This window comes from Streptacidiphilus sp. MAP12-33, from assembly GCF_041261265.1.
Taxonomy (GTDB): Bacteria; Actinomycetota; Actinomycetes; order Streptomycetales; family Streptomycetaceae; genus Streptacidiphilus.
Genome location: NZ_JBGCCA010000009.1, coordinates 57,672 through 115,342, shown reverse-complemented (window position 1 = coordinate 115,342; position 57,671 = coordinate 57,672). Strand labels below are relative to the sequence as shown.

Annotated in this window: 35 protein-coding genes, 1 tRNA gene and 3 pseudogenes (2 of these 39 cut by a window edge); 17 read left to right on the top strand and 22 right to left on the bottom strand. The window is 70.7% G+C overall.

Annotated features, from left to right (window positions below):
• The 4 genes from ABH931_RS11635 to ABH931_RS11620 all read right to left on the bottom strand — a co-directional run.
• Positions 1–1,095, bottom strand: partial view of a heavy metal translocating P-type ATPase gene (locus ABH931_RS11635; RefSeq protein WP_370112288.1) — the beginning only. The gene continues 1,176 nt to the left of window position 1, outside the view; only the first 1,095 of its 2,271 coding nucleotides appear in the window; its start codon is at positions 1,093–1,095; its stop codon lies beyond the left edge, outside the window.
• 35 nt (positions 1,096–1,130) lie between these two features.
• On the bottom strand, positions 1,131–1,346 hold the full coding sequence (locus tag ABH931_RS11630; RefSeq protein ID WP_370112287.1) for a heavy-metal-associated domain-containing protein: 216 nt from the start codon (positions 1,344–1,346) through the stop codon (positions 1,131–1,133).
• Positions 1,347–1,565: 219 nt separating this feature from the next.
• The gene (locus tag ABH931_RS11625; RefSeq protein WP_370112286.1) at positions 1,566–2,369 is read right to left on the bottom strand and encodes an SGNH/GDSL hydrolase family protein; all 804 of its coding nucleotides are present in this window, start codon (positions 2,367–2,369) and stop codon (positions 1,566–1,568) included.
• A 254-nt stretch (positions 2,370–2,623) separates the two neighbouring features.
• Positions 2,624–6,388 (bottom strand): ricin-type beta-trefoil lectin domain protein, encoded by a 3,765-nt coding sequence (locus ABH931_RS11620; RefSeq protein WP_370112285.1) that lies wholly within the window; start codon positions 6,386–6,388, stop codon positions 2,624–2,626.
• Positions 6,389–6,851: 463 nt separating this feature from the next.
• Here ABH931_RS11620 and ABH931_RS11615 point away from each other — a divergent pair, with 463 nt between their 5' ends.
• On the top strand, positions 6,852–15,179 hold the full coding sequence (locus ABH931_RS11615) for a ricin-type beta-trefoil lectin domain protein (RefSeq protein WP_370112284.1): 8,328 nt from the start codon (positions 6,852–6,854) through the stop codon (positions 15,177–15,179).
• Positions 15,180–15,183: 4 nt separating this feature from the next.
• Positions 15,184–15,474, top strand: a complete 291-nt coding sequence (locus ABH931_RS11610; RefSeq protein ID WP_370112283.1) for a barstar family protein — start codon at positions 15,184–15,186, stop codon at positions 15,472–15,474.
• A 72-nt stretch (positions 15,475–15,546) separates the two neighbouring features.
• Here the strand turns inward: ABH931_RS11610 and ABH931_RS11605 are convergent.
• Together ABH931_RS11605 and ABH931_RS11600 are read right to left on the bottom strand one after the other, a co-directional pair.
• A pseudogene (locus ABH931_RS11605) lies at positions 15,547–15,987 on the bottom strand (peptide ABC transporter ATP-binding protein); the annotation flags it as partial.
• Between the two features lie 119 nt (positions 15,988–16,106).
• Positions 16,107–17,345, bottom strand: coding sequence for an IS110 family transposase (locus ABH931_RS11600; protein WP_370112282.1), 1,239 nt, complete (start codon positions 17,343–17,345; stop codon positions 16,107–16,109).
• A 542-nt stretch (positions 17,346–17,887) separates the two neighbouring features.
• Between ABH931_RS11600 and ABH931_RS11595 the strand changes: the two genes are divergently transcribed.
• The 3 genes and pseudogenes from ABH931_RS11595 to ABH931_RS11585 all read left to right on the top strand — a co-directional run.
• Complete coding sequence (locus ABH931_RS11595; protein WP_370112281.1) at positions 17,888–19,708, top strand: transposase; 1,821 nt, start codon at positions 17,888–17,890, stop codon at positions 19,706–19,708.
• Between the two features lie 205 nt (positions 19,709–19,913).
• A pseudogene (locus ABH931_RS11590) lies at positions 19,914–20,081 on the top strand (transposase); the annotation flags it as partial.
• 657 nt (positions 20,082–20,738) lie between these two features.
• A pseudogene (locus ABH931_RS11585) lies at positions 20,739–21,059 on the top strand (transposase); the annotation flags it as partial.
• Between the two features lie 303 nt (positions 21,060–21,362).
• Here ABH931_RS11585 and ABH931_RS11580 read toward each other — a convergent pair.
• The gene (locus ABH931_RS11580) at positions 21,363–21,794 is read right to left on the bottom strand and encodes a hypothetical protein (protein ID WP_370112371.1); all 432 of its coding nucleotides are present in this window, start codon (positions 21,792–21,794) and stop codon (positions 21,363–21,365) included.
• 135 nt (positions 21,795–21,929) lie between these two features.
• Positions 21,930–22,883 carry a PrsW family intramembrane metalloprotease gene (locus ABH931_RS11575; RefSeq protein ID WP_370112280.1) on the bottom strand — a complete coding sequence of 318 codons (954 nt, stop codon included), beginning with the start codon at positions 22,881–22,883 and terminating at the stop codon, positions 21,930–21,932.
• A 129-nt stretch (positions 22,884–23,012) separates the two neighbouring features.
• On the opposite strand from ABH931_RS11575, the gene ABH931_RS11570 reads away from it, so the two are divergent.
• Positions 23,013–24,161, top strand: coding sequence for a PP2C family protein-serine/threonine phosphatase (locus tag ABH931_RS11570; protein ID WP_370112279.1), 1,149 nt, complete (start codon positions 23,013–23,015; stop codon positions 24,159–24,161).
• A 282-nt stretch (positions 24,162–24,443) separates the two neighbouring features.
• On the opposite strand, the gene ABH931_RS11565 is transcribed toward ABH931_RS11570, so the two are convergent.
• Complete coding sequence (locus tag ABH931_RS11565) at positions 24,444–26,096, bottom strand: alkaline phosphatase family protein (RefSeq protein ID WP_370112278.1); 1,653 nt, start codon at positions 26,094–26,096, stop codon at positions 24,444–24,446.
• 395 nt (positions 26,097–26,491) lie between these two features.
• On the opposite strand from ABH931_RS11565, the gene ABH931_RS11560 reads away from it, so the two are divergent.
• A complete protein-coding gene (locus ABH931_RS11560) occupies positions 26,492–27,520 on the top strand; it encodes a hypothetical protein (RefSeq protein WP_370112277.1) in 1,029 nt (342 codons plus the stop codon).
• On the opposite strand, the gene ABH931_RS11555 is transcribed toward ABH931_RS11560, so the two are convergent.
• Entirely contained in the window at positions 27,505–27,756 is a 252-nt protein-coding gene (locus tag ABH931_RS11555; RefSeq protein ID WP_370112276.1) for a hypothetical protein, read from the bottom strand. The genes ABH931_RS11560 and ABH931_RS11555 overlap by 16 nt on opposite strands.
• A gap of 62 nt (positions 27,757–27,818) precedes the next feature.
• Positions 27,819–28,811, bottom strand: coding sequence for an aldo/keto reductase (locus ABH931_RS11550; protein ID WP_370112275.1), 993 nt, complete (start codon positions 28,809–28,811; stop codon positions 27,819–27,821).
• A gap of 80 nt (positions 28,812–28,891) precedes the next feature.
• Here ABH931_RS11550 and ABH931_RS11545 point away from each other — a divergent pair, with 80 nt between their 5' ends.
• Entirely contained in the window at positions 28,892–29,320 is a 429-nt protein-coding gene (locus ABH931_RS11545; RefSeq protein WP_370112274.1) for a MarR family winged helix-turn-helix transcriptional regulator, read from the top strand.
• Positions 29,321–29,369: 49 nt separating this feature from the next.
• Positions 29,370–29,858 carry a YfbM family protein gene (locus ABH931_RS11540; RefSeq protein WP_370112273.1) on the top strand — a complete coding sequence of 163 codons (489 nt, stop codon included), beginning with the start codon at positions 29,370–29,372 and terminating at the stop codon, positions 29,856–29,858.
• A 7-nt stretch (positions 29,859–29,865) separates the two neighbouring features.
• On the opposite strand, the gene ABH931_RS11535 is transcribed toward ABH931_RS11540, so the two are convergent.
• The 3 genes from ABH931_RS11535 to hrpA form a co-directional block, all read right to left on the bottom strand.
• Positions 29,866–31,182, bottom strand: coding sequence for a M1 family metallopeptidase (locus ABH931_RS11535; RefSeq protein ID WP_370112366.1), 1,317 nt, complete (start codon positions 31,180–31,182; stop codon positions 29,866–29,868).
• Between the two features lie 127 nt (positions 31,183–31,309).
• The gene (locus ABH931_RS11530; protein ID WP_370112272.1) at positions 31,310–35,188 is read right to left on the bottom strand and encodes a Pls/PosA family non-ribosomal peptide synthetase; all 3,879 of its coding nucleotides are present in this window, start codon (positions 35,186–35,188) and stop codon (positions 31,310–31,312) included.
• A gap of 109 nt (positions 35,189–35,297) precedes the next feature.
• Positions 35,298–39,368 carry an ATP-dependent RNA helicase HrpA gene (hrpA, locus tag ABH931_RS11525; protein WP_370112271.1) on the bottom strand — a complete coding sequence of 1,357 codons (4,071 nt, stop codon included), beginning with the start codon at positions 39,366–39,368 and terminating at the stop codon, positions 35,298–35,300.
• 275 nt (positions 39,369–39,643) lie between these two features.
• On the opposite strand from hrpA, the gene ABH931_RS11520 reads away from it, so the two are divergent.
• Positions 39,644–41,047: an FtsW/RodA/SpoVE family cell cycle protein gene (locus tag ABH931_RS11520; RefSeq protein ID WP_370112270.1), complete on the top strand. Its 1,404-nt coding sequence runs from the start codon at positions 39,644–39,646 to the stop codon at positions 41,045–41,047.
• Positions 41,048–41,119: 72 nt separating this feature from the next.
• On the opposite strand, the gene ABH931_RS11515 is transcribed toward ABH931_RS11520, so the two are convergent.
• Both ABH931_RS11515 and ABH931_RS11510 read right to left on the bottom strand, forming a co-directional pair.
• Positions 41,120–41,590: a GNAT family N-acetyltransferase gene (locus tag ABH931_RS11515; RefSeq protein ID WP_370112269.1), complete on the bottom strand. Its 471-nt coding sequence runs from the start codon at positions 41,588–41,590 to the stop codon at positions 41,120–41,122.
• A gap of 226 nt (positions 41,591–41,816) precedes the next feature.
• The gene (locus ABH931_RS11510; protein WP_370112268.1) at positions 41,817–42,791 is read right to left on the bottom strand and encodes a zinc-binding alcohol dehydrogenase family protein; all 975 of its coding nucleotides are present in this window, start codon (positions 42,789–42,791) and stop codon (positions 41,817–41,819) included.
• A gap of 121 nt (positions 42,792–42,912) precedes the next feature.
• Between ABH931_RS11510 and ABH931_RS11505 the strand changes: the two genes are divergently transcribed.
• The gene (locus tag ABH931_RS11505; protein WP_370112267.1) at positions 42,913–43,230 is read left to right on the top strand and encodes an ArsR/SmtB family transcription factor; all 318 of its coding nucleotides are present in this window, start codon (positions 42,913–42,915) and stop codon (positions 43,228–43,230) included.
• Positions 43,231–43,245: 15 nt separating this feature from the next.
• On the opposite strand, the gene ABH931_RS11500 is transcribed toward ABH931_RS11505, so the two are convergent.
• Positions 43,246–45,060 carry a bifunctional 3'-5' exonuclease/DNA polymerase gene (locus tag ABH931_RS11500; RefSeq protein ID WP_370112266.1) on the bottom strand — a complete coding sequence of 605 codons (1,815 nt, stop codon included), beginning with the start codon at positions 45,058–45,060 and terminating at the stop codon, positions 43,246–43,248.
• Positions 45,061–45,229: 169 nt separating this feature from the next.
• On the opposite strand from ABH931_RS11500, the gene aspT reads away from it, so the two are divergent.
• A complete protein-coding gene (gene aspT, locus ABH931_RS11495; RefSeq protein ID WP_370112265.1) occupies positions 45,230–46,957 on the top strand; it encodes an aspartate-alanine antiporter in 1,728 nt (575 codons plus the stop codon).
• A 70-nt stretch (positions 46,958–47,027) separates the two neighbouring features.
• A complete protein-coding gene (locus ABH931_RS11490; protein ID WP_370112264.1) occupies positions 47,028–48,668 on the top strand; it encodes a bifunctional aspartate transaminase/aspartate 4-decarboxylase in 1,641 nt (546 codons plus the stop codon).
• 111 nt (positions 48,669–48,779) lie between these two features.
• Here ABH931_RS11490 and dnaN read toward each other — a convergent pair whose 3' ends face one another.
• The 5 genes from dnaN to ABH931_RS11465 all read right to left on the bottom strand — a co-directional run bounded on the left by dnaN (position 48,780) and on the right by ABH931_RS11465 (position 53,663).
• On the bottom strand, positions 48,780–49,958 hold the full coding sequence (gene dnaN / locus ABH931_RS11485; RefSeq protein WP_370112263.1) for a DNA polymerase III subunit beta: 1,179 nt from the start codon (positions 49,956–49,958) through the stop codon (positions 48,780–48,782).
• A 104-nt stretch (positions 49,959–50,062) separates the two neighbouring features.
• Positions 50,063–50,764, bottom strand: a complete 702-nt coding sequence (locus tag ABH931_RS11480; RefSeq protein WP_370112262.1) for a hypothetical protein — start codon at positions 50,762–50,764, stop codon at positions 50,063–50,065.
• A gap of 22 nt (positions 50,765–50,786) precedes the next feature.
• Positions 50,787–51,230: an acyl-CoA thioesterase gene (locus tag ABH931_RS11475; protein WP_370112261.1), complete on the bottom strand. Its 444-nt coding sequence runs from the start codon at positions 51,228–51,230 to the stop codon at positions 50,787–50,789.
• A 71-nt stretch (positions 51,231–51,301) separates the two neighbouring features.
• Entirely contained in the window at positions 51,302–52,966 is a 1,665-nt protein-coding gene (ettA, locus tag ABH931_RS11470) for an energy-dependent translational throttle protein EttA (protein ID WP_370112260.1), read from the bottom strand.
• Positions 52,967–53,060: 94 nt separating this feature from the next.
• Complete coding sequence (locus tag ABH931_RS11465) at positions 53,061–53,663, bottom strand: single-stranded DNA-binding protein (protein WP_370112365.1); 603 nt, start codon at positions 53,661–53,663, stop codon at positions 53,061–53,063.
• Between the two features lie 404 nt (positions 53,664–54,067).
• On the opposite strand from ABH931_RS11465, the gene ABH931_RS11460 reads away from it, so the two are divergent.
• From ABH931_RS11460 to ABH931_RS11445, 4 genes are all read left to right on the top strand, one after another.
• A tRNA-Arg gene (locus ABH931_RS11460) sits at positions 54,068–54,140 on the top strand.
• Between the two features lie 243 nt (positions 54,141–54,383).
• A complete protein-coding gene (locus tag ABH931_RS11455) occupies positions 54,384–55,562 on the top strand; it encodes an aminotransferase class V-fold PLP-dependent enzyme (RefSeq protein WP_370112259.1) in 1,179 nt (392 codons plus the stop codon).
• Between the two features lie 151 nt (positions 55,563–55,713).
• The gene (locus tag ABH931_RS11450; protein ID WP_370112258.1) at positions 55,714–57,552 is read left to right on the top strand and encodes a glycoside hydrolase family 36 protein; all 1,839 of its coding nucleotides are present in this window, start codon (positions 55,714–55,716) and stop codon (positions 57,550–57,552) included.
• Between the two features lie 75 nt (positions 57,553–57,627).
• On the top strand, positions 57,628–57,671 hold the start of the coding sequence (locus tag ABH931_RS11445; protein WP_370112257.1) for a LacI family DNA-binding transcriptional regulator. 1,057 nt of this gene lie beyond the right edge of the window; 44 of the gene's 1,101 nt are visible here — the first part of the coding sequence; it begins with the start codon at positions 57,628–57,630; its stop codon lies off the right edge, out of view.

The following is a 57,671-nucleotide window of genomic DNA, read 5'->3' as shown; positions in this document are numbered from 1 at the left end:
GATCCGGTCGGCCAGCCGCTGGGCGGCGGCCTTGCCGGTCTGGGCCTGTTCGACCAGCGCCGCCATGCGGGCGAGCTGGGTGTCGGCGCCGACCCGGGTCGCCTCGACGACCAGGCGGCCGCCGGAGTTGACGGTGGCTCCGGTGACGGCGTCGCCGGGGCCGACCTCGACCGGAACCGACTCGCCCGTCAGCATCGAGGCGTCGACGGCCGAGCTGCCCTCGACGACTTGCCCGTCCGTGGCGAGCTTCTCGCCGGGGCGGACCACGAAGCGGTCGCCGATGGCGAGCCGGGCGACGGGGATGCGCTCCTCGCGGCCTCCGCGCAGCACCGCGACGTCCTTGGCGCCGAGCTCCAGCAGGGCGCGCAGCGCCGAGCCGGCCCGCCGCTTGGCACGGGCCTCCAGATAGCGCCCGAGCAGGATGAAGGCGGTGACGCCCGCGGCCGTCTCCAGGTAGAGCGTGGAGGAGGCGTCCTGCGCGGAGAGGCTGAAGTCGAACCCGTGGCGCATCCCGGGCATCCCGGCGTCGCCGAGGAAGAGCGCCCACAGCGACCAGCCGAAGGCCGCCAGGGTGCCCACCGAGACGAGGGTGTCCATGGTGGCCGCACCGTGCCGGGCGTTGGTCCAGGCGGCGCGGTGGAACGGCAGGCCGCCCCAGACCACGACCGGGGCGGCCAGGGTCAGCGAGAGCCACTGCCAGTTGCGGAACTGCCAGGCGGGGACCATGGCCAGCACGACGACCGGGATGCTGAGCGCCACCGTGACCAGGAGGCGCTGCCGCAGCCGGGCCGTCTCCTCCTCCTGCGCGGAGGGCGCCTCGGCGTCCGCCGCCCCGGAGGAGGGCTCGGCGACCGGTGGCGGCGGCTCGGCGGTGTAGCCGGCCTTCTCCACCGTGGCGATGAGGTCGGCCACGGCCACGTCCGGCACGAAGTCGACGCTGGCCTTCTCGGTGGCGAAGTTGACCGTGGCAGAGACGCCCTCCATCCGGTTCAGCTTCTTCTCGATCCTGGCCGCGCACGAGGCACAGGTCATCCCGCCGATGGCGAGCTCGATCCGCTGGGCGGCCGGGTCTATGCCCGGCGAGGCCGTGGTCATGCCGTTCCCTCCTCGGTGGACGTGCGGGGTGTCGCTCAGGCGCTGCGGCCGGTGAGCTCGTAGCCGGCCTCGTCGACGGCCGCGCGGACGGCGTCGTCGGCGAGCGGCTGCGCGGACTCGACGGTGACGAGGCCCGTCTTGGCGTCGGCGGAGACCTGGAGGACGCCGGGCAGGGCGCCGAGCTCCTCCGAGACCGACTTCTCGCAGTGGCCACAGGTCATGCCGGTGACGGTGAAGACGGCGGTGGTCATGGCTGCCTCCTGAAGGCTTGGTCGTCTGTTCTGTCGTTCGATGATGTCAACACCATACCCCCCTGGGGTATTCCGTCGCAGGGGGAGGGGCCGAGAAAAACCTCGGCAGCACCGAGAGTAACGATCCGTCGCTCCAGGTAGCAGAAAGCCCGCCGACCACACCCGAAGGTGTGGTCGGCGGGCATCGCGGACCGGGCGGCCGGTGCGCCGGGGGTGGGCCTACAGCAGCTCCAGCTCCGGGCGCTTGGCGGAGACGTGGTCGCCGGAGGACTCGCCGCGCAGTCGGCGGCCGACCCAGGGGAGCAGGAACTCGCGGGCCCACTGGATGTTCTCGCGGCGCAGCTCGGCGGGCGTGTGCGGGGCGACGGGCGGCCACGGCGCCTCCGGGTCCCCGGTCGGCACACCCAGGGCGCGGGCGGCCAGCTGGGCGACCCGCTCGTGGCCCTCGGGCGAGAGGTGCAGCCGGTCCTCGCTCCAGGCCCGCCGGTCGCGCACGGAACGCAGCGCCCACACGTCCGCGACGGCGAGGTCGTGCCGGTCGGCGATCGCGCGCAGGTGCGCGTTGTAGGTGGCGATCTTGCCACGCAGGTGCTTGAGCACCGGGGTTTCCCGGGTGTCGAAGCCGGTGAAGATCAGCACGCGGTCCGCGTGGGCCGTGATCCGGGTGACCGCCCGCTCGAAGCGCTCGGCCACGTCGTCCGGATCGCTGCCGGGCCGCAGGATGTCGTTGCCGCCCGCACAGATGCTGACCAGGTCGGGACGCATCTGCTCGAGCTGCGGCACCTGCTCGGCGGCGATCTGGTCCAGCAGCCGGCCTCGCACGGCGAGGTTGGCGTAGCGCAGGTCGTAGTGGCCGCTCTCCGTCATCGGGCGCTGCTCGGCCAGCAGGCGGGCCAGCCGGTCGGCCCAGCCGGCGAACCCGCCGTCGGGGCCCGGGTCGTTCAGTCCCTCGGTGAAGCTGTCGCCGATGGCCACGTAGGACGTGATCTCTGGGGTCTCCTGGGGCGATCGCGTTGTCGGCATGGGTCGATACTTCACTGCATGAAGTGACCTACGCCACCGTAGGTAGGGCTTGACGGAGGTGAGATGAGCCACGTCTGCGCGGGGGAATAGCCTGCCGGGGGAACAGCCGGGAAAGGCCGACGGCCGGGCCCGTGTCCCCCCAAGGGAACAGGCCCGGCCGTCGGTCACTCTTGCCCTGGCGGCTCCGGACTGCGGCCGGGTGATGGAGCTGTTGTGCGGCCGCAGCCCGCTCATCTGCGTCAGCGCATGGGTTCTTAGGCGAGGTTGGTGATGGTCAGGCCGCTGGGAAACGGGGTGCCGAGTGAGTACGTTCCCGCGAATGAGGGGATGCCGCCGCTGGGTGCGGCGCCGAAGTGCTCGGTCAGCTTGCCCGATGCGTCCATGGTGTATAGGTCGGGGTAGCCGTCGGGGCCGCTGGTGGGGCTGTTGATGTCACCGGGGGAGACGACGAACGCATTGGAGCTCACCGGCAGGTTGATCAGGAACGGGCCGGTGGGCGTGGTGCTGAGTGCGGCGCTGCTGCCGCCATTCCAGTTCTGCTCGGCGTGTCCGGCGAGGCATGCGTAGATGATCTGCTTGGTGCCGGTTGTGGTGGTGGCGGCGGGGTCGGCCAGGCACAGGCCCGATGCGGTATTGACAAGCTGACCGTTGATGCCGGTGGTCCACTGCTGGTGGCTGTCGCCGTTGCAGGTGGTGATGTCGACCCAGGCGCCGCTCCCGGTGCTGTTGTTGAGGGTGGCGAGGCACTTTCCGAGTACGCGGATGGTGCCGTCGGTGCCTAGGGTGAAGTGCTGCTCGGGGCCGTTGTCACAGCCCCACAGGATCAGAGCGGTGCCGTCGGTGCGGCTGGCGGCGGGGTCGGCGAGGCAGAGCTGGTTGCCGCTGGTGCTGACGCCGGAGATCAGCGTGGTGGAGCCGGGGGCGTGCAGGAGCGGCGGCAGGTTGTTCGTGCCGCTGGTGGCGATGTCGTAACTGTAGACGTTGCCGTTGGCGCGGTCGCGGACCCAGAGCACGGGGGTGCCGCTCACGCTGCCGGGCGTGATCAGGTCGTAGTTGGACCAGTCGCCGTCACCGAGGAGGACCGGGTTGGACAGGCCGCCGCTGTTGGTCTGGTAGATCCACAACGAGCCGTTGTTCTCGGTGGTGATCAGGTCCGGGTAGGTGGAGGTGCCGCCATAGATGTTCTGGGTCATGGCCAGGTGCGTGACGGCGCTCCAGTCGGCGCTGTCGTAGCCGGCGGCGGAGCAGCGTGTGGTGTCGGCGGTCTGGCAGGCGGGCTTAGCCGCGCCCTTGGGCGCCCAGGCCACGGTACGGCCCATGGTGAAGCCCGGGGTGCCGTTGCCGCCCGAGCTGGCGTCGTTGACCAGGACCCACATGACGCCGGTGGCTTTATCGTAGGCGAAGACGTCGTCCACGCCGCCGTTGCTGAGGTTGCCGCGGTGGGCGACCAGGTAGTTTGACCAACTGTCGCCACCGGGGCTGGGGGTGGCGGAGCCGGTGGACGTGAAGTTGGTGTTCAGCGCCGTCGCGGTCTCGTTGGCGCCGGTGTTGTCGCCGGGCACGATGTAGAGGTGGTTGTCGCTGGCGCTGGTGAGCAGGTCGGGGACACCGTCGCCGGTGAAGTCACCTGGTGCGATCTTGGTGTTGGGGTTCCACGGCACGGCGAAGCCGTAGCTGAGGGGAGTCTGGGAGGGGTTCCCGGCCTTGTCGACACCTATCACGTAGAGCGTGTGACTGCCCCAGCTCGGAACCTTGGCGGGGACGGTGGCGGAGCCGGTGGAGTCGCCAGCAGCGTCGGTGGTCGTGCTGCTGGGAGTCACCAGGCCGCAGAGGCCCTGGCTGTAGCACGTGCTGGCGCTGCTGGTGTTCGCAGCTGGCTGCGTGTCGAACTGCCAGACGAAGTGGTCGATGCCACTGGCCTGGCAGGCACTGCCCGTGTTGACGGTGCAGGTGGCCGCAGGCGCGGGGTCAGTGGCGGAGACGCCGATGTTGATGGTGTCACCGACGTACTTGACCGGACTGGCGGCGGTGGTTCCGCCCTGAGGGAAGGACGGGTCGGCCGCGGTCAGCGTCGGAGTGCGGGGCGAGGTGGAGTCGACACTGAAATAACACTGACCAAGGGCGGAGTTGAGTGCCTGCGACGAGGTGGTCACGGCCTGCGCGTCCCACTCGTAGGAGTGCCCGTCCTTGACGGCCAGCCCGATGTTGGTGGGCGGCACGGCAGTGCTGGTGGAGCTCGCGTCCACGGTCGGCGAGGTCGGCGTGGTCAGTGGCCCGACGAAAGTTCCGTTCTGGGTGCTCCAGTCGTAGACCGAGAACTGAACGTTGGCCTGTTCACCGGTGATGTAGGTGCTGATGTGGGCGCCTAGGGTGATGTTGCTGTCCCCGGCGCTGTTGAGCGTGGTGGCCCCGATCCAGCCGTGGGTGGCGGAGCTGCCGCAGGCGAGGAGCGCCGGCGCTGGGCTCAGCTGCATGCTGTCGAGCGTGGGGTACAGGTCGAAGGTGGTCTGCAGGTACGGGTTGCCGTCGAACCGGGTGAGGTTGTAGACGGAGGCGGACTCGTCTCCGTACAGACCGAAGGTGAACGTGGAGGCCTTGCCGGCCAGCGGGCTGATGTGCGAGGCGATGTCGAAGTTCAGGTACTTGTCACCGCATGCCGTCGTGTTCGCGTAGGCGCCGTTGTAGGCGTCACCGAGGTTGCCGCTCCACAGCTTGGCGATCTGCGACGGCCGGTTGCCCCAGTACATGGTGCTGTTGATCGTCCCGGTCTGGTAGACCGACAGCGACTGGGAGCTCTTGCAGTCCTCGTTCGAGGAGTAGGTCTTGGTGAGGTAGAGCTTCGCGGAGGAGATCACCATGCTGGTGGTCAGGTTGGAGATGTTGAGCTGGAAGAACGACTCCTCCGCGCCAACGCAGCCCGACGAGTCGCTCTGGTAGCCGACGCCCTCGCCGCTTGTGGCGACCGAGTGTTCGTCGGAGCCGTAGTAGTCGCAGCCCTGCTGTGCTTCGAACATCGCATTGGTGGGGGAGGAGGCCGGGTTCGAGACGTCGGTGGTCGTCATCGGGGCGAGCGAGGGGTCGATGTAGACCGGGTAGTGTGTCGACGGCCCGCCGAGCACGCCGGCGTCCGGGACGAGGCTGAGGCTTGTGCCGCTCTGGCGGACGGCGAGCCGGGCGACCCGAGCTCCGGTGCCGGGACCGGCAACGCTCGAGGAGACCGTCGTCGAGGCACCCGAGCGCTGGTCGCCTCCCTGGGCTCGGGCCGACGTCCGGTCCGACTGGCGGGTGGAGTCCCACATGGCCGCCGCCGGTCCGGCGAAGACCACCCTGCCTTCGGGCGTCCGCGCGGTGATCCCCCCGTGGCTCGTCGCCGAGACCGCCAGACCGTGTCCGGCCGTGGCGAACTCGAGGTGCCTCAGCGCCGGATTCCTTGCGGCGGAAGCGTTGTGGACGATCAGGACGTCGGAGAAGCCGCCCTGGTCAGACACTGTGACAGAGAGGTCGACGCCCGGAAGGACGTCGGCGTACAAGGCGGTAGCTCCATCGAGGGCCGGGGCCGGCAGCTTGAACGGGAGACTCAGTGACAGGCTGTGGCCCGAGTTGTCGTGCATGGTGACCAGCGGGCCGCTGCCGCCCGGGGAGAGCGCGATGCCCTCGCTGGTGGCAGTCGGGGTGACGGCTCCCGTGGCCCGGTTGACGGCCAGGTCGGCGTTCAGATCCACCCAGGCGCCGTTCTGCCGTGTGCGCACGGGCAGGACGTTCTGGGTGGCGGTGAAGGAACCGTCCGGGTTCGCGGTCACCTTGTAGTTCGGTGTGGTCAGCGCGTCGACGGGGACGTGACGGTGGCCGGTGACCGCCTGCTGCAGTGCTGTTCCCCAGGGGGTGTCCGCCGCGGTGTGCCGGGCGTGGGAATCCGGTCCCGCGGCCCAGGCCGGGGTGGTGAGCGGTGACACGAGCAGTCCGGCGACACCGGCGGCAGTGCCTGCCAGTATCGCCAGTCTTGCCCTGTATCGCCGCATATGAGGCTTCTTCGGTGACACTGTTACTTATGCTCCTGATCTGAACGTGCTTCGTTTGCGTGTGAATCGCGCCACAGGATTGGGTGGCGACGGGGTCTCAGGGGTCCCTGGAAATGCCCGACTTGCCACCCGAGTCACTGATGTCGTCCGGTACACATCGGACACATCCGACACACAGTTCACTCACACCCCCTGCGTGTCGCGGCCACAGGGTATTGAGCTTCCTTCTCACCATCAATAGCCTCTCGGCGATCATGGGCATGCCCTGGTCACGTGCACGAACAGCTGATGTCGCTCAGGGTGGGGGCAGTAAGTGGCCAGTGAGGGTGCGACCGTGGTCGGTCGTCAGCGCATACGGCGGGGGGCGCTGAGAAGCGTCACCGCTGTTCTGGCGGCGCTCGTGGTGTTCATACCGAGCGCCGCGGCCGACGCGGCGGCGAATCGGCCAGTCCCGAAGACCAAGGTGCTGCATCCGCAGGCGCTGCCCGGTGTCGCTCCGGCGCGTGAGTACCAGGTGCCGAAGGTCGGGCCGAGGTCCGGTCTGCAGAGCAACGGCAAGGGCCTGAGCCGCTATCGGAGTGGCGTGCCGGTCTGGCCCGTGGCGGGGGTGATGACCGTCGCGTTGACGCACGCGGTCACAGCCAGGACCGCGTCGGGTGTGGCCGGGGCCCCGCATGGTGCGCCGGTGTCCGCTCCGGTGAAGGCGGGTTCGTTGCCGCTGTGGGTGGCACCCGTGACGCGCGGCGGCGCGCACACCGCCGCGGGTACGGCGCCCTCGAGCGTGCGGGTGCAGGTCGCCTCACACGCGCAGGCCGTCGCTGCCGGTGCCAACGGCATGCTCATCGGCGTCTCGCGTGCGGACGGTGCGATCGGTCGAGGCCAGGTGCAGGTCGTCCTTGACTACGCCGCCCTGGCGCAGGCCTACGGCGGTGGCTACGGCTCACGCCTGCAGATGTTCCTGATGCCCTCGTGCGCGTTGACCACTCCGCAAATCCAGGCCTGCCGCACGCGTGCGCCGTTGGCGTCGACCAATCGGGCGGCCGCCGAGCAACTCGTCGCCACGGTCCCGGTCGGAGCCCGCCCCGGCACGCTGGCCACGCGCGCTGCGATGTCGGCCACGGACACCACCGGTTCGATGAGCCTGGTCGCCGTCACTTCGGGAAACTCGGGCTCCCAGGGCAACTACGGGGCGACCTCGCTGAACCCCTCCGGGACTTGGCAGACGAGTGGTGGGGGCTCGTTCACGTACTCGTACCCGATCTCCGTTCCGCCCGGGGTCGTCGGCGGCGTGCCCACGGTGGCGCTGTCCTACGACTCGGAGTCGGTGGACGGGGAGACCTCGGGGCGCAACTCTCAGGCGACGTGGATCGGTGACGGCTGGGACTACCAGCCCGGCTTCGTCGAGCGTTCCTACCGCTCATGTAGCTCGCTGCTCGATTCCGGTGGCAACCGCATCCTCAAGGGGTCGGGTGACGAGTGCTGGGGCGGTGACAACGCCACGTTGTCGTTCGGACCGCATTCGGGTGTCCTCGTGCCGCTCGACTCTGCCTCGGCGCTGACCAAGAACGACCCGAACCTGGTCAAGGAGTGGAAGCTTCAGGGTGACGACGGAACCGTCGTCGAGGAGCTCAAGGGTGCTCCGAACGGCCTCTACCAGGGCATCTACTACCGTGTCCTGACGTCCGACGGTTCCGCGGCGTACTTCGGCGCCACCGAGGCGCCCGACGCGCCGGGTATCGCCGGCGCCATGCCGACCGGCGTGACGGCTTTCACGTCGACGAACTCCGCCTGGGGGGTGCCGGTCATGCACCCGGTGTCCGGAGACCCCTGCTACAACTCGAGTGACGACAAGGCTTCCAAGTGCTCGGCCCCGGAGGGCTGGCGCTGGAACCTGGACTTTGTCGTCTCCCCGTCCGGCGTCGTTCAGCGCTACGACTACACGGACGAGACCAACTACTACGATCTCGGCAGCGGCCAGGCGGCGTCCGGCAGCTCCGGGACGCTGACCCCGTATGTCCGCGGCGGCCAGCTGGCCGCCATCTCCTACGGCTACACCCTGGCCGACGAGCAGGCCGGCCGTACTCCTTCGGCCGAGGTCGTCTTCAACCCCGCACAGCGTTGCCAGACCAGTTCCACCTTCGACTGCACCGCGGCGATCACCGACAGCAATGCGACCAACTGGCCTGACGTCCCGTTCGACCTCGCCTGCGAGTCGGGTGACTCCACGACCATGCCGGCGGGTGCGACCAGCGTCCCGGCCGGAGTGTGCGTGACGGGTTCACCGTCGTACTGGACCACGACGCGCCTGGGCTCGATCACCACCGAGGTGAACGTCGCCGGGAAGGGCCTCACGCCGGTCGACACCTACACGCTCAACCACATCTACACCGACGCTGGCGCTACCGCCGACCCGCTGACCGGCACCGCCGTGGATCCGAAGGACGCCGGCGCCCTGCAGGGCGTGATGTGGCTCCAGTCGATCCGGCACACCGGCCACGACAGCGCGGGCAACCAGCTCTCCCTCAACCCGGTCGACTTCCAGGGCACAGAGATCGACAACCGCGTCAACGACAGCTCCCCGCAGGGCCCGCCGTTGTACCGTCCGCGCATCTCCTCGGTGAACACCGAGACCGGCGGGCAGATCGCGGTCGTCTACAACCTCAACCCCTGCGCGGGGATGTCTCTTTCCTTCGCGAGCGCGGACTCCAACCAGAACTCCTGCTACCCGGTGTACTGGAGTCCGCCCGGTGCGGTGAAGCCGGTCCAGGACTGGTTCAACAAGATCACGGTGCACCAGGTCGTCTCGTCAGACCAGACCACCGGAGCGTCGGGGTCCACGAGTCAGTACAAGCCGAACAACAGCAGCGGCAACCAGACCGGCTCCGAGGCCCACGTCACCACGTACGCCTACGGGACGCCGGCCTGGCATCGCGATGACTCGGCCCAGACTGACGACCAGTACCGCACCTGGGACCAGTTCCGCGGCTTCAGCACGGTGACGGTGCAGACGGGTGCGGCTCCCGAGCCGGTCACCCAGACGATCACCACCTACCTGCAGGGCATGAACGGGGACTACCTCTCCAACGGCAAGCAGCGCTCCGTGAGCGTCAACGCAACCCTGGGCGGCGACCCGACAAAGATCCTGGAGACTGTCCCGGACGACGACTGGCTCTCCGGCACCGCGCTGGAGACGGACACCTACTCGGCGGCCGGCGGCACGATCACCGGCGAAAAGGTCGCGGGCCCGTTCACCTTCACCACCACCCAGACCAAGGCCCAGACTCCCTGGACCGACTGGAACACCACCGACGACACCGGTACCGCCCCGGCGTTGTCCACGCTGCCCTCGCTGGTCGCCCGCAGGGATCTCTCCTCCACGTCGAGCACCTACGGGCTGCTGGCCGACGGCCAGACCTGGCGACAGAGCAAGACCGTCACCAACTACGACTCCAACGGCCGTCTCTCCACGGTCGACACCCAGGCGGTCGACGCCAAGTTCGGTGCGTCGACGAGCCCGCTGCAGGAGACCTGCAGCACCACCGGCTACGCGAACCCGCCGTCAGGCAACCCGCTGATGCTGAGCTACGCCGACCAGGGCACCACCGTGAACGGGGCGATCTCCGGGACGACCTGTCCCACGATCACCGCGTCGAACTTCCGGTCCGACAAGAAATCCTATTACGACGCCGCCGCCACGCTCGCCAGCCTGCCGACGTTCGGCCAGGTCGGCACCAACGGGTGGATGACCGCCACCAGCAAGGCCACCGGCTTCGACAGCAGCGGTGCCGAGCAGTGGCAACCCACCGCCGCGTTGAGCTACGACGCCGGTGGTCGGCTGATCGAGACGGACACACCCAACCCCGGCGACCCGACCGATCCCACCGGAACGAAGAACCCGCTGGTCGCGACCACCACGTACTCGCCGGCCTGGAAGCCCGCAGGTGGCAACTCCAACGCGACCTACGTCGAGAACGCCAACACGAAGAAGTGGATCACCAAGACCTGGCTTGACCCGCTGCGCGGCCTGACGACCAAGTCGGTCGACCCCAACGGGCGGACCACGACCACCAGCTTCGACGCGCTCGGTCGCCGCACTGCCGTCTGGCTTCCCGGCCAGGACCAGAGCGCCGGCGCAACTGCCAGTGAGACCTTCACCTACTCCGTCAACCCCGGGGCGACCTACGACGCCTACGGCGCGCTGACCGCCGAGGGCGCGCCGAGCTCAGTCACGACCGACTCCCTACAGGACGACGGCAGCACCTACGCCACCTCGATCACCATCTACGACGGTCTGCTGCAAGCCCGTCAGACGCAGTCGACCCCGCCGAGCGACACCGAGACGGGGCGTCTGATCACGGACACCTTCTACGACTCGCACGGCTGGCCCACGTACTCCTACGCGGCCTACCCCGATCCGAACAGCAACCCGCCGTCATCCACGCTCTACACCATGGCCGAGGCCAGCGTGCCGAGCGAGACCAGCACCTACTACGACGGCGAGGGACGGCCGACCACCCAGACGCTGTGGCACGACGCGCAGCAGCAGTGGCAGTCGAGCACGAGCTACCCCGGAGTCGACGAGACGACGCAGACGCCGCCAGCCGGCGGAGCCACCACGCAGTCGTTCACGAACGCTCTCGGTCAGACCGTCCGTACCGTCGTCAAGAACACGACACAGACTGTCAAGCTCACCCCCGGCACGGTGATCCCCTCGGGCACCCAGCTCAGCTCCGGCAGTGCCCGCCTCGCGATGCAAGCGGACGGCAACCTGGTGCTGTACTCGCTCGCGAGCGGCAGCGCCGTGTGGGCCACCGGAACCAACGGCAACAACGGCGCCTACGCTGCGCTCGCGAGCGATGGCAACCTGCACGTCTACAGCGTCAGCGGCGCCAGCCTGTGGTCGAGCGCGAACACGGCGGGTGCCGGGACCGTTCTTCAGCTGCAGAACGACTCCAACCTGGTGCTGTACAACAGCAGCGGAGCACCGACCTGGGCCAGCAACAGCTCGAAGACGAACCCAGGCGGAGATCTCACCACCAGCTACACCTACTGGCCCAACGGCCAGGCCCACACGATCAGCGACTCGGCGGGCAACCAGTGGAGCTACAGCTACAACCTGCTCGGTGAGCTCACCTCGCAGACCGACCCCGACAGCGGAACCAGCACCTACGGCCCGTTCGACGTCGCAGGGGACACCCTGCAGGCCACCGACCCGCGCGGAGCAACCCTGTCGTACCAGTACGACTGGGACGGACGCCTCACTGGTACCTACACCGGCGCCTGGACTGCCACGCCGAACCCGGCCAACCAGCTGACGGGATCCCTGTACGACACCCTGGCCGACGGATACCCGACCTCGTCCTCGCGCTATGTCGGCGGGAACATCAACGGTGGCAAGACCTACACCGACACCGTCGCCGGCTACGACCTGCAGTACCACCCGACGGGCAGCATCACCGACATCCCATCCAGCGACGGGTTCCCGCAGCCGGGCGCACTGCCGACCGGGATCAGCCCGGCGCCGACCGGCTACACGCGCTATGCGACGACCTCCGTGTACAGCAGCGTCGCCGGACTGTTGCAGAGCACGCAGTACGGCAACGACGGCGGCCTTCCGTCAGAGAATGTCCAGTACGCGTATAACAAGGCCGGTGAGCTCAGCGGCTTCAGCGGCTGGATCGCCTCCAACAACACTCCCACCTATCTCGCCTACACGGCCCACGACCAGTGGGGCCGGCTGCTGGAGGCCGACTACAACAACGCCGCCAGCGGCAGCGAGCTCAACTCGTACGCGCAGTACGACCCGCTGACGGGACGGGTCATCAAGACCAATGACTGGTCCCAGAAGACCGGCCTCGACCCTGACGTCGAGACCTACCTTTACAACCAGGCCGGTGAACTCACCGCCGTCGACGACCAGCAGACCGGTGGTGTCCGCGACACCCAGTGCTTCAGCTACGACGCCTTCCAACGCCTCACGACGGCGTGGAGCGACACCCAGGGCCTCGGCACTGCCGTAGCCCCGGGCAATGTCGGCGCATGCGCGAGCGCGAGCCCGACCAGTAGCGCGACCACGGCCGCTCCCACGGCCAACACCGTCGGCGGACCCGCTCCGTACTGGCAGAACTACACCTACGATCTGCTGGGTGACCGGACCTCCATGGTCAACCACGATCCGTCCGGCAACGCACTGAAGAACACCACCCAGACCATCTCCTACGCGGGGAGCAACGCCACCGCCCCGGCGAGCCAGCCGAACCAGGCAACCACGGAGACCACCAGCAACCCCACTTTGGGCAGTTCGACCGAGAACTTCGGCTACCTGGACAAGACCTACAACCCCAGCGGTCTCAACGCAGGTGACACCACCTCCCGCACCGCTTCCGCCACCGGCCCGTTGACGTCTGGCGTCAAGACCAGCACCGGCGGCGCGCTCTGCCTGGCCGACCCGGCCAATTCCGCCACCACCGGTACCCAGCTCGTCCTGTGGGGCTGCGGCACCGGCGGGCAGACGTTCACCTTCGACTCTGACGGCACCGTCCGGATCGTCGCCGCCAACAACACGACGCTGTGCATGGACATCAGCAGCACCAACGTCGTCCTCAACCCCTGCAACGGCGCCGCCGGTCAGCAGTGGCGCGCCACCTCGACCCACACCCTGATCAACACGAGCACCGGCAAGTGCCTGGCCGACCCGGCCGCGAGCACCACCCAGGGCACCAAACAGATCATCTACACCTGCACAGTCGGCCACGCCGAACAGACCTGGACTCCCACCGGCACCGGCAACGCTGTGCTGCCCGGCCAGGTCCAGACCACGAGCTACAACGCCGAGGGGCGTACGGCCAGCGTCACCACCCCCAACGGCACCACCAGCCAGACCAGCAGCTACCTCTACGACCCGAGCGGCGGACTGCTGGAGCAGACCAACTCGCTCGGCAACAACAAGATCCTCTACCTGTTCGGCGGGGCCGAGCAGATCTACCTGAACGCACCCAGCGGCGGGGCGAACGCCCTGCGCACGTACAGCGGTCCTGGGGGCGTCACGATCACCCGGACAAACACCAACACCCTCAACTACCAGGTCACGAACGCCCAGGGCACGGCCGAGTCCACCCTCGATGCCACCACTCTGAATGTGACCCACCGCTACTACGACCCCTACGGCAACCCGCGCGGAGCGCAGCCGTCCACCTGGGTCGACCCCTCGGAGAACCGCGGCTTCCTCGGCCAACCCACTGACACCAGCGCCGGAGCCGACCTCCTCGGCGCCCGCGTCTACGACCCAACCGTCGGCCGCTTTGGTAGCCTCGATCCCATCTTCCAGGCCGGCGACCCGAACCAGATGGGCGGCTACACCTACGCCGCGGACAACCCCTCCAGCACCCAGGACCCGACCGGATTCGACCCGCCGGGCTATGACGATAACTGCCACTACGCCGACATCGGCTGCCCCGGTTCCTCCGGCGGGGACAGCGGCAGCGGTGGTTCCTCCGGCGGAGACGGCGGCAGCGGCGCTCCGAGTGGTGTCTGCACCTGTCAGTGCCAGGGCGACTGCGGCCCCGCAGCCCAGACGACCATGGCCACGGTCCAGGCGCTCAACAAGTGGATCAAGCAGTGGAGCCCCCAGTCGAACGATCCCAAGTACGTCGCGCTCATGTGGATGGGCCTCCTCGCCCAGCCCGGCGAGAACGTCCACGGTGACTACTGGAGCGGCGCGAAGATCGGAGGACAGGCATTCTGTTTCGGCCGTGAGGCGTGCAACCAGGCACTCAGATATCTCCAGAACACCGGGGACCTACAGGGTGCCAAGGTCATCGCCGCGCTCTACTGCGTCTGGAACGACTGCATTCACAACGGGCAGTACAGTGCGCAGGAGTACCACAAGGGTCAGGTGTTCTCGCAGCAGTTGACCTCGGAGTTCCTGCTGGTCCTGGACGCAGCCGGCGACCATCTCGGCGGAGACTCCTGTTCATGCGCCTGCAGTTTCGATCCGAACACGCCGGTCCTCCTTGCTGACGGGAAGGCCAAGCCCATCGGTGAACTCAGGATCGGAGACGAGGTCGAATCGGCCGATCCCGCTACCGGCAGGGATGCGGGGGCTCGGCAGGTCTTGCGCGTTCTGATCAACCACGACACTGACCTCCTCGATGTCACGGTCGGCGACGGCCATGGCCACACGTCAGTCCTTCACACTACTGCGAACCACCCGTTCTGGGACGAAACCACCCACAGTTGGGTGCGAGCCGATCACCTTCTGGCGGGCCACGCGCTCGCCAGTACGGATGGCCGCCACCCGATCGTGCTTGCGACGAGGCTTACTCGCGGCGCGGCCTACCGCTGGAACCTGACGGTTGACCTGCTTCACACCTACTATGTGATGGCAGGCAGTGTCCCGGTGCTGGTGCACAACTCCTCGTGCATTCAGTTCGGAAACGATCTCGCTGCTGCTGAGGCCGCTAACGAGCTGATCGAGAGCCTTCAGCAGACGGGTGAACTCCCTCCCAATTATGTGACCAAGGATCAGGCCGCGGCTGCAGGGTGGAAGCCAGGAAAGGCATTGGGCAACAGTATTCCTGGCGGGCAGATAGGCGGCGATGTCTTCAACAACACGGATGATCTTGTTCCGAACGCGCCGGGTCGCACCTGGTTCGAGGCAGACGTGGGCTTGAATCCCATGATGTCCAGGGCTAAGCAGCCTGGCTGGCGGCTCCTGTATTCGGATGACGGCCTGGCGTATGTGACGTCGGACCACTATGAGACGGCCTATCAGCTACCGAACTGGAAGTAAGAGGATGTTGGTCGTCATCGATGGGTTGCTGGTCCGGTCTGAAGCGGACCTGCATGAAGCGTTGGCAAGGGTTCTCGACTTTGGTCCTTACTACGGAAGGAATCTCAACGCCCTGTGGGATCGCCTCTCCACTGATGTGGAGCGTCCTGTCGAGCTTGTCTGGCAACACTCGGCGGCAAGCAAGGAGGCGATGGGGGCTGAAGTGTTCGAGAAGATCTCGTCCTTGTTGGTCAGAGTGATGGAGCAGGACGAGTCCTTCGGGCTGGAGGAAAGGCTCACGCTGCGCTTCGAATAGCGAACGTCCGGGCGTGAACGCGAAAGGGCCCCACTGGAGGATGTTGATCCAGCGGGGCCCTTTTACGTGCCGTCACAGCCTCCCGGCCTCCCGGAAGCGGCTGAGGATGCGGCGAGTGCGCTCGTGCTGGGGTCGCCGAAGACCTGTTCTAAAGGTGCCTCGCTCCAGGATGACGCCGTCCGCCAGGAAGCAGACCTGGTCGGCGACGTCCTGCGCGAAGGCCGTCTCGTGGGTGGCCAGCACCATGGTGCGGCCCTGCTCCTTGAGGCCGCGGACGACGGAGAGGACCTCGGTCACCAGCTCCGGGTCCAGTGCCGCGGTGATCTGGTTGAGCAGCAGCACGCGCGGCTCGGAGTCGATCGCGCGGACCAGTGCCACGCGCTGCTGCTGGCCGGTGAGGCGGTCCGGGTACTCCTTGGCCTTGGCGGCGAGCCCGAGGCGGTCCAGCAGTTCGAGGGTCTGCTGCTCGGCCCGGGCCCGAGGAACGCGGTGGACCCGGAGCGGGCCGAGGGTGTGATGTGCCTCCCCTCGTAGCGTAGAAACCATGAGTGGACGGGAAGTTGGGAGTCATGGCGGAGAAGAGGCGGAGGTTCGACGCGGAGTTCCGTGAGACATCCGATGCAGTTGATCTGTCAAGCGGCAGCTGGGAGGTCCTGGGTTTGTGGAGGTGAGAACGCGGTGCTCTCGTCGTAGTGGGTGCGTGTGGTGAGGCAGTGGTGGAGACAGCCGAGCAGGCGATTGAAGAGGTTGCGTTGGGCAGCGGTGTGGCGGTCGCCGGCTTCTCGTCTGCGGTCGTAGTGGGCTCTGGCGCCGACTGAGGCGGTGAGCGAGGCGAAGGCCCAGAGGTAGCCGACTGCGGCCAGTCGTTGGTTCTTGACCCGGCGGGCCAGGACCGCGTGGCTCTTGCCGGGCGCCCGGGTGACCGGTGCGGCCCCGGCGAAGGCCTTGAGGCCTCGGGCGTCGGTGAAGCGGGATCGGTCGTCCCCGATCTCGGCGAGCACCCGGGCGCCGGTGAGCGAGCCGAGCCCTGGAAAGCTGGTGATGATCTCGGCGTCCGGGTGTTTCTCAAAAGACTCCACTGCCGCATGGGCGAGGTCGTCCGCGCTGGTGCAGGCGGCCTCCAGCTTGCGGACCAGCGTCACGGTCTGGTGTCCCATCGCCTCTTCGACCAGCGGTAGTTGACGCATGTGAGCGAGTCGGAAAGCTATCCGAAGCCGCTCGGCCTCGGCCTCGATGCCGCGTTGGCGGCCGGCTCGCTTCAGCAGGGCCCGCAACTGGGCGAGGGTGAGCTTGGCGGCCTGCGCCGGGGTAGGCGCCACGGCCAGGATGATGAGGGCCGACGGGGCAGCCAGGCCGTCGCGGGAGGTGAAGGTCGCGAGGGCGGCGGGGAAGTATTCGTGGAGGTGGGAACGGAGTTTGTTGCCGGCCTGGGTGCGGTCCCAGACCGCGTCCTGCTGGGCCCGGGCCAGGATCGCGATCGCCTGGGCCAGTTCGGAGTCCTGGGGCAGCGGGTGGTGGACTGCGGCGTCGGTGCGCAGGATGTTGGCCAGGATCATGGCGTCGAGGTGGTCGGACTTCTTGCGGGCGACCGCGTGCCGGTCGCGGTAGCGGGCGGCGGCCATCGGGTTGATCGCGTAGACCGGACGGCCGGTGGCGCGCAAGCAGGCCACCGGCAGGCCGCGGGAGGTCTCGATGGCCACCGGGATCCGCTTGTCCTCGCTGTCGCCGTGCGCCGCCAGAAGCTCAAGTAACTCGTTGAGGCCTCGAGCGTCGTCGCTGATTCGGGCCCGGGCCACCAGAGCCCCGTCGCTGTCGGTCAGGGCGACATCGTGGTGGTCGCTGGCCCAGTCGATACCGCAGAACACTTTCATCGGCCTCACTCCAGTCCTCTCCCTGGGTGGTGCATTGCTGCTGGTCGCAGCCGTGCAGGGACACGCGTCTCCCTAATGGAAGGGCTCGATGGCCCTGCATCCGATTAGCCGTTCGTGACCCCAGCGACTGGCAGGGCCCTCGGGTCTTCCTGGGAGCTCGCGGGCTCCCGGCACGGTGAGAGGTAGCCCCTGTCAGTGGCTCAGACCACCAACATCAACGATCTGATCATCGGATCGGACACGTTTGCAGACTGCGGCGAATGCATGCGATGGGAGTGGACGGGGCCGGGGACCGACTCTCACGACAGGGGTCCCGCCCCAGGGGGCTGTTACGGCTCTCCCGACACCGACCGCCGCCACCACCACCACATGCGCCAACGAGACGGGTGCGACCGAACCAGTCTGGAACAAGAGCTCGTCGGCCCTGGGCTTGGTCGGGTCTCAGCTTGACTCTGTCGGGGATCTTGTGATTTTCGGGACGCCGGACGTGATCGCGTGTTCCGGTGGGATCGTGCATATGCGTCTCACCAGAGGTGGCCTGGATGTCCATCCGTCCAAGTTCGGGTCGACAGGTTCCGGAGCTTACGGCCCGCGTCGCCCGTGCCAGCAACCCCAACGGCACTCCGGCCATGTGGATCCGGGACCGTTTGGACGGACTGTGGGGCGACGAGGACTTCGCACAGTGGTATCCCCGGGACGGGCGGCCGGGCCTGTCACCGGCCCAGCTGGCCACCGTCTGCGTGCTGCAGTTCCTGCTTGACCTCTCCGACCGGCAAGCCGCCGAGGCCGTTCGCTGCCGGATCGACTTCAAGTACGCGCTGGGACTGGAGCTGGACGACCCGGGCTTCCACCACAGCGTGCTGGCCGACTTCCGCGACCGCCTGACCGAGGAGGGCCGCGCGGACCACCTGCTGGACCTGGCCCTGACCAGGCTGAAGGACGCGGGCCTGGTCACCGGACGCGGGCGCCAGCGCACCGACTCGACCCACGTCCTGGCCGCTGTCCGCGACCTGACTCGACTGGAACTCATCACGGAGGCCATGCGCGCGGCGCTGGAGGAACTTGCCCGCACCGCCCCCGAACGGCTTGTGGGCCTGGTCACCGAGGACTGGGGCAAGCGCTACGGTCGCCCGGTGCGACTGGGCAAGAACCCCACTCACCCCGCGACCAGGATCAAGAACACCGGCCGCGACGCCCGCTTGCTGCTCGAGCATGTCCATCGCAACGTCCCCGGCTTACGCCCGGGACCGCGGGTCCAGGCACTTCGCCGGATCTTCCTGCAGAACTACCAGGTCAACGCCGCAGGCACGCTCCGCTGGCGCACCGGCGAGGACGGTGGACTGCCGCCTTCGGCCGCCGCTGTCGTCTCCGCCTACGACACGACAGCCCGCTACGCCCGCCGAGGACACGCCACACAATGGACCGGGTTCTTGGCCCACATCAGCGAGACCTGCGACGACGGACAGGTCAACGTGATCACCGACGTGGCCACCGCACCGGCCACCGAGTCCGACGCGCGGGCACTGCCCGGGATCCACGACCGGCTGGCCCACCGCAGACTGCTGCCCGCCGAGCACCTGGTCGACAGCGGCTACACCTCCGTCGTCCACCTGGACCGCGCGGCCCGTGACCACCAGGTGGCGCTGGTGGGCCCCTTGCCCGTCGGCGGCGGCGCCCCCCAGCGTCGCCAGCGGGCCGGCTTCGGACGGGACGCCTTCGATATCGACTTCATCGGCAAGCAGGTCACCTGCCCCAAGGGGCAGGTCAGCCGCAGCTGGTACGGCCCCTACTCGACTTCCTCCAAGAACGCGGCCCCGGTCATCGTGGTCAAGTTCGCCAGGAGCCAGTGCGGCCCCTGCGCCGTCCGTGATCAATGCACCCGCGGTAGTGCCCGGATCGTGGGCTTCCCGCCACAAGAGCTCTTCGATCTGCAGGCCAAGGCACGCGCCGAGGGCCACAGCCCCGCCTGGCGCGAACGCTACTCAACACGGGCCGGGATCGAGGGCACTGTCTACGAGTTCACCCACGGCCACGGCATGCGGCGATGCCGCTACCGCAGCAAGGACAAAGCCCATGTCCAGCACGTCTTGACCGCCATGCCGCCGCCGATACGCCATCGCTGTCAACGTCGAACGCCTCAGCGAACAGTCACCCGTCGCCGAGGTGCACAAGCCCCGCGCTCCACGACCACCAACAGCCTTCCAGGGATTCTTGGACCAGCACGGCATCCCCCGCCTGCACTCATGGCGAGCGGTGAGCGACTGACGGCGGTTCCCAAGATCCCCGACAGAGTCAAGCTCAGAAGCCATTGTCGTACCGATCATGGTGAGCATCGGTTCGACTGGTGCGGCTCGGTCGGGTGATCTTCAGTGGGTGCGCGCATGAAGGTAGGGCCTCCTGGTCAGCTCGGGATTGTCGAAGCCCGAAGCCCAGGAGGCCCTCATGTCTCAGTCTTGCGCTGTCCTGCCCGCGGAGTCCAACTCGGTTCCCCGGTCGTGTGATTGCCTCGCTCACCGGATCGGAAAGGCGGCCGACCATCGCGAACGGGCGCGGACCTATCCGTCCGACATGACGGACGCCGAGTGGGCCGAAGTCCGTGCGTCGCTGCCGGTGCCGGGATGGCTGGAGGGCAGGGGTGGGCAGCCGGAGGGCTACTGCCACCGACAGATGATCGACGCGGTTCGTTACCTGGTCGACAACGGGATCAAGTGGCGGGCCATGCCGGCCGACTTCCCCGTCTTTCTGTGGAATCCGATCCGTCAAGTGGCTCGGTAGATCCTGCTGGTCGATTTGTGTTGGCCGATTGGGCAGACGGCCGAGAGACTCAGGCTGTGGACATGGGGATCTCTGGTTTCGAGCCGTCCTTTCTGGTCGGGTTCGAGGCGATTCGGCAGGCGCACGGATCACGGCTGGCGAAGTTCGCCGGTAGGCGGCTGACTGGCTTCGCCGTGGTGCGTTTCGCCGAGGACGGGGACTGGTGTCAACGAGACCACGCTGGCGACCTGGGTCTCGCGCGCGCCGCAGGCCGGTGCCGCCCGGTCCGGGGAGAGCGAGGAGCTGGCGCGGTTGCGTCGGGAGAACCTGCAGCTCAAGCGGGACAACAAGGAGCTGGCGATGGAGCGTGCTGTGCTCAAACGCTTCATGGTCCTGTGGGTGAAGTAGCTGCGGCGGACCCGGCGGCGCTCGTCGGGGCGATCAGCGACCAGAGGACCGAGTACGACATCCCGCACACCGTCGCCTGCCGCGCGCTCGGCGTGTCCCAGGCGTGGTTCTACAAGTGGCGATGCAGACCGGCCGAGCCGACGAAGTGCGAGGTCAGGAGAGCGGCACTGGAGGAGCGGATTACGTACTTCTTCGGTGAGTCCGGTTTCCCGTCGCTGCCTGGGCTATGCGATGGGCGAGCGGCACGACGTCGCTCTGGTCTGTGCGTCCCTGAGGATGGCGGTCGCCACCCGGGGCGGCGAGGTGGGCGGCGTGATCTTCCACGGCGAGGCGTACAACGGCCTGTGCGACAGGTTGGGCGTGGTGCAGTCGGTGGGGCGTGTGGGCCCGGCGCTGGATAATGCCGCCGCCGAGAGCTTCAACTCGCTGATCAAGGTCGAGTACATCCACCGGCAGCACTTCACCACGCGTGACCAGGCCCGGATCAAGATCGCCCCCTGGATCACGGACTTCTACAACACCCGCCGCAGGCATACCTCGGCAGCTGGCCATCCACCCGCCGAGCTCGAACGGACCATCAGCAACGCGCGCGCCGACCACTTTCAGGCAGGACCGAACCGCGTAATGAAGGTCTCTACGGATTCGAGGGGATGGACAGTGATGCTGTCCAGCAGCGTTGATGTGTGGGCACAGATTGTACGGCTCGAAAAGGACGCTGATCCGCCGCTGGAAGCTTGGCGGATTCAGGGCCGGTCATGGCTGTTGGCCGGGTCCGTTTCCCCCTGGGAACGGCCCGGCCGTAGGTCACTCATTCCCTTGGTGGCTCAGGGCCGCGGCCGGGATGTCGAGTCGGCGTCAGTTGTGCACGTTGAGGATGTGCTGCGCCGAGTAGTCCAGCTGCTTCCACACGCCCGCGCGCGGGTGCGAGTAGAGCGACAGGCGAAGGTCGTAGGTGCCGACCGGCCAGCCGCCCGCAGCCGCCTTGCCGCCGAAGTAGGCGGTGCGGCCGGAGTGGCGCGGGTCGCAGAGGATGGTCTGCCACGAGCTCCAGTGGCCGCGGTAGAGCACGCGGCCCTGCAGGCAGAGCTCCGGCGTGCTGGTGCGGGAGTCGTAGCCCTTGCCAGTCTGGTAGAACACGGTGTGGGCCTTCACGCTGCTCGGGACCGAGAGCGTGACGTAGTGCGAGGCGGCCGACGTGGCCGGAGCGGCGTTCGCGGCGACCGCGGTGCCGGCGACGGTGGCGACCGCGACGGCGGCCACGGCGGCGGCGCGCATGACAGTGCGCATGCTGAATCCCCCCATAGATGTGGTTGTTCGTCATGATCCGTGCGGCAAGGAGAGCCCACGAATCATCAGGGGCAAAGCTAGCTCACAGCCGGGTCGGGCCGCACCTCGGTTCGGGGATGATCCAGGTGTTCCCGATCACCGCTTCGGCGGTGCCTGCGGCCGGTACCAGTGCTGATGCGGTTCGAGGGGTGGCCGCGGTGGCCGCGGACGGCGCCGACGGGGCGGCAGATCGCCCTCGCGGCGCGCCCGGTGGACGATCAGACCCAGCCAGCCCAGACCCATCGCCGCGACCAGGACCAGCCCGAGCGTGGAGAAGAACGCGAACAGCTCCACCTGGTTCTGCGTCGGGCTCGGCAGGTAGCCGAGCTCGAAGACGGCCCGCTGCCAGCGCGTCTCCGTCAGCCGGCCGACGATCCAGGTCGCGACCGAATGGCTGCTGTCCCACAGGGCGTGCAGGACGGAGACGCCCAGAAAGGTCAGGACGACGGGCAGGTTGAACCGGAACCGGCCGTTGCCGCGCCGTTCGTGGAAGAGCACGGCCCCGAGGATCGCCGTCCACAGGCCGTGGCCGACCGGGGCCAGGACGCCCCGCAGGATCTCGGTGGAGACCAGGTCCCGCAGCGAGTAGCCGTGTTCGGTCAGCACCGCGTTGAAGGCGTAGCCGGCGCTCTCGAACGCGGCGAAGCCGAAGCCCACCGTCGCGCCCAGCACCAGGCCGTGCCGGACCCCCGCGGCGGGCGCGCGACGGGTGAGCAGGATCAGCGCCCAGGCCTTGACGGCCTCCTCGATCAGCCCGATCCCCAGATAGAGCCAGAGCGACGACTCCAGCAGGTAGTACTCCAGCAGTGAGGCGCCGAGCACGCCGATGATCCCGCCGACCGCGAAACAGGAGACGATCCTGTCGGTGCCGAGATCCTGGCCGTACCGCTCGTGCGCCCAGACCACGAAGCTGCCCGGCACCAGGAAGCTGCCCAGCAGCACCACGGTCGGCAGCAGGTTGTGGTTGCCCGTCCAGTAGGTGACGACCACGCTGGCCACCCACAGCGCCAGGCCGGAGAGGAAGCAGGTGCGCCAGCGGTGGGTGCGCATGGTCGGACCTCCGGGCGACTGGACCTCCTTCTCTTTCTGCCATATTTCCGGCCAAACCGCAGCCTTCCGCCCAGTCGCCCCGGGGGAACCAAACATGTCGCTTACAGGGCGTTCCTATAGATTCGGCCTGTGAGGAGCAATCGGCCCGGCCCGCGGACGGGCGCCTCCGCGCCGTCGGCGCCGGTGCCGCTCGACGACGGTGCCGCGCTGCTGGGCCTGCCGATGTGGCAGCGGCTGCTGCCGGTCGGCGGTGCGATGGCCGCGGTCTGCGCGGTCGACCTGCTCTCCGGTCGGGACACCTACCTGGCCTCGCTGATGTCCGTCGTCCCGCCGTTGGCCGCGTTGCTGCTGTTCCCGATGGAGGTGGTGATCAGCAGCTGTCTGGGCCTGCTGCTGATGGTCGGGCTCACCCGCTACGACGGCCTGGGCGACGCCGAGGCGCGCCGTCTTTTCGAGGGCACCCTGGTGGCGTACGCGGCGCTCACTCTCGCGGCGGTGTTCATCTCGCACTTCCGGATCGTCAGAACGCGGCACCTGGTGGCGGTCCGCACTGTTGCCGAGGCCGCGCAGCTGGCCCTGCTGCCGCCGCCCGAACCCGAGGTCGGCCCCGTGCGGGTGGCCGCGCGCTACGTCTCGGCGGCGGATCTGGCCCAGATCGGCGGCGACCTCTACGCCGTCCTGGAGACCCCTTTCGGTGTCCGTGCGCTGATCGGCGACGTGCGGGGCAAGGGCCTGCCGGCCGTGCGGATGGCGTCGCTGGTGCTGGGCGCGTTCCGCGAGTCCGCCTACGACGAGCCGGAGCTGACGGGCGTGGCCCGGCGGCTGGAGCGGAGTGTGGCCAGGCACGCGGTCTCCGGGGAGTTCACCACCGCGCTGCTGGTGCAGTTCGAGCCGCCGGGCACGATCGAGCTGGTCCACTGCGGCCACGTGCCGCCGCTCCGGGTCGCGGCGGACGGCACCGCGACGACACTCGACCCGCCGGATCCCTGGGTCCCTCTGGGCCTGGCCCAGCTGGCCGGGGGCAAGCCCCAGCCGTGGCTCGAACGGTTCGCCCCCGGTGACAGGCTTCTGCTGTGCACCGACGGCGTGGTCGAGGCCCGCGGCGCCGACGGCTCCTTCTACCCCCTGGCCGAGCGCCTTCCCGCGCTGGTCGGCGCGGCCGACGGCGACCTGGCGGCGGCGCTCGCCGCGGTCCACGCGGACGTCGTCCACGTCACGGGCGGCCCCCTCCGCGACGACGCCGCCCTGATGCTGCTCTCCTGGGCGGACCCGCCCTGAGGCAGCGAAGCTGCCTTCAGGGGCGCGAGGCCCTGCTCAGTCAACCAACTGCGGGCGCGAGCAACCACCGGCGTTCGGATGGCCCTGCGCGCCCCGGACCATCCGCATGTCAGTGGCTTGTCGCGCCCATGCAGGGGACACCTTCCAGCCGAAGGCCGGGGGAGGAGCCGCACGTCGGCAGAGCCCCGTGCCCCTGGACGGTGCAACCGGCTGTGGGCAGGGAAGGCGAACGAACGGGGCCCGCGCCGCCGCCGGAGGCGGTGGGTGCGGGCCCCGAGGGCGTCAGCGGACCGGGAGGAGCTGGGTGCCGTCCTTGTGGACGGCGACCAGGGCGGTCGGGTCCAGGCCGAGGAGGGCCAGGATGGTCGGGGCGATCTGCTTGGTCTGGACCGCCTGGTTGTCGACGACCTGGCGCGGCGCGAACGCGCCGCTGATCACCAGCGGGACGTCGAGGTCGTCCGCGTGGGCGCCACCGTGCTCGGCGACCTTGCCGGTGCCGCCGGTGTAGACGACGCCGTACTGGGCGATGCCGAAGATGTCCGGGACGCGGGCGTCACCGGGCTTCACACCGAAGTACTTCGCCGCCTCGGCGCCCGCGTAGACCTTGGAGAGGCCGCTCTGGGTGAACGCCTTCGGCGCCTTGTTGATGTCGGTGCCGTTGCCGTGCTGCGCGAGCAGGTAGGACTTGGCGAAGTCCGTCGCCGCCGCGGAGCGGTCGTTCAGCCAGATCAGCATGCCGTCGTCGTCCACCGCGTGGGCGACCAGGTCGCCTGCGGTCGGGTGGAGCTTCTTCCAGGCCGCGTTCAGGCCGTCCAGCAGCGGGCCGTCGTCGATGCGGTTCAGCGCCTTCGGGTCGGTCGGCGACTGGCCGTGCTTCGCGGACAGGATGATCGTGGTCACCTTGTCCAGGTGCCGCTTCTTCAGCTCGGCGACCATGCGGCCGATCTCGCTGTTGACGAAGTCGAGGTTCTTGATCACGAGCGGGCCGGGCACGTTCTTGGAGACGTAGCCACCCTGCAGGCCGTCCGAGGTGGGCAGCTTCTCCGCCGTGGAGACGGCCTGGAAGTTCATGCCGAAGATCGACGGCGTGCCGACGCGGTCGGTGCGCTGGTGGTTGAAGCCGTCGATCTCGTTGAGGACGGCCTGCACCTTGTAGGTGTCGTACTGCTCGGTGGCCTTGTTGTCCGTGGTCCAGTCGTTGCCGGCCGGGTAGCCGTTCGCGTCCGAGTTGATCTCCGGGGTGAACAGGTCGTCGATACCGGTGCCCGTCGGGCCGTTCAGGATGTCGTAGGCCGCGTGCTTGTCGGCCCAGGCGGTGCGCAGGCCGGCGTCCTGGGCCACCTCGAAGATGGTGTTGGCCTCCAGGTAGGAGTGCGGGTAGACCGGCTTGCAGGTCTTCGGGTCGACCGGCAGCTTGCTCGGGTCGATCAGGCTCTGCGGGGTGCCGGTCATCTGCAGGATCGAGCCCGGGAGGCCCTTGAGGCCCTGGCCGGCGTCGATGCTGGCCTTGTTCCTGTCCAGGTCCTCGGTGAAGTCGATCTCGACACCGGGCTTGACGCCCTTGCAGTTCGTGGTGCCGGCCGGCAGCAGCTTCGCGTTCCAGGTGTCGTCGTAGTAGACGCCGGTGGTGCCGGGGCCGCCACCGGTGACCTGGGCGACCATGCCGGGGAAACTGTCCGACGGCGTGGTGGTGCCGGCGTGGGTGTACTCGGTGCCGTTGCCGACCAGGCGCGCGAGCGCGGAGCCCGGGTGGGCGGCGATGTAGAACGCGAGGTCCGACTGGTGCAGACCGTCGACCGAGAGCAGCAGCACGTGGCGCAGCTGGCTGGTCGGCGCGCCCTTCAGCGGGGAGGCGACAGCCTGGGCGAAGAAGGCCGCGCCGAGCATGCCGGCGGAGCCGAGCATGGCTGCGAGACGCAGGGTACGTCGGGTCACGGAACTCTCCTCGTCGCGCGCTGTTGCTCGAGTCGTGCAAGTGGTCTGGGCCAGCGCAACGCCCGCGACATGACTAGTGGCCCGGGATGGCTCAACGGGGGACGGTCGTTGAACAGCGGACGACCAACGGGAGCTCTTACCAGCTCCTTGTCGTCGTGTCGCGGCTTCTCCGGTGAGCCGTTCGGGCTTGCCGAGCACCTTCTGAGGATATGTCGAGCGATGGGCCGAATTGGTTAACGCCGGGCAGGAGACAGGGATGTTCCAGCTGAGACCTCCGGCGGCGCCCAGCCTGTGGTAGCCCACGTGGTGGTCCGCCGCACGACCGTCGGACGGATGGGAAAGCCTGGCCGGTCGGGGGTGGTCGACCTGTCGGTGGGCCGTCCTATGCTGGCGCGATGGCTGCCCTCGACACCGCTACCGGCGGGCCCGGGACCCACGCCGCCGGCACCACGCCGCGCGACGCGTGGCTCTGCGCCACGCTGCTGCTGACGCTGGGTTCGCTGCTGGGCGCCGCGCTGGCCGCGCCGCCCACCGGACAGGGCGCGGGCGCTGCCCTCGGCGGCCTGCTCTTCCTCGGCTCCTCGGTGCACGTGGCCAGCAGCGCCTGGTTCGCCACCGTGCCCGAGGTCCGGCGCTTCATGGCGGCCCGGCGCGCCCGCTACGTGGTGGCACCGCTCGCCCTGGTCGGGGCGATGGCGGTGCTCGGCGCCGTGGTGCCGCAGGGGCCGTTCGCGCTGCTGCTGCTCGCCTTCTTCGCCTGGCAGTTCTTCCACTTCCAGAAGCAGAACCTGGGCCTGGCCGCGCTGGCCTTCACCGCCTACGGCGTGGGCCCGCTGCGCCGGGGCGAGCGGCTGGCCATCACCGCCTCCGGCGTGCTCGGCACGTTCGGCCTGGTCTGCCGTCCGGTACTGCTGGGCCTGGGCGGTTCGGTGCCGCGCCTGGGAGCGCTGTTCCCCCTGGCCGCCGGGCTCTTCGCCGCCGCGGTCGGGTACGGCGCGGTGGAACTGCTGCGCCGCCGCGCGCGGGAGCGTCCGTGGCAGGTGGCGGTGTTCTACGTCACCGCGCTCGGCTTCTTCCTGCCGGTCTTCCTGTTCGACGCCCCGTATGCCGCCGTCGCCGGGCTGACGATGGCGCACGGCTTCCAGTACCTGGTGATGATGGGCCTGGTGGCCGGGGGCGGGCCCGGCGACCGGATACCCAGGCTGATCTCGGTGGCGCTGCTGGTCAACGTGGCGCTGCTGCTCGGCCTGCTGCTCAACCTCACCTCCCACCTGCACACCGGAGGCCCCGCGGAGCGGGCGCTCTACGGGGCCTACCTGGGTGCGGTGATGGCGCACTTCGTCGTGGACGCGGGCCTGTGGCGGCTGCGGGACGCGTTCCCCCGCGCCTTCCTGCGGGAGCGGCTGCCCTACCTGTTGGGCTGAGTCGCCGCCGGGCCCGCGCCGCCGCAGCCGCCGACCGCGCTCGCGGCTGCGCCGAAGAACAGCACGAGGCCGACCGCGAGCCCGGCCAGCGCCACCAGCGAGACCAGTACGGCGAGCGCCGCCTTGCGGCCGCGCCGCCGCGCGGCGTCCTCGCGTGCCTGTGTCCCGCCCACCTGTTCCTCGCTCGCCCCGTCGGGAGCGGGCAGGGTGTCCGTCCAGGTCGTGTCCGTCGTCATGCCCCTTGGACGTGGCTGGTCACCCGTGGGTTCCCCTGCCGGGTAACGATTATGACGTGAGGTCAGTAGCGGGCGCCGGTCGGGGCCGGGAGGGCGTCGAGCTCGGCGAGGTCCGCCGTGCTCAGGGTCAGCGCCGCCGCGCCCGCGTTGTCGACGAGGTACTTCGGCGTCTTGGTGCCGGGGATCGGCACGACATACCGCCCCTGGGCCAGCACCCACGCGAGCGCGACCTGCGCCGACGTCGCGCCGTGGCGCTCCGCGACGGCCTTCACGGTGTCGACGATCGCCTGGTTGGCGACCAGCGCGTCCGCCTGGAAGCGCGGCAGCGTGGCGCGCCAGTCGTCGGCCGGCAGATCCTGCGCGCCGGAGAAGCGCCCGGCCAGGAAGCCCCGTCCCAGCGGGGAGAACGGCAGGAAGGCGATGCCCTGGCTCTCGCAGCGGGGCAGCACTTCCGCCAGCGGGTCGCGGGTCCACAGCGACAGCTCCGACTGGACCGAGGCCACCGGGTGCACCGCCTGCGCGCGCTCGATCTCCGCCACGCCGACCTCGGAGAGCCCGATCGCGCGGGCCTTGCCGGCGGCGACGGCCTCCGCCATCGCGCCCCAGGACTCCTCGATCGGCACCTCGGGGTCCACCCGGTGCAGCTGGTACAGGTCGACGTGGTCGGTGCCGAGCCGCCGCAGGCTCGCGTCGATCGCGGCGCGGATGTGCTCCGGCCGCGCGTTCCGGTCCAGTGCGGCCGAGCTGCCGCGCAGACCGCCCTCCGGCAGGACCAGGCCGACCTTGGTGGCCAGTACGGCCCGCTCGCGGTGTCCGCCGGCCAGCGCCCGGCCGACCAGTTCCTCGTTGGTGAACGGCCCGTACACGTCGGCGGTGTCGATCAGCGTGACGCCCAGGTCCAGTGCCTGGCGGATGACGCCGACGGAGGCCTCGTCGTCGCGTCCGCTGGGGTCGTAGGCATGGGACATGCCCATGCAGCCCAGGCCGACGACGCCGACCTCGGCGCCGCCCGCGCCGAGCGTGGTGGTGCGCACGCTGTTGTTCTCGCTGCTCATCTGCGGTGATCCCCCTGGTGCGGATGGTTTGTGATCAACGATAGTTGAGCACCTCAATTTCGCGGACGTAGACTCGCTCCATGAGCACCAGCAAGGCCGACCTGATGGACGTGATCGCGGCCGTCGGCGGCGCGTACTACCAGGACTTCGCCGTCGTCGCCGCACGGCACGGGCTGACGCCCGTCCAGGCCAAGGTGTTGGGCGCGGCGGTCCGCGCGCCGCTGCCGATGCGCGCCCTGGCCGAGGCGCTGGTCTGCGACGCGTCCAACGTCACGGGCATCGTCGACCGGCTGGAGGCCCGCGGCCTGGTCCGCCGCGAGGCCGGCCCGCAGGACCGCCGAGTCAAGATCGTCACGGCGACCGAGGACGGCCGCGCGGCCATCCTTGCCGTCCGCGAGGACATGAAGTCCGTCCACGACGCGCTGGACCGCCTCGACGAGCAGGAGCGCGGCACCCTGCACGAGATCCTGCAGAAGCTGCTGCCGGAGCTCAACCAGGCGACCGGCTGAGCCCCCGCGGCCCGGCCCGGTGTCGGACCCCCTGGCTACGATCCCGCCCATGAGCATGATCGGAGAGTACGTCCGGCTGACCCCCGCCGAGCTCGACCGGGCCCTGGGAGACCCGGACTGGGCGTACGGGTTCGTCCAGCAGCTGATGGACGCGGCGGACGCGGGTGCCCGCCGCCTCGACGTGGACAAGGCCTGGGACTCCCTCGACCACCTGCTGCGCCGGATCGGGTTCCCCGTCGACGTCGTGCACGGTGAGGACGAGATCCAGAACGCCGGTGACTGGGGCTACGGGCCGCCGAGCTACCTCACCCCGGAGCAGGTCGGCGTCGCGGCCGAGGCGTTGGCGGCGCTGTCGGGGGAGGCGCTCGTCGCCGGTGTCGCGGCGGAGGAGCTGACGGGCGACGAGCACTACCCGAACCTCGCGGCGCAGGAGGTGCCGTCGTGGCTGACGTACGTCGTCCACCACTTCGAGGCGCTCGCCGCGTTCCTGGGTGCGGCGGCCCACGCGGGTGACGGCGTGCTGCTCTGGGTGGACTGACGCGACGTCACTGCGGGAACGCGGGCAGCGCCGTCTCGAAGAGCCACTCCTGCAGCAGGTCGTCCACCGGCACGGCGGCATACCTGCGGACGTGGGCGAGGAACGCCTCCGTGGTCACCAGGGAGTGGCGGTGCAGGCGGGTCCAGTCCCGCAGCATCCGGACGAAGGCCTCGTCCCCCAGCACCACGCGCAGCGCGTGCACGGTGACCCCGCCCCGCTGGTAGAGGCGGTCGTCGAACATCAGGCGGCGGCCCGGGTCCGCGAGGCGGAGGTCCTGGGGCAGCGAGGCGAGCAGCTGGTAGGCCTTCGCGGCGCGCTCCGCCGCCGGCGCCGCGCCCGAGGCCTCGGACCAGAGCCACTCCGCGTACTTCGCGAAGCCCTCGTTGAGCCAGATGTGCCGCCAGTCCGCCACCGAGAGGCTGTTGCCGAACCACTGGTGCGCCAGCTCGTGCGCGACCATCCGCTCGGACTGCCAGCCGGGCTCCAGATGGTTGGTGCCGAAGGTGGCCATCGCCTGCGCCTCGACGGGGACGTCCAGCTCCTCGTCGACCACGACGGCGGTGTAGCGGTCGAAGGGGTAGGGGCCGAACAGCTCCTGGAAGAGCCCCATCATCTCCGGCTGCCGCGAGAACGCCGCGGCGAACGCGGGCACCCGCGCGTGCGGGGCCCAGCCGTACTGCGGCACGCCCTCGGCGTCCGGGTCGTCCAGGCGAATCTGGTGCAGCGGGCCGATCGCGACGCCGACCAGGTAGCTGGAGGTCGGCGCCGGCTGGTCGTAGACCCAGGTCGTGCTGGAGGACTTCACCGTGCGGGTCAGCAGTCTGCCGCCGAGGACGACCGCGTAGGGCGAGGGCGTGGTCAGTGAGATCTGGTAGGAGGCCTTGTCCCCGGGACGGTCGTTGCACGGGTACCAGGAGGGCGCGCCGATCGGCTGGCTGGCGACGAGCGCGCCGTCGTCCAGCTCCTCCCAGCCGATGCCGCCCCAGGGGCTGCGGACCGGCTTCGGATTGCCGGTCCAGTGCACCTCGACGGTGAAGGCGGTCCCGGGTGCCAGCGGCTTGGCCGGGCGGACGCGCAGCTTGCCGGCGCGGTGCGCGTAGTGCGGGGCCTTGCCGTTGACCAGGACCCGGCCGAGCCGGAACCCGGCCGCCAGGTCCAGGGTGAACTCGGCCAGCTGGCCGCCGCCCTCCGCCGCTATGGCGTTCAGGCGGGCGGTGCCGGAGAGGCGGTTGGGCTCGGGCCGGTAGTCCAGGTCCAGCTCGTAGCGGTGCACGTGGTAGCGCGGGTCGCCGCTGGTGGGGAAGTACGGGTCGGTCTCGGGCACACCGGTGCCCCCACTGCCGCCCGCTCTTCCCGTTCCGCCCGCCGCCTGCTGCTGGGCCTGTCGGGGACTCACCGGTGTTCCGCTCCCTGCCGCCGTGCCTTCGGTACCGTGCCCTGGCTCGGACGGGTCAGTCCTGCCAGGCCTCGATCGGGTTGCCGAGCCAGCGGGTGTCCGCCGGCACCGACTCGCCGCCCATGACCAGGGAGGCGGGACCGAGGGTGGTCCGGGCCCCGACCCGGCTGCCGGGGAGCACGATGCCACCCGGACCCAGGGTGGCCCCTTGATCGAGAACCACAGTATCCATGCGCATGATCCGGTCATGGAAGAGATGCGTCTGCAACACGCAACCACGGTTGACGCTGACGCCCTCCCCGAGCGTGACCAGGTCGGACTCGGGCAGCCAGTAGCTCTCGCACCACACACCCCGGCCCACGCCCACGCCGAGCGCGCGCAGCCAGGCGTTCATCACCGGCGTGCCCGGCATCCGGCCGACCAGCCACGGCACGGCCAGCACCTCGACGAAGGTGTCCGCCAGCTCGTTGCGCCAGACGAAGCCGCTCCACAGCGGGTGGTCCACCGCCTTGAACCGGCCGACCAGCAGCCACTTCGCCGCGACGGCCACGGCCGCCGCGAGCAGGCCGGAGGCGAGCAGGACCAGGCCCGCCAGAGCGGCCGCGTCCGCCTGCCACAGCGCGTACAGCGCGGCGCCGGTCAGCACCGCCAGCGCGGCGGAGCAGAAGACGGGGACCAGCCGGCAGAGCTCGACCAGGCCGCGTGCCCACAGCAGCCGGGTGGGCGGGTCGTAGGTGAGGCCCTCGTCGCCCTGGTTGGCGGCGCGCGGGAGCCGCACCGGGGGCAGGCCCAGGTAGGAGGAGCCCTTCTTGGCCTTCTTCGGCGTCGCGGACAGCACGCCGACCAGGCCGCCGTCCGGGACGGAGCGGCCGGCGCCGGTCATGCCGGAGTTGCCGAGGAAGGCCCGGCGGCCGATCTCGGCCCGGCCGATCCGCAGCCAGCCGCCACCGAGCTCGTAGGGCGCGGTCAGGGTGTCGTCGGCCAGGAACGCGTCCTCGCCGACGGTGGTCAGGCTCGGCAGCGCGAGGACGGTGGAGATCTCGGCGCCGCGGCCGACCTTCATGCCGAGCAGCCGCAGCCAGACCGGGGTGACCAGGCCCGCGTAGAGGGGGAAGAGCACGTCGCGGGCGGCGTCCATCAGCTGGCTGACCGTCCACGCCTGCCAGCCGACGCGGCTGTGCACGGGGTGGTGCCCGGTGGTCAGGCCGACGCTGAGCAGCCGGACGCCGGCCAGCACCAGCAGCGCGTAGGTCGCGCCGTAGGCCAGGGCGGCGGGGACGACGGCCAGCAGCGCGCCGCGCAGGGCCGCGCCGCCGCCGTCCGCCGGGTGCACGAACTGCGCGGCGACCAGCGCCGCCGGGAGTGCCGCGAGGAACGGCAGCAGGGTCAGGAAGGCGCCGCTGGCGCCGTAGGCGGCGGACCAGCGCAGCCGGCGCGGCGGGCGGCGCTTGGGCCAGGCGTGGTCGGCCTTGCCGAGTTTCTCGGCCGGCACGCCGGCCCAGCGCTGGCCCGTCGGGATCTGGCCGGTGACGCCGGAGCCGGGCATGACCTCGGCGCGCTTGGCGACCCGCGCGCCCGGGAAGAGCACGGTGCGGGTGCCGACGACGGCCTGCGAGCCGATCTTGATCGCGCCGACCTCCAGCCGGTCCCCGTCCAGCCACCAGCCGGACAGGTCCACCTCGGACTCGACCGCGCAGCCGCGCCCCAGCTTGAGCAGGCCGGTGACGGGCGGCAGCGAGTGCAGGTCCACGTCCTCGGCGATGCGGGCGCCCAGCGCCCGGCCGTAGCGGATCAGCCAGGAGCCGGACAGCTCGGTCGCGCCGCTGAACTCCGCGAGCCGCTCCGCCGTCCACAGCCGCAGGTGCGCGGAGCCGCCGCGCGGGTAGGTGCCCGGGGTCAGTCCGCGCAGCAGCAGCCTGGCTCCGCCCGCCGCGACCGCGATCCGGCCGGGCGGGGTGAACAGCAGCAGTGCGGCGGGGCCGACCAGCCACCACGAGGTTGTCGGTGCCCAGGTGTAGTTTCCGAACCAGTGCAGGACGCCTGCCAGGGCGAGCAGGGCGGTCGTCCAGCGCAGTCCGACCAGGGTGAGGAGCGGCACGAGCAGCGCCAGTTGGATCGCCTGAGCGCGGCGCGGTGTCGGGGAGATGTCACGCTGCTCGCCGCCGCCGCGCGCCGAGCGGTCCAGCAGCTTGGCCAGCTTGCGCAGCGTTGGGTGCGCGTAGACGTCGAGGACGGCCACGGAGGGGTAGCGCTCGCGCAGCAGCGTGGCCAGGCGGGCGGCGGCCAGGCTCCCGCCGCCGATCGCGAAGAAGTCGTCCTGGTGGCTCATGACCGGCACGCCGAGGATCTCGGTCCAGCGTTCGGCCAGCCACGCCTCGGTGCCCTCGAAGCGCTCGGCGGGCTCGTCCTGCCCGGCGTCGGGCAGCGGCCAGGGCAGCGCGTTGCGGTCGACCTTGCCGGAGGTGCGCGTCGGCAGGTCGTCCACGACGGCGAGGACGGGGACGAGGGCTGCGGGCAGCTCCTTGCGCAGCCGCTCGACGGCCTCGGCGCGGTTCCACTCGGCAGTGGTCACCACGTAGCCGACGAGCAGCTGGTTGCCGCCGCGCGCGGTGCGGACGGCGGCGGCCGCGCCCGCGACGCCGGGCAGCGCCTGCAGCGCGGCGTCGACCTCGCCCAGCTCGATGCGCCGGCCGCCGAGCTTGACCTGCTCGTCGGCGCGCCCGAGGAAGACCAGGCCCTCCGCGTCCGCGCGGACCAGGTCGCCGCTGCGGTACGCCCGTTCCCAGCCGAGTGAGGCCACCGGGGCGTACTTCTCGGCGTCCTTGGCCGGGTCGAGGTAGCGGGCCAGGCCCAGCCCGCCGATGACGAGCTGGCCGGAGCCGCCCATCGGCACGGGCTGCTCCTGCTCGTCGACGACGGCGAGCTCCCAGCCGTCCAGCGGCAGGCCGATGCGGACCGGCTGGTCGGCCTCCATCAGCGCCGCGCAGGCGACGACGGTGGCCTCGGTGGGGCCGTAGGTGTTCCAGACCTCGCGGCCCTCGGTGACCAGGCGCGCGACCAGCTCCGGCGGGCAGGCCTCGCCGCCGAAGATCAGCAGCCGGACCTCGATGAGCGCCTCGGCCGGCCACAGCGAGGCCAGGGTCGGCACGGTGGAGACCACGGTGATCTCCTGCTCCACCAGCCACGGCCCGAGGTCCGCGCCGCTGCGCACCTGCGCGCGGGGGACGGGGACCAGGCAGGCGCCGTGCCGCCAGGCCAGCCACATCTCCTCGCAGGAGGCGTCGAAGGCGACGGAGAGCCCGGCCATCACCCGGTCCCCGGGCCCGATCGGCTCCTCCTGGAGGAAGAGCGCCGCCTCGGCGTCGACGAAGGCGGCGGCGCTGCGGTGGGAGACGGCGACGCCCTTGGGCTTGCCGGTCGAGCCGGAGGTGAAGATGATCCACGCGTCGTGCTCGACGCCCGGACGGGACGAATCCTGCACGGGCGTGGCGGGCTCGTGCTGACCCGGTGTCGGCTGGTGGAGCGTCAGCTCGTGGTTCGCGCCCAGCACGGCGCGGACCTCGGCCTCGCCGAAGACCAGGGCGGCGCGCTCGTCCGGGTCCTCGAAGTCGACCGGCACGTAGGCCGCGCCGGCGGCGAGGACGGCCAGGATGCCGATGTAGAGGTCGTTGGTGCCGGAGGGGACGCGGACGCCGATCCGGTCGCCGGGCCGGACACCGGCGGCGACCAGCCGCTTGCGCTGCGTCTCGACCGCCGCGGCGAGGGCGCGGTAGCTCAGTTGGTGCCGCCCGTCGTCCAGCGCGGGCTCGTTCGGGTGAGCCCGAACGGTGGCGTCCAGGAGGTCCACCAGGGTGCGCGGCGGAGCACCCGCGCCCGCGCTGAACAGCGCGGTCGGTGCGATGGGTGCGGGCTGAGCGGTGATGGCGGTGGTCATCGGACCTCGTCCCTTGTTGACAAGGGGATCGAGTTTACCGAAACAAGGTGTCGAAACCGGGCAAGTGTGACGCGGGCCCGGTTCCGACACCCGTTGGATCAGCCGTGGATCAGGCCCACAGGGCGTCGATCGCCTTCAGGATCCGCTGCTCGGAGATCGAGTACGGCGTCCCCAGCGGCTGCGCCCACAGGCTCACCCGCAGCTCCTCGATCATCCAGCGGATGTTCAGCACGCCCTCCTCGTCGCGCCGCTCCGGCGGCAGCTCGTCGAGCAGCTCGGCGTAGGCGTCCTGCATCCGGATGACCGTGCTGGTGCGGTCCCGGTCGCGGACGGGATCCTCGGTCAGCTTCACCAGGCGGCGCTCGGTCGCCTTGAGGTAGCGCAGCAGGTCGGGCAGGCGGCGCAGCCCGGTCTCGGCGACGAAGCCGGGACGGATCAGCTCCTTCAGCTGCGCGCGGACGTCCGTCAGGCCCGTCAGCAGCGCCAGACTGTTGCCGATGCCCTTGAGCCGCTCCTGCACCCGGTGGTGCACGGCCAGGATGTTCGCGGTCTTCACCACCGCGTCCGCCGTGGCCTCGTTCAGCTCGCCGCGCACGTGGTCGCGGAGCCTGGCGTAGTCCTCGCCGTCCCAGGCCGGACCGCCCGCGTCGGCGATCAGCTTGTCGGCGGCCGCCGTGAGGCAGTCGGCGAACAGCGCCTCGGTGCTGCCGTGCGGGTTGGCGGCCAGCGCCAGCTTGGCGCCGTTGCCCAGGCGCGCCTGGATCGAGTTGATCGGCGAGTTGACCCCCAGAAGGATCAGCCGACGGGTGCCCGCCGCCATCGCGTTGCGCTGCTCGTGCGGGGTGTCCAGCAGCTGCACGGAGACCGAGTCGCCGTCGTCGACCAGCGCCGGGTAGCCCTTGACGGTCGCGTTGCCGCGCTTGGTCTCGAAGGTGTGCGGCAGCTCGCCGATGGTCCACTTGGTCAGGCCGCGCTTCTCCAGCCCGCCCGCCGCCTTGGCGATGGCCTGCTGGGTGCGGGACTTCAGCTCCAGCTTGAGCCGGTCCAGGTCCTTGGCCTCGGCCAGCTTGTGGCCGCGCTCGTCCTCGACGCGGAAGGTGATCCGCAGGTGGTCCGGCACCGCGTCCAGGTTCCAGCTGTCACGCGGGACGGGCAGACCGCGCAGCCGGTGCAGCTCCCACTCCAGGAGCTCGACCAGCGGTTTCGTCTCGGCCTCGTCCGCGTGCGCGGTCAGCGCCCGGATCAGGCGCTTGGCGTAGTCGGGGGCGGGCACGAAGTTGCGGCGCAGCGCCTTGGGCAGCGAGCGGATCAGCGCGGTGACCAGCTCCTCGCGCAGACCCGGGATCTGCCAGTCGAAGCCGGTCGGCTTGACCTGGTTCAGCAGGGTCAGCGGGATGTGGACGGTCACGCCGTCCTGCTCCGTGCCCGGCTCGAACTGGTAGGTGAGCGGCAGCTCCAGCTCGCCCTGGTGCCACACCGAGGGGTAGTCCCGCTCGGTGACGGCCTCCGCGCTGTCGTTGACCAGCAGCTCGGGCGTGAAGGTCAGCAGGTCGGGCTTGGCCCGGTGCGCCTTCTTCCACCAGCTGTCGAAGTGGGCCCCGGAGACGACCTCCTGGCCGACCCGCTGGTCGTAGAAGTCGAACAGGGTCTCCTCGTCGACGAGGATGTCCCGTCGCCGGGCCCGGTTCTCCAGCTCCTCGACCTCGTCGAGCAGCTTGCGGTTGTCGTGGAAGAACCGGTGGTGGGTGCGCCAGTCGCCCTCGACCAGCGCGCGGCGGATGAACAGCTCGCGCGAGAGCTCCGGGTCGATCTTGCCGTAGCCGACCTTGCGGCCCGCCACCAGCGTGAGCCCGTAGAGGGTGACCCGTTCGAGGGCGACGACCTGGCCGCGGTCCTTCTCCCAGTGCGGCTCGCTGTAGTTCCGCTTGATCAGGTGCGGGGCCAGGTCCTCGATCCACTGCGGCTCGACCTTGGCCGCGATGCGTGCCCACAGGCGGGAGGTCTCGACGAGCTCGGCCGCCATCACCCAGGCGGGCGTCTTCTTGAACAGGGCCGAGCCCGGGAAGACGGCGAACTTGGCGCCGCGGGCACCGAAGTACTCCTGCTTCTCGGCGTCCTTGGAGCCCACGTGGGAGAGCAGGCCGGACAGGAGCGAGCGGTGGACGGCGTCCCCGTCGACCTCGTCGGGCATGTGCGCCGCGCCGAGGTCCACGTCGAGGGACTTGGCCACCTGGCGCAGCTGCGCGTCGATGTCCTGCCACTCGCGGATACGCAGGTAGTTGAGGAACTCGGCCTTGCACATCCGCCGGAACTGGCTGCTGCTGAGCGCCTTCTGCTGCTGCTTCAGATAGCGCCAGAGGTTCAGGTAGCTCAGGAAGTCCGACGTCGGGTCGGTGAAGCGGGCGTGCTGCTGGTCCGCCTGGGTGCGCTTCTCGACGGGCCGCTCGCGCGGGTCCTGGATGGAGAGCGCGGCGGCGATCACCATGACCTCGCGGATCACGCCGTTCTTCTCCGCCTCCAGCACCATGCGCGCCAGGCGCGGGTCGACTGGGAGCTGGGCCAGCTTGCGGCCTATGGGCGTGAGCCGCATGGCCTTGCCCTGCTGGGCGGCGGTGTCGCTCTCCAGGGCGTGCAGCTCCTGGAGCAGGTCGACGCCGTCCTTGATGTTGCGGCGGTCCGGCGGCTCGATGAACGGGAACGCCGAGATGTCGCCCAGGCCCGCCGCCGTCATCTGGAGGATGACCGAGGCGAGGTTGGTGCGCAGGATCTCCGGGTCGGTGAACTCCGGGCGGGCGAGAAAGTCGTCCTCGGAGTAGAGCCGGATGCAGATGCCGTCACTGGTACGACCGCAGCGGCCCTTGCGCTGGTTGGCGCTGGCCTGCGAGACGGCCTCGATCGGCAGCCGCTGAACCTTGGTGCGGTGGCTGTAGCGCGAGATGCGGGCCGTGCCCGGGTCGATCACGTAGCGGATGCCCGGGACGGTGAGGGAGGTCTCCGCGACGTTGGTCGCCAGCACGATCCGGCGGCCGGTGTGCGCCTGGAAGACGCGGTGCTGCTCGGCGGAGGAGAGCCGGGCGTAGAGCGGGACGACCTCGGTGCCCGGGAGCTTGGCCTTCTCCAGGGCCTCGGCGGTGTCGCGGATCTCCCGCTCGCCGGAGAGGAAGACGAGGATGTCGCCCTGGCCCTCGAAGCCCAGCTCGTCCACGGCCTCGACGATCGCCTGGACCTGGTCCCGGTCCCGGTCCCGGTCGATGCCGCTGTTGCCGTCGCTCTCGTCGTCATCGTCGACACTGTCGTCGATGATCGGGCGGTAGCGGACCTCGACCGGATAGGTACGGCCGGACACCTCGATGATCGGGGCGTCCCTGTCGGTGCGCGGGTCCGCGAAGTGACGGGCGAAGCGCTCCGGGTCGATGGTCGCCGAGGTGATGATCACCTTGAGGTCCGGGCGCTTGGGCAGCAGCTGCTTGAGATAGCCCAGGATGAAGTCGATGTTGAGGCTGCGCTCGTGCGCCTCGTCGATGATCAGGGTGTCGTACTGGCGCAGCATCCGGTCGTTCTGGATCTCGGCCAGCAGGATGCCGTCCGTCATCACCTTGATCGCGGTCTGCTCGCCGACCTGGTCGGTGAACCGGACCTTCCAGCCGACGGTCTCGCCGACCTCGGAGCGCAGCTCCTCCGCGACGCGCTCGGCGACCGTGCGGGCGGCGATGCGGCGCGGCTGCGTGTGCCCGATCAGGCCGCGGATGCCGCGGCCCAGCTCCAGGCACATCTTGGGGATCTGGGTCGTCTTACCGGAGCCGGTCTCACCCGCGATGATCACGACCTGGTGGTCGCGGATCGCTTCGAGGATGTCCTCCCGGCGGCCGCTGACCGGCAGCTCCTCCGGGTACGCCGGAGTCGGCACGGTCGCCCGGCGGTTCTCCAGCCGCAGCTCGGCGGCGTCGACCTCGGCGGTGATGGACGCGAGGACGCGCTCGCGCTTCTCGGGCTCGCGCATCTTCCGCAGGCCTTCGAGTCTGCGTCCGAGTCGCTCCTCGTCGCGGAGCGAGAGCCCGCTCAGGCGAGTGACCAGTGCGCCGAGCTCCCCGCTCGGCACGGACGCGGAGTCCTGCGCGGACCCGCGGGCGGGCCGTCGGCGGGGGCGGGGGGAGGCGGTGTTCTGCTGCTGGGTTCCCATTGCACGGACAAGCGTACGCAAGGCGGTGTGGCGGTTGTCGACCAGTTATCCGCGGAGCGGATCAAAGGCGGCGTTCCGCGGAGCGGATCACGGCGGGCCTGCGGAGCGGAGCACAGGCGGTGTGCCGCGGATCAAGGCGGGCCTGCGGAGCGGAGCACAGGCGGTGTGCCGCGGGGCGAGCGCAACCGGACGTTCACGTACTTCGTCCCAGTCCCGGGGAACGATCATCGTCCGGTGTCCGCCGGACGGCGGGGGACGGGGGACGGGTGAGGGCGATGGCGCGTCGTCGCAGGGTCGAGCCGGCACTGGTCCTGGGAGCGGTGGCGGTCTCGGTCGGGGCCGCGGCGAGCGGGGAGTTGGCGCTGCACGGCACACTGGCCGGCTCGTTCTGGACGGTCTGCGCCGGTCTCGGCGTCCTCGCGCTGACCGCACATCTCGCGGTGCGTCGCTGGGCGCCGTTCGCGGATCCGCTGATCCTGCCGATCGTGGTGCTGCTGACCGGCCTCGGGCTGGCGATGGTCCACCGGCTCGACATCAGCTACGCGCTCGTCGGCCTCGACGCTTCCGAGCGTCGCGCCGAGGCCCCGCAACAGACGCAGTGGACCGTCCTCGCGGTCGTGCTCTTCGCGGTGGTCCTGCCGCTGGTGAAGCACCACCGGGTGCTTCAGCGCTACACCTACCTGACGATGGCGGGCTCGCTGGTGCTGCTCATGGCGCCGGCGTTCTTCCCGGCCGTGAACGGGGCGAAGCGCTGGATCTCGCTGGGGCCGGCCCACGTCGAACCGGACGAGTTCGCGAAGATCGGCATGATCGTGTTCTTCGCCGGTTACCTGATGGCGAACCGCGACGTGCTCGTCATGGTCGGCCGCCGCGTCTGGGGCGTGAGCCTGCCGCGGATGCGCGACCTCGGTCCGCTGCTGGCGGTGTGGGTGGTGTGCCTGCTGGTGCTGGTCGTCGAGGTCGACCTGGGCACCTCGCTGATCGTGTTCGGCATCTTCGTCCTGATGCTGTACATCGCGACCGAACGGGTGGGCTGGGTGGCTGTCGGCCTGCTGCTGGCCGTGGCCGGAGGTGGCGCGGTCGGCGTGACCTCCTCCCACGTCGGCCAGCGCGTCACCGCCTGGCTGCACCCGATGGACGCCTTTCTGCCCCACCCGACCGTCACCGAACAGCCGGCGCAGGCACTGTTCGCGCTCGCCCACGGTGGCATCCTCGGCACCGGTCTCGGCCAGGGCCAGCCGTGGCTGATCCGCTCCGCGGGCCGCAGCGACTGGATCCTCGGCGCGTTCGCGGAGGAGCTGGGCACGGCCGGGTTGATGGCGCTGCTGGTGCTCTACGTCCTGCTGGCGCAGCGCGGCTGGAGGACCGCGCTCACCCTCACCGATCCCTTCGGCAAGCTTCTCGCCGCGGGGCTCGGCTGCGTCGTCGTGCTGCAGGTCTTCGTCGTGGCCGGCGGCGTCATCGGCCTGTTGCCCGAGACGGGAAAGGCCCTGCCCTACCTTTCCCAGGGTGGGTCCTCGGCCGTGGCCAACTGGCTGCTGGCCGCGCTGATGATCAAGCTCTCCGATGCCGCGGGCCGCACCGAGAGCCGACCGGCGCCGAACCCGGCGGAGACCCTGACCATCAGCGCCGCCGAAATCCAGGCCCGGGCGGGCCACCCTGCGCACCACCGCGACTGAACGGGCCTGTGCGGTCCGATCACCGGCTTCGCCGAGTGCGGTCCGATCACCGGCCCCGCCGACTGCGGTCCATCACCGGCTCCGCCGGTAGTGGACCATGCCGTCCGCCGGGGGGACCGGGACGCGGGTGAAGCCCGCGCGGAGGAGGACCGCCTGGGAGGGAGTGTTGTCCGGCGCGGTCCGGGCCGTCACGGCCCGGACGTCAGGGGCCTCCAGGGCGAGCGCCGCCAGCGCGGCGACCGCCTCCGTCGCATACCCGGCACCGCGCGCGGCGGGCGCGAGCTCGTAGCCGAGCTCGACCTCGCCGGTCGCGGTGGGCGGCCCGTGGAACCCGATCCCGCCGACGGCGCGGTCGTCGGCACCGCGGACGATCACGTACATGCCCCACGGCGGCACGTACCACCCGACCTCCGCGGCACGCGCGGTGATCCCCGCCAGCTCCCACACACCCGACCCCGGCGCCCCCTCGATCCAGTCGAACCCACTGGGGTCGAACGGTGGAGGCGCGAGGCAGAGCCGCAGACGGGGGGTGGTGAGAAGCACCTGTCGACTATGCCATGTTGCTGCACCATCAGGGGCGCGGGGCTGCGACATGTGCGGCTCCTCCCCCAGCCTTCGGCCGGGAGGTGCCCCAGAGGTGCCCCCTGCGTGGGCGCGAGCAACCACTGATGAGCGGATGGCCCTGCTCGTCCGGTGCGCTACGTGGGTGGGCGGCTTGTAGCGCCTTCGCGGCGGAGCCGCGTATCGGCAGAGCCCCGCGCCCCTGAGGTCAGTGCAACTTGAGCAGGAGCTTGCCCGTGCTGCTGCGGCCTTCGAGCAGCGCGTGCGCCTCGCCGGCGCGCTCCAGCGGGAACTCGCCGGTGACCGGGATCGTGATCCCCGCCCGCTCCGCCTCGCGGAACGCCCGTTCGGTCAGGAGCCGGAGCCGGGCCGGGTCGGCGGCCCCCAGGCCGAGGATGCTGAAGGCGGAGACGGAGAGCCCGCGGCCGGCGAGGTCGGCCATGCCGGCGCTCCAGGGCGCGGCGTCGCTCGCGTTGCCGAAGGAGACGGCGCGGCCGAAGCGCGCCAGCGCGGCGATGCTGCGGTTCCAGCTCTCGCCGCCCACCGGGTCGAGTGCCACGTCGACCCCGCGGCCGTCCGTCGCGGCCCGCGCCTGCTCGTCGAAGTCCTCGCCGACGAGGATCTCGTCGTAACCGAACTCCTTCGCGTACGCGGCCTTCTCGGGGCGCGAGACCACGCCGAGGACCCGCCCCGCGCCGGCGGCGCGCGCCAGCTGGCCGGTCACCGTGCCGACACCGCCGGCCGCGCCCTGGACCAGGACGGTCTCGCCCTCGCGCAGGCGTGCCACGTCGTGGACCAGGGCGTAGCCCGTCGCGAGGACGGTGCCCAGCGCGGCGGCGTCGCGCAGGTCGAGGGCGTCGGGGACGGCGAAGGTGGTGGCGGCCGGGGCGATCGCGGTCTCGGCGTAGCCCTTGCCGTTCAGCATGGCGAAGACGTGCTGTCCCACGGTCAGTCCGGTCACGTCCTCGCCGAGGGCGCGGACCGTGCCGGAGACCTCCAGTCCGGGGTGGAACGGGAGGGTGTCGACCCGGTAGCCGACCGAGCGAGCCTTGGCGTCGGCGAAGTTGACGCCGACCCAGTCGACCGCGACAGCGACCTCGCCGGGGCCGGGCTCGGGCTCGGGCAGGTCCACGACCTGGAGCACTTCGGGACCGCCCAGCCGATCGAACGTGACAGCGCGCATGACGTGGTTCCCCCAGCGGAGTTAGAGTGTTCGGCGGACGTCGAACACTTTCCTGCTCCGAGTGTACGACTTTCGTCGAACACTTCAAGGTGTTTCAAGGTCATTCGAGAGGAGGCCGACGGTGGCCGGACATCGCGCGGCGCCGCAGCACCGCGATCCGAGGGACGTCCCCGTCGAGACGGTCTTCGCCGCGCTCGCCGATCCGGTGCGACTGGAGATCGTCCGGCAGCTGTGGGGGAGCGAGGACTGGGCGCGGGCCTGCGGCTCCTTCGACGTGGCCGTCGGCAAGGCCGGACTGAGCCACCACTTCGCCGTGCTGCGCGACGCCGGCCTGGTCGAGCAGCGTGACGAGGGTGCGCGGCGGGTGAACCGGGCCCGGCGCGCGGAGGTCGAGGCGGCGTTCCCCGGCCTGTGGCAGCTGGTGAACCAGCCCCACTGACGCGACCGGGCGCGCTCAGAACCCCGGCCCCTCCTCGTCGCCCAGCTCGGACTCGGCCGGCTCCCCGCCCTTGGCGTCGGCGTAGCGCTCCACGATGTGGGTGTCCATCGGGAAGTGGACCGGGGTGTCGCCGAAGACCAGGCGCCGGGCCTCGTCGGCCGAGGCCGTCACGGCCGCGGCGACGGCGTCGGCCAGCGGGGCGGGGCTGTGCACGACGATCTCGTCGTGCTGGAAGAAGACCAGCCGGGCCCGCTCGCCCGCCGGGCCGGAGGGCAGCTCGGCCAGGCGGCGGCGCAGGGCGGCGATCAAGGCGAGGGCCCAGTCCGCCGCGCTGGCCTGGATGACGAAGTTGCGCGTGAACCGCCCGCGTGAGCGGGCCGCGGAACCGGCGCGGCCGCCTCCCTCCTCCGACAGTGCGTCCACGTCCCCGCCGTAGGCGGCCGCCGTCGCGTCCTGCCAGGCGGCGGAGGGAGGCGGGCAGACCCGGCCGAGGCGGGAGCGGACCGTGCCGCCGGCCTCGCCCGTCCGGGCGGCAGACTCGACCAGGCCCATCGCCTGCGGGAAGCGGCGCCGCAGGATCGCCAGCAGTGGACCGACCTCGCCGCTGGTCTGTCCGTACATCGCGCCCAGCAGGCCGAGCTTGGCCCGGGCCCGGTCCCCGCCGAAGGCGTCCGCCGCCAGCCCCGCGTACAGGTCGCCCGCGGCGCCCGCCCGGATCAGGCCGGGGTCGCCCGACAGCGCGGCCAGCACCCGCGGCTCCAGCTGCCCGGCGTCCGCGACCACCAGCCGCCAGCCCGGATCGGCGACGACCGCCCCGCGCAGGATGCGCGGGATCTGTAGCGCCCCGCCGCCCCGGCTCGCCCAGCGCCCCGAGACGACGCCGCCCACGACGTACTCCGGCCGGAAGCGCCCGCCGCGCACCCAGGCGTCGCGCCACGCCCAGCCGTGGGCCGCGTAGATCCGGGAGAGCTCCTTGTAGCGCAGCAGCAGCGGCGCGGCCGGATGGTCGACCTGGCGAAGCAGCCAGTTCCTGGTCGAGGGCAGGCTGACGCCCTGTTTGGCGAAGGCCTGCAGCACCTGGCCGGGGGAGTCCGGGTTCAGCTGGCGTGCGTGCAGGGCCTCCTGGAGCTCGACGCCGAGCGCCGCGAGCTTGGGCGGGCGGGCGCCGCTCGCCGCCTGGGCGGCCGTCGGCCGGGCGCCCAGCAGCTCCTCCAGCAGGGCGTCGTGGACGGCGGTGCTCCACGGCAGGCCGTCGTAGGTCATCTCGGTGGCCACCAGCCCGCCCGCGGACTCGGCCGCGACCAGGAGCCGCAGCCCGTGCCGCTCCGCCTCGGGCACGGCGGAGAGCCGGCGCAGCTGCTCCGCGTGCACGGCGACCAGGGCGGCCAGTGGATCGGAGCCCGGTTCGAGCCGGCTGCGGTCCGGTGCGAAGAGGGCGTCCTGCGCGTGCGTGTCGGCCTCCGCGCCGGCCAGGCCGAGCGGCAGGTCCTCGGGCACGGGCAGGCCGTTCAGGCGGGCGAACGCGGCCCCCAGCGATCGCGGCTCGCCGTAGTGGCCCTCGTGGGCGAGCAGCAGCGGCTCGACCAGCTTGACGTCGTGACAGCGGCCGAGGCGGCTGTCGGGCAGCCGGGGGAGCAGCCGCGGGTACACCTCGTCCGTGGCGGACCACACCCAGCGCGGGCGGTCCGACCGCTCCCGCTCGGCCATCGCGGCGGCCAGATCGGCGACCCGGAGGGCCCGCCCGGCCGGCTCGCCGCGCTCGTCCAGCGGCTGGAGCCGTCCGCCGGGACCGTCCTGGTCCGCGTCGACCGCGATCCGCAGCTCCGCCACTGTCCGTCGTCCCCGTCCTGACCGTCCTGATCCCGATCCCTCTGTCGCGAACGTAGCACCGGGCACTGACAAAGGGCTGGAGTCGCACGACTCGCTCTAGCAGCTTACTTATCGGACAAAAAGGGTGAATGTTGCATATCATTCGATCATGGGCGGGAGGGGTCCGCCTGTGACGAACCAGAGAGGGGTCGTGCCGGTGCACTGGTTCACCGACCACATCTTCAAGCCCTACCCAGAGCTGTTGATCTTCCTCACCGTGGCCATCGGCTTCCTCGTCGGCAAGCTGCACTACAAGGCCATCGGGCTGGGCGCGGTGACGGGCTGTCTCATCGCGGGTCTGTTCACCGGATGGGCGACCGGAGTCTCGATCAACGGCACGGTCAAGTCCGTGTTCTTCATCATGTTCCTGTTCGCCCTCGGCTACAAGGTCGGTCCGCAGTTCTTCCGGGGGCTGAAGAAGGACGGTCTGCCGCAGGTCGGCGTGGCCGTCGTGGTCTGCCTCACCGGCCTCGGCGTCTGTTACGGCTTCGACAGGATGCTCGGCTACGGCCCCGGCCTCGGCGCCGGCCTGCTCGGCGGCGCCCTCACGCAGTCGGCGGTCATCGGTGTCGCCCAGGACGCCATCGGCGGCCTGCACGGCATGACTCACGACCAGATCACCGCGCAGCAGAACCTGGTGCCCATCGGCTACGCGGTCACCTACCCCCTCGGCACCATCCTCTGCGCGATCCTGCTCGCCAACATCGCGCCGCGCCTGCTCAAGAGCGACCTGAAGAAGGACTCCGCCCAGCTGGCCAAGGAACTGGACGCGCCCACCTCCAACCCGGACCTCGGCGAGGGCTACTACGAGGTCGTGCTGCGCGCCTACAGCGTCGACGGGACCCCCATCAGCGGCATGACCATCGACGCCTTCGAACAGCAGCAGAAGGACCTCGGCCGCCGCGTCTACGTCACCCGGATCCGTCGCGAGGGCGCGATCCTGGACCACACGCAGCAGACCGTGATCGAGCACGGCGACACCGTGGCCGTCAGCGCCCTGCGGCACGACCTCGTCGCACTGCGCCCCGCCCAGGTCATCGGCAGCGAGACCGACGACGTGGAGCTGCTCGGCTACCAGACCGAGACGCTGCACGTCGTCGCGTCCGAGAAGGCACAGCTCGGCAAGACCGTGGCGGAGCTGCGGGCGGAGCCGTTCATGGTCGGCGTCTACATCGACAAGATCTACCGCTCGGGCTCGGAGTTCCCCTACCGGCTCTCCACCAAGGTCGAGCGCGGCGACACGCTCGTCCTGACCGGCCCCAAGCGCCTGGTCGACCCGGCGGGCGCGGCCATCGGCAAGCCGGTGCCGACCAGCTTCGCCACCGACATGGTCTGGGTGGGCCTGGGCATCTTCCTCGGCGGCTGCATCGGCATCCCCTCGCTGACCGCGGGGGGTGTCCCGATCAGCCTCTCCACCTCGGGTGGCGCGCTGATCATGGGTCTGGTCTTCGGCTGGATCCGCGGCAAGTACCCCACCTTCGGCAACGTTCCGCCGGGTGCCCAGTGGTTCATGGACACGCTCGGGCTCTGCCTGTTCATCGCCGTCGTCGGCATCAACGCCGGGCCGGGCTTCACCAGCGGCCTGAGCCAGGCCGGCTGGGGGCTGCTGATCTGGGGCGCCGTGGCCACCGTGATCCCGCTGATCGTCGGCATCCTGGTCGGTCACTTCGTCTTCAAGATCAGAACCCCGATCCTGATGGGCGTCGTCGCCGGGTCGCAGACCACGACGGCCGCCATCGGCGCGATCAACGAGTCGGCCGAATCGCAGGTGCCGACGCTCGGCTACACGATCCCCTACGCGGTGGGCAACGTCCTGCTGACCATCTGGGGCGCCGTCATCGTCGCGCTCCTCGCCTGAACCTCCCTGGCTCCCACTCTCCCGCTTCGCCGAAACCCGTTCCCAGCTGGACAGTCCCGAAAGGCATGTCATGGCCAAGCCGTCCGTGAGCCGCGAGGAGATGCAGCGGCTCTCCTCGCTCAGCCCCTTCGAGCTGAAGGGGGCCTTCATCGCCCTGGCCGAGAAGTACGCGGAGGGACAGAAGGGGAAGTCCACCGCGAACATGCTCAACGCCGGACGCGGCAACCCGAACTGGATCGCCACGACCCCCCGCGAGGCCTTCTACGCGCTCGGCTACTACGCGCTGACGGAGAGCCGTCGCGTCTGGACCGCGGACAACCTCGGCGGCATGCCCGAGAAGGAGGGCATCGGCGGACGGTTCGACGCGTGGGTCCGCAGCCACCCCGAGCTGCCCGGGGTCGAGATGCTCAAGGACTGCGTCGACCTGGCCGTCCAGCGTTTCGGCTTCGACCGCGACGCCTGGATCCACGAGCTCACCGACTCGATCATCGGCGACAACTACCCCGTGCCGGACCGCATGCTGGTCCACGCCGAGCAGGTGGTCCGCGGCTACCTGCACGACGAACTGATGCAGGCAAAGCCGCCGGCGGGCAACGAGCTCGACATCTTCGCGACCGAGGGCGGCACCGCCGCCATGTGCTACATCTTCGACTCGCTGATGAAGAACGGGCTGCTGCACAAGGGCGACAAGATCGCGCTGATGACGCCGGTCTTCACCCCTTACATCGAGATCCCCGAACTCGAGGACTACGAGTTCGACACGGTCATGGTCTCGGCCAACAAGTTCGCCGAGACCGGTGTGCGCGAGTGGCGCTACCCGGCCGAGGAGGTCGCCAAGCTGGAGGACCCCGCGGTCAAGCTGCTCTGCCTGGTCAACCCGAGCAACCCGCCCTCCCTGGCGCTGTCGCAGCGGGTCACCGACCAGATCAAGCAGATCGTCGCGACGAAGAACCCCAACCTGATCATCGTCACCGACGACGTCTACGCCACCTTCGTCAACGGCTTTCGCACCATCGCCACCGACCTGCCCCGCAACACGCTGCTCGTCTACTCCTACTCCAAGCACTACGGCGCGACCGGGCACCGCCTGGGCGTGATCGGCCTGGCCCAGGACAACGTGATCGACGACGCGATCGCCGCGCTCGGCCCGGACGAGAAGGCGCGCCTGAACAAGCGCTACGGCACGCTGACGCTGGAGCCCGAGAAGATCCGCTTCATCGACCGCCTGGTCGCCGACTCACGGCAGGTGGCGCTGAACCACACCGCCGGCCTCAGCCTGCCGCAGCAGGTGCAGATGGTGCTCTTCTCCCTCTTCGACCTGCTGCCCGAGGGTCAGGACTACAAGGCCAAGCTCCAGGGCATCGTGCGGCAGCGACTGGAGCTGCTGCTCGAGGGCTCCGGCATGAAGATCGCCGAGGACAGCGGGCGGGCCGGCTACTACATCGAGCTCGACCTGCTGGCCGAGGCCGAGCGCGTGGGCGGGCAGCCGTTCGCCGACTACCTGAAGGCGAACTACGTCCCGACCGAGCCGCTGTTCCGCCTGGCCGAGCAGACCGGCGTGGTGCTGCTCAACGGCGGCGGCTTCGACGGGCCGGAGTGGTCGGTGCGCGTCTCGCTCGCCAACCTGGACGACCTGGACTACCTGAAGATCGGCCACCACCTGAAGGAGATCTTCGCCGACTACCGCGACGAGTGGGAGCAGGCGAAGTAGACGTCGCGGCAGGTGTGACGCTGAGGGGTGCGGGCGGCAGCCCGCACCCCTCTTGTGGGTCGCCCGCCTCCGCGCGCTCTGGTCCTCTGGTCCCCTCTGGCTCGCGACCCCTCAGGCGCTGCGCAGCGGCATGAAGAGGTAGCGGTAGCCGTCGTCGCCCGCCACCGTGAGGACGGCCGGACGGGTGGGCGTCGTGTAGTGCAGCTCCACCTCCTCGCCAGGGAGCGCGGACAGGCCGTCGACCAGGTACCCGGCGTTGGCGGCGAGCGTGATCGGCTCCGCCGTCGCGGGGAAGACCGCGTCCAGTGTCTGCCGCCCCCGTGCCTCGCCGCCCGCGCCCGCGTCGACGGTGACCCGCCCCGCGGTGAAGGCCAGCCGGACCGGCCGGTGCCGGTCCGCGACGAGCGCGATCCGCCGCACCGCCTCCAGCAGGGGCTGACGCTCGATCACGGCGCTGCCGGCGTAGGCGGTCGGGAAGACGGCCTGGTACCTGATGAAGTCCGCGCCGAGCAGGCGCGTCGTGGCCTCCTGCCCGCCGGCCGAGAAGCCGATCAGCCCGCCGCCCGGAGCGGAGTCGTCGGGAGCGGCGGAGACGGCGATCCGCTCGCCCTTGGCGAGGGAGCGGGCTATCTCGTGCAGGGCGCGCGCGGGGACGAGGGCCACGACCGGGTCCACCGGCTCCTGCGGCTTCTCCGGCTCCGCTCCCGCGGCCTCCGCGGCGGGCGTCCACGGGATGTCCCGGACGGCGAGCCGGTAGCGGTCGGTGGAGACCAGGCGCAGCGTCCGGGGGGAGAACTCCAGCCGTATCCCGGTGAGGAACGGCAGCGTCTCGTCCCGCCCCGCGACAACGGCGACCTGCGCCACCGCCTCCGCGAACAGCCCGCCGTCGACCGAGCCCAGTACGGGCGGCAGCGCGGGCAGGTGCGGGTAGTCCTCCACCGGCACGAGCGGCAGCTCGAACTGCACCGGACCGCAGCGCAGCGTCAGCTCCGACCCGGCGGCCACGAGCTCGACCTCGTGGCCGCCGCCGGGCAGCGCCCGGGCCAGATCGGCGAGGAGCCTGCCCGGCACCAGGGCCGAGCCGGGCTCGTCGACCTCGGCCTCGGCGAGGAACCGGGCGGACACCTCGTAGTCGAACCCGGCGACGGCGAGTGACCCCGCACCCGCGCCGTCCTGAACCGCTGTCAGCAGCAGCCCGGCGAGCGCCGGCACCGCCGACCGGGCCGGGAGCGCGTGGGCCGCCCAGGAGACGGCCTCGGCCAGGGTTTCGCGGGAGAGTCGCAGTTTCACGTCAGGGCCGCTTTCGTGCGAGGGACGGTCAGCTTCGTGTGCTGACCGCATCCTGCACCCCGGCACTGACAACGACCGGTGGAGCGCGAGCCGGTGCCGGTCCGTCAGGAGGGCGTGACGCTCAGTCCGAGCCCAGGGGTGCCGCGGCGGACGGCGACCGCGCCGCGCGGGGCGGTCAGGCGGAGCCAGGCCGGGTGGCGGTGAAGGGCGATCTGCGGGGCCTGCCGCAGCAGGCCGGTGAGGTGAGCGGCGTGGAGGGCGCGCAGCGTCAGACCCGAGGGGTGGACCCGGCGGGACCAGATCGCCTCGGCCAGCGCGTCGCCGCCCTCGGCGGCCTCGGCAGCGGCACGGAACTCACCGATGGCGGCCGCGACGGCCGCGGCCAGCGGGGCCGTCGCCAGGTCCTCGACGTGCTCCCAGCCGGAGCGCGGCGGGAGCAGCCCGGCCCACGCCGGGCCGGTGATCGCGGGCGGAAGGGCGACGCCCGCGCCGGAGGCGGCACCGGTGCCGGAGCGGGAACCGGAGACGTCGTCGGTATCGGGGGCCTGCCGGACCAGCTCGTCCAGCCACTGGCCGGCCGAGACGGTCACGTCGAGCACGTGCGGCCGGGCGAGCCGCGCGGTGCGGACCACCAGCGGGCCGCTCTGGCCCAGCGGGATGCGGGCGAAGACGGCCAGTGTGGTCCCGGCCGTCTGCAGGCGTACGGCGGCGGCGCGGTCGTAACGCAGCAGGCGCTCCAGGAACTCCGCGAGCGGCGCGGCCTCCTGCGCGGCGGCGAGCCGCAGCGGCTCGACGGCGGTACTCATCGGCTCTCCTCCGACCGCTCGTTCACGCCGCGACCGTGCTCGGTTCCAGGTACTCGGCCAGGAAGGCCCGCTCGCCCTCGGTCAGTCGGCGCGGTCGCGCCGCCGCCAGGTCGTAGGGGACGCAGACGGTCTTGGCCCGGGCGTAGACCTTGTCCTTGCCGTCGGGGCCGGCCCCGACGTCCTTGACCTCGTAGGTCACGGTGAAGGACGCGCGGCCGAGCTTGGTGATCCAGGTCTCGATGATGATCGGCTCGGGCCGGTAGACCAGCGGGATCAGGTAGTCGATCTCGTGCCGGGCCACGACCGAGCCCTCGGCCATGGCCTTCTCGCCGACCTCGCCCGCCGTGGTGAAGGTGAAGTCGATCCGGGCCTCCTCCAGGTAACGGAGGAAGTTCACATTGTTGACGTGCCCGAACACGTCCATGTCGGACCAGCGCATCGGGCAGGCGTATATGTGGCGGGCCACGGACTCTCCGTCGTTAGGTACTGCCGGGGTGGGTGGGACGAGGACCGCCCCACCCACCCTGGATTGCTCGCTCAGTCGCGGGTGAGCTTCTTGTAGGTGGCGCGGTGCGGACGGGCCGCGTCCGAGCCCAGGCGCTCGATCTTGTTCTTCTCGTAGGACTCGAAGTTGCCCTCGAACCAGAACCACTTCGAGTTGCCCTCGTAGGCCAGGATGTGGGTGGCCACCCGGTCCAGGAACCAGCGGTCGTGGGAGATGACCACGGCGCAGCCGGGGAACTCCAGCAGCGCGTTCTCCAGCGAGCTCAGGGTCTCGACGTCGAGGTCGTTGGTGGGCTCGTCGAGGAGGAGCAGGTTGCCGCCCTCCTTGAGGGTCAGCGCCAGGTTCAGGCGGTTGCGCTCACCACCGGAGAGGATGCCGGCGGCCTTCTGCTGGTCCGGGCCCTTGAAGCCGAACGCCGAGACGTAGGCGCGGGACGGCATCTCGACCTGGCCGACCTGGATCCAGTCCAGACCGTCGGAGACGACCTCCCACAGCGTCTTGTTCGGGTCGATGTTGGCGCGGCTCTGGTCGACGTAGGAGACCTTGACCGTCTCGCCGACCTTGACGACGCCGGAGTCCGTGGACTCCAGGCCGAGCATCATCTTGAAGAGCGTGGTCTTGCCGGCGCCGTTGGGGCCGATGACGCCGACGATGCCGTTGCGCGGCAGGGTGAAGCTCAGGTCGTCGACCAGGACCTTGTCACCGAAGGCCTTCGCCAGGTGCTCGGCCTCGATGACGATGGAGCCCAGGCGCGGGCCCGGCGGGATCTGGATCTCCTCGAAGTCCAGCTTCCGCATCTTGTCGGCCTCGGCCGCCATCTCCTCGTAGCGGGCGAGACGGGCCTTGGACTTGGCCTGGCGGCCCTTGGCGTTGGAGCGGACCCACTCCAGCTCGTCCTTGAGGCGCTTGGCGCGCTTAGCGTCCTTCTGGCCCTCGATCTTGAGGCGGGACTGCTTGGTCTCCAGGTACGTGGAGTAGTTGCCCTCGTAGGGGTAGGCGCGCCCGCGGTCGAGCTCCAGGATCCACTGGGCGACGTTGTCGAGGAAGTACCGGTCGTGGGTGACGGCGACCACGGTGCCGGCGTACTTCTCCAGGTGCTGCTCCAGCCACTGGACCGACTCGGCGTCCAGGTGGTTGGTGGGCTCGTCGAGCAGCAGCAGGTCGGGGGCCTCCAGCAGCAGCTTGCAGAGCGCGACGCGGCGCTTCTCGCCACCGGAGAGGTTGCCGACCGCCCAGTCGCCGGGCGGGCAGCCCAGCGCGTCCATGGCCTGCTCGAGCTGGGCGTCGAGGTCCCAGGCGTTGGCGTGGTCGAGGTCCTCCTGGAGCTTGCCCATCTCGTCGAGCAGCGCGTCGGAGTAGTCGGTGGCCATCAGCTCGGCGATCTCGTTGAAGCGGTCGAGCTTCTTCTTGATCTCGGCGACGCCGTCCTGGACGTTCTCGAGCACGGTCTTGCTCTCGTCCAGCGGCGGCTCCTGCAGCAGCATGCCGACGGTGAAGCCGGGGGAGAGGAACGCGTCGCCGTTGGACGGCTGCTCCAGACCCGCCATGATCTTCAGCACCGTGGACTTACCGGCGCCGTTGGGACCCACGACGCCGATCTTCGCTCCAGGCAGGAAGCTGAGCGTCACGTCGTCAAGGATGACCTTGTCGCCGTGCGCCTTTCGCGTCTTGCGCATGGTGTAGATGTACTCAGCCAAGATGAACCGTCCGGCGTCGTTGGTGTGTGGCTACAGCCTTCCATTGTGCCGCACCGGTGGAGAGTGCCCGAACGCCCGGTGATCAGGCCCGCCCCTACGCCGGACCGGGCTGGGCCGGGGCCCCCGGCGCCGGGCCTGCGGCGTCCGCGCCCACCGCGCCCGCCTCGCCCCCCGAACGCGCCGAGGGGGCAGCCGCGAGGAGGAGCACGTGGCCCCCGGTGCCGGCCTCGCCGCCCCGCTCGCCCGGCGGGGCCTCGGCCCGCGCCGGGGCGCGCCGCTGCTCGGCGACGCGGCTCCGCTCGGCCGCCGGGGCCATTGGCTCGGGGCGACCGCGCGGCGTCCTGCGGAAGACCGTGGTGCCCCGGGCCAGGTCGTGCCCGAGCGCCGTGGCCTCGATCTCGGCGGAGACCCCCTTGGCCTGGCCGCCCGTGCGCTCCCACTCGCGGACCCGCATCCGGCCCGTCACCAGGAGCGGATCGCCACAGCCGATCGACGTCAACGCGTTCTCGGCGAGGCTTCGCCAGGCCCATACTGTGAAGTAGCTGGTGTCGCCCTCCACCCAGACCTGCCTCGGGCGATCGAAGCGGCGCTCCGTCGTCGCGAGGCGGAAGTGCGCCACCGGCACCCCGCCGACCGTCGTCGCGTACCTGACCTGGCTCACCGCGACTCCGACGAGGGTGACCAACGTGCCGTTCATCATCGTGCAGCCCCCACTGGTCGTCCTCCGGCCCCACCGGGGCCGCCTGGGACCACCCTGTCGCGCACCGGGGACATCCGTGCGCGAGCGGCGCGGTCCTGTGGACAACCGGGGCCTGTGGACAACTTCGCCACCCTTACGGGTGCACTTTCACCGGACCGTCACAGTCCTCGTCCGGCCGTGCGACTCCATAACGGCTGAGGGAGCAGCGCCGTAACGAGTGAACAACAGCAGCGCTCCATTGTTCCGCGACCGCTGCGCCCGCCCTACCCCACCTGCGATTATCAGACCGCTTCGCAGCAGGATTCGCCCGAACGACCCTGCCGCAAGCACCCGACGCCACGCCCGGCGCTGCTTATCCTGTCCCACGACAGGCCCGGCTGCCCCGCCAGGCTCCGCGCCATGCCCCCGTAGCTCAGTGGATAGAGCAGGTGCCTTCTAAGCACTTGGCCGCAGGTTCGAGTCCTGCCGGGGGCGCTCGAGTGGAACCTCTGACTCCTCAGGTCTGCTGCGGTGTCTCCGCAGGTCAGAGGCTTGACGTTTGATGGCGTGTACATTACCAGGCGTCTGCTATGAGCAACAGGGGCAGTCCGGTTCCGGGCGGCGGCGCAGGTCGGCGAGCCGACCGGGCCGCAGGGCGCGATCGGGTGCGACTCCCCGAGGCGCGGCCATGACGATCCCTTGTCGGCGACCTGGCCCGCTGCTAGTTTGAACGTTCATATGAACGTTCAAACGTATCTTGCGCAGTTCCAGGAGCCGGCCGGCTACCTGGACTTCGGGCGCTTCGGGCCGATCTCCGCCGCGGCGGCGGAGGCGCTCGGGGACGCTGTCGGGCTGATGGCCGGGCACGGGTGGGGCGCGCTGGAGGCGCTGGACGCGGCGGCGGTGCGGGCGGCGCGGAGTGCCGGGCGGTTGCTCGGGGCGCGGGAGGAGGAGGTCGCGTTCGTCGGGTCGACCTCGCACGGGATGTTCGCGGCCGCGTTCGGCTTCGTCGGTCGGGGCGGGAGCGTGCTGGTCGGGCGGCGCGACTTCCCGGCGGCGGTCTATCCGTGGCTGCGGGCCGAGGAGTGCGGCGGGCCGGCCGTCCGGCTGCTGGACGGCCCGGCGACGGTCGACGCCGTCCGGGCGCGGTTGACGCCCGACGTGCGTGCGGTTTCCGTCTGCGCGGTGGACGGAGTGACCGGCTTCCGCGCGCCGTTGGCGGAGCTGAAGGAGCTGATCGGCCCCGACCGGGTGCTGGTCGTGGACGCCGTGCAGGCCCTCGGGGCCGTGCCCGTGGCGGCCGACGCGGCAGACGTGCTCGTGTGCGGTGGGCAGAAGTGGCTGCGGGCGGGCTGGGGGGCCGCGTTGCTGCTGGTGCGCGAGCGGGCCAGGGAGCAGCTGCGGCCCGGTCTCGGCGGCTGGTCCGGAGTGGTCGATCCGCTGGGCGGTTTCGACCACCCGCGCCCGCCGCTGCCCGGGGCGCGGGCGCACACGCTCACCAACCCCGACGGACCCGCCGTCGCCGCGCTCGGGGCCGGGTTGCGGCTGGTGCTGGACGTCGGGGTCGACCGGATCCACGCGCTGATCGAGGGGGTCCTCGGTGAGCTCGGCGAGGCCGCCCGCTCGACCGGGCTGCGCTGGGACCGTGGTCAGCCCGCGGCCGGCTCGGGCGTGGGAGCCGGGAGCGGGTTCGCGCGGATCGCGATGCCGGGGGTCGATCCGGCGGTGCTGCACGCGGCGCTCCGCGACGCCGGGCTGACCACGACGCTGCGCGGCGAATGGATCCGGCTCTCCCCACACGCGTCCACGACCGTCCGCTCGCCGGACGCGGCGGCGCGCCTGCGCGCGGCGGTCGTGGCGATGGAACGCCGCTCGCCCGGTTGGCGGCCGCAGCCGCAGCAGGCGCGGACCGGATGAGCCGTGCGGGCACGGGTCCGCGACCGCACCAGGCAGCCTCTGCCGTATTGCCCGGAGGCAGGGGCTGTCCGGTGCGGTCGCGGACCGGGCAAGCCGTGCCCGCCCGCGCAACCACAACGATCAGCAGCAGACACAGGGGAGGGAACGGAAGATGACGATCACTCAGGACGTCTGGGAGCCGTACGCGGTGGCCGCGGACGGCGCCGGCGCGCTGCCACGGCCGGTGCGTGCGGGCGAGCTGACGCTGCTGGTGACCGGGGACGCGCGGATCGAGGAGGTCGGCGCGCGGGTGGTCGAGGTGGACGTCCGCGCCCCCGGACCGGAGCCTGCCACCGACGCCGACGGTCGGGGGGCCGTGCGGATCGAGTGGCGGGTGCCGTGCGTCGACGCCGTCGCCTACTGGACGCCCTGCGCCTCGGACGGGGCCGGCTGGCTGCCGGCCGCGTGGTCGGCGCCGCGGCGGGTGTCGCTGGCCGCCGACGCGCCGGTCGGTGCCCTGGTCGGTACCGGGGACCTGGGGATCTGCACCTTCGCGGTCCAGCCCGCCGGGGCCGACGGCGAGGTGCTGATCGGTGCCGGAGTGGTCGAGGAGACCGGCGAGTTCCGCGTCTGGCTCCAGGCGCGGGGGCGGCTGACGGTCCGGATCGACACCTCCCGACGGCACTTCGCCGCATGCCTGGAGGGGGTCGCCGACTGGTGGCGGCGGGGCGGGCAGGACCGGCCCGTGCGCGTGCCCGACGCCGCGCGCCGCCCCGCCTACTCGACCTGGTACTCGATGCACCAGCAGGTCACCCCGGAGGCGGTGGAGCGCCAGGCGGCGCTCGGCAAGGAGCTCGGACTCGACACGATCATCGTGGACGACGGCTGGATGACCGGCGACCGCGGGCGCGGCTACGGCCACTGCGGCGACTGGGACCCCGTCTCGCTGCCGGAAACCGCCGCGCACGTGGCGCGTGTGCACGCGCTCGGCGTGCGCTACCTGCTCTGGTACGCGCTGCCGTTCGTGGGCCGGGCGAGCTCGGTGTGGGAGGAGTTCCAGGGCTACGCGCTCGCCCGCGTCGACGAGTTGGACGCCATCGTGGTCGATCCCCGCTACCCGGCCGTCCGCGCGCATCTTGCGGAGCGGCTGGCGCGGGCGGTCGAGGAGTGGCACATGGACGGCCTGAAGATCGACTTCGTTGACCGCTTCCACGTCGCGGAGCCGCCACCGGCCGGACCGGAGGCCGACTGCGGACGCGTGGACGAGGGGGTGGAACTCCTGCTCGCGGAGATCCGCCGACGGATCGACGCCGCCATGCCGCACGCCATGGTGGAGACGCGGCAGCCCTACGTCTCGCCCGGCCTGTGGCCGTACGCGACGATGATCCGTGCGGTGGACTGCCCTCTCGGGCCGGGCGAGAACCGTCGCCACGTCATCGACACCCGGCTGGTGGCCGGGCCTCTCGCGGTCCACGCGGACATGCTGATGTGGCACCCGGACGAGCCCGCCGAGCAGATCGCCTGCCATCTGATCAACGTGCTCTTCGCCGTCCCGCAGATCTCCGTCGACCTTGCCGCGCTGCGCGAGGAGCAGCGGGAGGCGCTGGCGTTCTGGCTGGGGGTGTTCCGTGACCGTGCCGATCTGCTGCAGCGCGGCGCGCTGCGCCCGGCCCGACCGGACCTGGGCTACGCCCTGGTCCGGTCGGAGGGTTCGGCGGGGCAGGACGGGAGGCCCGGGGCGGGCGTGGCGGTCGCGCGCTACGCGGCGTTGCCGGTGGACGTGTCCGGCGAGTGGCGGGAGCTGCTGATCGCCAACGCGGACGCCGATCCGTGCGTCGTGCTGCGGGGTGGCACCGGCCGGGTGACGGCTGTCGTCCAGGACGCGCGCGGGCGGACCGTCGCCCGGGAGGTCTTCGGCCTCGGCTCCGGAGCGGGCGGGGTGGGCGGAGCGGGCGGGGTGGCCACGGTGGACGTGCCGCGTGGCGGGCTGGTTACGCTGACCAGGGAGTGAGCGGGGCGGCGAGCGGTCGGCGTCGGCAGTGGCAGTGGCAGTGGCCTTGGCAGCAGCGGAAGAGGAACGGCACGGGTGAGCGTGACGGCAGCGGGGGACACGGACGGCCCGGACGGGTC

Excerpts from the sequence above, each read along its gene's own strand:
- ABH931_RS11630 (WP_370112287.1), bottom strand. The coding sequence starts at position 1,346 with ATGACCACCGCCGTCTTCACCGTCACCGGCATGACCTGTGGCCACTGC.
- ABH931_RS11625 (WP_370112286.1), bottom strand. The coding sequence starts at position 2,369 with ATGCCGACAACGCGATCGCCCCAGGAGACCCCAGAGATCACGTCCTAC.
- ABH931_RS11620 (WP_370112285.1), bottom strand. The coding sequence starts at position 6,388 with ATGCGGCGATACAGGGCAAGACTGGCGATACTGGCAGGCACTGCCGCC.
- ABH931_RS11610 (WP_370112283.1), top strand. The coding sequence starts at position 15,184 with ATGTTGGTCGTCATCGATGGGTTGCTGGTCCGGTCTGAAGCGGACCTG.
- ABH931_RS11600 (WP_370112282.1), bottom strand. The coding sequence starts at position 17,345 with ATGAAAGTGTTCTGCGGTATCGACTGGGCCAGCGACCACCACGATGTC.
- ABH931_RS11595 (WP_370112281.1), top strand. The coding sequence starts at position 17,888 with ATGTCCATCCGTCCAAGTTCGGGTCGACAGGTTCCGGAGCTTACGGCC.
- ABH931_RS11580 (WP_370112371.1), bottom strand. The coding sequence starts at position 21,794 with ATGCGCACTGTCATGCGCGCCGCCGCCGTGGCCGCCGTCGCGGTCGCC.
- ABH931_RS11575 (WP_370112280.1), bottom strand. The coding sequence starts at position 22,883 with ATGCGCACCCACCGCTGGCGCACCTGCTTCCTCTCCGGCCTGGCGCTG.
- ABH931_RS11560 (WP_370112277.1), top strand. The coding sequence starts at position 26,492 with ATGGCTGCCCTCGACACCGCTACCGGCGGGCCCGGGACCCACGCCGCC.
- ABH931_RS11555 (WP_370112276.1), bottom strand. The coding sequence starts at position 27,756 with ATGACGACGGACACGACCTGGACGGACACCCTGCCCGCTCCCGACGGG.
- ABH931_RS11550 (WP_370112275.1), bottom strand. The coding sequence starts at position 28,811 with ATGAGCAGCGAGAACAACAGCGTGCGCACCACCACGCTCGGCGCGGGC.
- ABH931_RS11545 (WP_370112274.1), top strand. The coding sequence starts at position 28,892 with ATGAGCACCAGCAAGGCCGACCTGATGGACGTGATCGCGGCCGTCGGC.
- ABH931_RS11540 (WP_370112273.1), top strand. The coding sequence starts at position 29,370 with ATGAGCATGATCGGAGAGTACGTCCGGCTGACCCCCGCCGAGCTCGAC.
- ABH931_RS11530 (WP_370112272.1), bottom strand. The coding sequence starts at position 35,188 with ATGACCACCGCCATCACCGCTCAGCCCGCACCCATCGCACCGACCGCG.
- hrpA (WP_370112271.1), bottom strand. The coding sequence starts at position 39,368 with ATGGGAACCCAGCAGCAGAACACCGCCTCCCCCCGCCCCCGCCGACGG.
- ABH931_RS11520 (WP_370112270.1), top strand. The coding sequence starts at position 39,644 with ATGGCGCGTCGTCGCAGGGTCGAGCCGGCACTGGTCCTGGGAGCGGTG.
- ABH931_RS11510 (WP_370112268.1), bottom strand. The coding sequence starts at position 42,791 with ATGCGCGCTGTCACGTTCGATCGGCTGGGCGGTCCCGAAGTGCTCCAG.
- ABH931_RS11490 (WP_370112264.1), top strand. The coding sequence starts at position 47,028 with ATGGCCAAGCCGTCCGTGAGCCGCGAGGAGATGCAGCGGCTCTCCTCG.
- ABH931_RS11480 (WP_370112262.1), bottom strand. The coding sequence starts at position 50,764 with ATGAGTACCGCCGTCGAGCCGCTGCGGCTCGCCGCCGCGCAGGAGGCC.
- ABH931_RS11465 (WP_370112365.1), bottom strand. The coding sequence starts at position 53,663 with ATGAACGGCACGTTGGTCACCCTCGTCGGAGTCGCGGTGAGCCAGGTC.
- ABH931_RS11455 (WP_370112259.1), top strand. The coding sequence starts at position 54,384 with ATGAACGTTCAAACGTATCTTGCGCAGTTCCAGGAGCCGGCCGGCTAC.
- ABH931_RS11450 (WP_370112258.1), top strand. The coding sequence starts at position 55,714 with ATGACGATCACTCAGGACGTCTGGGAGCCGTACGCGGTGGCCGCGGAC.